Below are 57,138 nucleotides of genomic sequence, written 5' to 3'. Positions count from 1 at the left end.
ACGTCGTCCTGGCCACTGTTCAGGTAGTGGGTGATGCCGACGTAGCGGGTCTTGCCCTGCTGCTTCAGCTCGCGGGCATAGGGCAGCTGGGCCTGCCAGTCGCGCAGGTTGTGGATCTGCAGCAAGTCGACCTTGTCGGTGCGCAGGCTCTGGAGGCTGCCGGCCCATTGCGCTTCGGCGTCGGCGCGGCTGTTGGCGGCGATCTTGGTGGCGATGAAGCACTGCCGGTGCCAGCCACCCTCCTCCAGCAACTGGCCGAGAATGCTGTCGGCCCCCCCGTAGTTGGGCGAGGTGTCGATCACCCGCCCGCCACCGTCGAAAAACGCCTTCAGCACTGTTTTCAGTTGCTGGTACCCGGCCGAGCCAGCCTCTACCTCGAAGCTGCCGGACGTACCGGCGCCGATCACCGGCAAGGCTTCACCGGTCGCGGGTACTTTGCGGGTCAGCAAGCCGGCCGGGGTGGCGGCGTGCAACCAAGGAGTTGCAGCCAATACGCCCAAGGCGGCACCGGCGCGTAGGACATCACGACGTGCGTACATGGAAATGCTCCCGTCATGAATCGGAAACTTTCAAGGCTAGCCGCCCTGTCCCGCGCCGGTGGGTGTTTCTGTATCTGGATGTTTAGTAATCAAGCTTGCAGTAGCTGGCTTAGGTCGACACCCGCCGCGCTCATTGGCGGGCACCAGTAGTAGCCGCCGGTCAGCGGCCGGCTGAAACGGTACAAGGCGTCGATGATGCCGTCCTCCAGGCCGCTCATGCGTCGCAGCTGCACCTCGAACGCATCCAGTGAACGGCCCAAGGCAACAAACGCCAGGCCTGCGCCACGGGTGTCGGCCCAAGACACCGACCGCCGCACCATGAAGGCCTCAGGTTCGAAGCTCTCCTGGGCTGTACGCTTGACGTGCGCAGACGCTGGCGCGTCGTCCAGTTCTTCGTTATCGCTCAAGCGCCGTCCGATGATGTTGTCCTGGGTTTCTTGAGGCAACGACTTGAAATACTGCAAGTCATGCTTCCACAGCTGGAATGCCGCGAAGCTCGAGCCGTTCAGGCCAGGCCCAGCGCCGGCGAGAATGGCCGCATCGACAGCCTCCTCGTCTTGCGGGTTTTCGGTACCGTCTTCGTAGCCAGTCAGGTCCCGGCCCCCCTGGTGCAAAAAGCCGTCGACATGATCGACCAGGCTGAACGCCGGGGCCAGCAGTTGCTCGAGCGCCTGCGCCCGCAGGTACAGGTCACCGCGTTCCTCACCGCGCAGCCACAACCACAACGCGTGCTGGGTGCTGGGGTTTTCCACTGCAGCATCCAGTTGCGGAAACGGCTTCAGGCCCTGCACACAGGTGTTCAGGGCTTTAGCAAGGGGGGCACCGATGCCGAGCGTCAAGCGCAGGCCGTCCACTTCGGCGGCCAGCGCATCCAGGGCTGCCGGCAACGCCTCAGGCGTTTCGATGGCGAAGAACAGGTGACGGGCATGGACCGGCACCGGGGTGGCAAGCAGACCTTGCTGGAACGGCATGACAGGCGAATCCTCGGCAAAAGCCGGAATGCTACTGTGCTTGCACACCCGCTGCAATGCGGCGTGTGGCCTGATGCGCCTGCATTGCCGTAACAAATGGTTACCAACGGCTGGCCCTTTGCGATCAGCTGTCAACCAGCGCCGACCTACACTGCTCGGGATCCTTCGCCCGAGAGAACGCTCATGACCGCCTCGCCCTTGCTTACCGCTGTTCTGCCGCTTGCCTTGGGCATCATCATGCTCGGCCTTGGTTTGTCGCTGACCCTCGCCGACTTCGCCCGGGTTGTGAAGTATCCCAAGCCAGTGGTGATAGGCCTGGCCTGCCAGATTCTGCTGCTGCCGCTGGTGTGCTTCCTGATTGCCAACGGCTTCGGCCTGGAATCGGCGCTGGCGGTGGGGCTGATGCTGCTGGCCGCCTCGCCGGGCGGCACCACCGCCAACCTGTTCAGCCATCTGGCCCACGGCGATGTGGCGTTGAACATCACCCTCACGGCGGTCAACTCGCTGATCGCGATCCTCACCATGCCGTTGCTGGTGAACCTGTCGCTCAGCTGGTTCATGGCCTCGGACCAGGCCATACCGCTGCAGTTTGCCAAGGTCATGCAGGTGTTCGCTATTGTCCTGCTGCCGGTGGCGCTGGGCATGCTGATTCGCCATTTCGCCGCAGCATTTGCCGCGCGGATGGAAAAACCGATGAAGCTGGTGGCGGCGTTGTTCCTGGCGTTTACCATCGTCCTGGCCCTGGCCAAGGATTGGCCGACGGTTGTCGAGTACGCACCGGTGGTAGGCCTGGCGGCGCTGCTGTTCAACCTGCTGAGCCTGGCGGTCGGCTATTGGGTGCCGCGCTTGCTGAACATTCCCAAGCGCCAGGCGATTGCCATCGGCATGGAGATCGGCATTCACAACGGGACATTGGCGATTGCCCTGGCGTTGAGCCCTTCGCTGCTGAACAACCCGACCATGGCGGTGCCGGCGGCGCTGTACAGCCTGATCATGTTCTTTACGGCGGCGGGGTTTGGCTGGTGGGTCAGCCGGGGGCATGTGGCGGCGCAGCCTGAGGGAGAAACAGTGAATTGATGATGTTGCCTCTGGCCCTATCGCCGGCAAGCCAGCTCCCACAGGTAAGGTGTAAAACCGCAAGCCAGTACACATCCTGTGGGAGCTGGCCCAGGTAGGGTGCAAACCTGCAAGCCAGCACACATCCTGTGGGAGCTGGCACAGGTAGGGTGCATACCTGCAGGCTACTTCAGATCCTGTGGGAGCTGGCTTGCCGGCGATAGGGCCAGAACAGGCTGTCACAGCTGGTTGCGCTTGCCCCGAAGCTGCTGCTTCAACACCTTCAACGGCGGCGCATAGAAGAACCCGAACGACACACTCCCCGTACGCCCCTTTACTGCATGATGCAGCTGATGCGCACGGTGCAGGCGCTTGAGGTAGCGGTTGACCGGCTGTGGCTTGCGCGGCCAGTGGCGGTGAAAGAAGCCGTCGTGGGCCAGTACGTACAGTAGGCCGTAGCCCGCCACGCCCCCGCCCACCCATTGCAACGGCGCGTAGCCACTCTTGCCCAGCGCTACCAGTGCCGTGGCAATCAGCCCCAGGGCCACCAGGTACAGGTCGTTGGTTTCAAGCATGCCCAGCTGTGGCTCATGGTGTGAGCGGTGCAGCCACCAGCCCCAGCCATGCATGATGTACTTGTGTGCCAGCGTGCCAACGCCCTCCATGGCCACCAGGGTGCCGAACAGCACGGTGAGATTGAACAACATGGAACGGTCCGGGTGATGGCAAAGGGAGGCGCAAGGGTACCGGCTAGCCGCACTTTTTTCCACGCAGGCGTAACCGGCTGTGTCCTGCTGCCGATGAAGCTATTGTCATGCTATACACATTGCAAAAGGATTGGTTGATGCAGATGTGGGAGCGGGCTGTTAAGCGGTATGGGCTGACAGGTGCATGCCCTGAGATCTTGGGTGCCTGTGAGATCGAGCGCCGCCCGCGCGGCGCTTCGCGGCACAAGGCCGCTTCCACATCTGTTTCGGGCCAGTTTCTTCTGTGAGATCACCTGCGCCCGCCTTGTTTGTCCCTTTCGATATCGGCTGCGCCACTGCTTTTCATCAATCTCAAGCCATGCACTCAATGGGGCGCGCGCCGAAGGCACAGGCATAATTGGCCCGAAACAAATGTGGGAGCGGCCTTGTGCCGCGAAGCGCCGCGCGGGCGGCGCTCGATCGCATAGGCGCTGCTAGAACACCGACGAGCACCTCGCCTATTTCCGTATCACGAATCCACCCCCACCACCACACCTGCCGCCACCGCATAACCATCGCGCCCTTGCCGCTTGGCCTGGTACAACGCCGCGTCCGCCGCCGCGATCAGGCTTAGCGCGGTCACCCCTTCCCGTGCCAAATCACCCACTGCAATCCCGGCACTGAACGACACCCGCCCCAACGGGCTGCCAGCATGCTCCAGCCCCTGCCGCCTCAACAGTTGCTGCAGTTCCTGCACCAGCAATTCTGCGCCGCGGGCGTCAGTGTCAGGTAGCAACAAGGTAAATTCCTCACCGCCGTAACGTACCGCCAGGTCTGCGGGCCGTTTCAATACCTGTTGCAACACCTCGGCAAAGCGCCTCAGGCACTGGTCCCCTGCCGGGTGCCCATAACGGTCGTTGTAGGGCTTGAAGTAATCCAGGTCGAGCATCACCAGCGCCAGCGGGTAACCCTGGCGCCTCGCCCGTCGTAGCTCGGGTTCGATCACCGCATCCAGCCGCCGGCGGTTACCCAGCCCAGTCAGGCTGTCGGTCAAGGCCAGCGCTTTCAGCGTCTGGTGCGCCTGGTGCAGGGCCCGCTCGATGGCAATGCGTTCGCGCAACTGGCGCAGCACCACGCCGCCAAACGCCGCCAGCCCGACCAGCAACAGCAGCAACACCGCCACCGACTTGATCGCATCGTGCCGCCAGGGCGCGACGATTGATTCGCGCGACAGCCCTGCCTCCACCACCAGCGGGTAGCTGGCCAGCGCCCGATAGCCATACAGACGTGGCGTACCATCGATCACGGCGACCGCCTCCGCCACCCCTTCCGGGGCATACGGCAGGTAATTACGGAAGATCTCGCTGCTGGCCAGGCTCCGGCCCACCACCTGCGCCACGAACGGGCGCCGTACCAGAATGGTGCCATCACGCTTGGCCAGCACCAGCGCCCCGCGCTCGTCAATCTTGAAATCGCCGTAATAACGCACGAACCATTCGACTTTGATAGTGCCCAGCAGCACACCGGCGAAGCTGCCATCGGCATGCTCCAGACGCCGGGAGATGGGGATGATCAAGTCGCCGGTCGAGCGGCTGCGCACCACTGAGCCAATGCGTACACCGCGGTCGGCATGGTCGCGGTGGAAGACGAAGTAATCACGGTCAGCGTTGTTGGCATTAGGCGGGATAGCCGCCTGGTCGGTGACGATCCAGCTGCCGTCCGGGCCATATACAAACAACCCGTGCAACTGCGGCATGATGCTTTTCTGCTGTGCCAGCAAGGCATGCAGGCGTGGCCGGTCGATGTGGTCGAAACCGTCGCCTTGTAGGCGCTCGGCCAAGGACGCTGTAATGACGTCAACCTGGCGGATGGCGTCCTCGGCGTGCTGCGCCGTTGCCCGCGCCAGGTTGCTAACCATGTTCTCGGCGTTGTTGTAGGCGTAGCGGTAGTCACGCCAGATACGCCAGCCTTCCACCAGCACGAAGGCCAGCATGACCATCAGCATGAACGCCAGCACCAGGCGGAACAACGCCACGGCGCGGCCCTCGCCGCTGGCTGCGAAAAGCCCGTCTTCTTCCTGTATCCTGGCTGCGCACATTGGGTTCCCTGGCCATACCGCATTCGCCGCCTTTCACTATAGTTCAGCGCTGTTCATGCCGAACCGCTGGCGAAAAAGATTAAACCTTTACCGTGTCCTCACCCTCAACCGTACGCGACACTGACGTCGCGTCAAGTTTAAGGAGTGAAGCATGAGCAATCTCTTCATCAAGCGCGTTGGGCTCAGCATGGTGCTGGGGCTGGCATCTGTGCACGCAATGGCCGCCAGTTCCGATGACTTTGTCGAGGCGGCGACCGAGTCCGGCATCGCTGAAGTGGTCACCGGCAAGCTGGCTCAGGAAAAGAGCCAGAATGGCGAGATCAAGACCTTTGCCCAGCAAATGGTCACTGACCACACTCAGGCCAATCAGAAGCTCGGCGATATCGCGCGCAAACTGGACATTTCCGTGCCTGACGAGGCGGCGATGACTGACAAGGTCAAGAAAATGATCCTGGAATGGCGCGATGAATCGTTCGACAAGTCCTATATCAACAATCAGGTCGATGCCCACGAAAAAGCGGTGGAGCTGTTCAAGAAAGAGGCTGCATCGTCCGACAAGGCCGAGCTGAAGGCCTTTGCCAGCGAAACCCTGCCTAAGCTCGAAGAGCACCTGAAGCATGCCAAGGCACTTCAGGCCAAACACGGCAAGTGAGGCCCCAGATGAGCAACGATGCATTGAAAGCCGAAGTGCTCACCCGCCTGCTGCACGCGCACCCTGAGGGGCTGGGCAAGGAAGTGCTGGACAACTATCGCGGTGAAAAAGCGGTGGCCGGCATGCTCAAGACATTGCAGGAGGCGGGCTTGATCCAGGATGGTAGTGTGGCAGTAAGCAGTGATCACCAGATTACTGTGAGCTACCCGATCAAGCTGTCGGCAGCGGGTGTTGAGGCAGCCAGGCAAGCTGAAAGCTGATGGCTGCATGACCTTGCACTATCGCCGGCAAGCCAGCCCCCACACTGGCAGCACTAACCTTACGGCATGTGCTGACCCTGTGGGCGCCGGCTTGCCGGTGATGGGCTGCAGGGCAGCCCTCCCCCGATTTACCCTTTTTTCTCGACGTCTCTGGGCGGTGTGGCCGGCCCTTGCGGGTCGACCTGCGGGTCATCGACATCCGGCGAATCCGGGTCGAAACCCAAGTCATCCGGCTTATCGGCCTGCTCGGATGAATGAGGCCCTTGGTCATGCGGTGGTCGTGATTCAGACATGGCGCTATCTCCGGTGGGTGTCTACGGAAGAAAACCCAGATCTGGAAAAGTTTGATTAATCTGCAGCTTCAGCCACCTGGGCCCGGTACTGCGCCAACGCCTCGTCACGCTCCTTAAGCTGTTCCTCGAAGCGCTGCAACTGTCGCGCCTGCGCGGCACACAGCTCGCGGCGGTCCTCCAGGCTTTGCGCTTGTGCATCCAGCTGGCGGCGCATTTCCTCACTGGCGCCCTGGGCCTGGGCCAGGATCGTGCGCAGGCCCTGGATCTGCGCATCGCGCTGCTCCAGCAACTCGTCCTGCGCCCGGCATTCGCTGGCGGCCTGGCGGTGCTCACCGAGCAAGCGTTCGTTGTCGCGGTGCAGCCGGGTCAGCTCGTCCTGCTTGACGATCATGCCCTGCTGCAACTGGCGCAACTCCACCTGCATCTGCTGCAACTGCGCTTCGTGGCGGCGCTGTTCCTGCTCGCGCTGTTCGCGGCTGGCGTTGCGGTAGTGCTCCAGCGCATCGCGGGCGTGACGGTGCTTGTCTTCAAGCGACTTGACCTGCTCGTCCTTGTCGTCAAGGCGTACCTGCAGCTCACCTAACGACTGGTTGAGACTGGCATTGCGCAGCTGCTCGGCCTGCAACGTGCTTTGCGTAGACAGCAATTTTTCAGTCTCTGCGGCCAATGCACCTGCATCGATCTCGTGCTGCTGGTGCGCTGCAGCCAACGCCTGCCGCGCGATTTCCAGCTGCGCCTCCAGCTGTTCGCGTTGTTTGGTGAAGGTACTTTCGGCCTGCTCGATCGTAAGGTCCGCCTCGTCCTGCAGTTGGGTTGCCAGTTGCCCGACCAGGCGGCTCAGTACATCGCTCAGGGCGGCGCCACCTTCGGAGGCCAATGGCTGCTGGCCGTTCAGCTCCTTCAGGTAGCGGTGAATCGTGGTCTTCGAGCCGGTATTGCCCAGCTCGATACGTATGGCATCGATGCTGGGGTTCTCGCCCCGGGCAATCAGCGCCTGACGCGCCTGTTGCACTACCACCTTGTTGATACCGCCCCGGGCCATGCTTGCTCCTACGATTTTGTACTGTGTTATGTAACATGTAATTACGTACTAATTATGGCGATATCGCAGCACACCTGCAAACATTTCCTCAGGTGGAATAATCACGGCTTATCGCATGTGACAGACCCATTGCAGCCGTTTTCGCGCCTGGCGCCCGTACTGGCGCCTCGGGTGCGCCGGCTTGTGTCAGGTTGGCGCAGAGCTGGAGGCCGCCAGGCGAGTCAAGGCATAAGGCGTACCGTTCGTCGCTGTAGGCAGGAGAAATCATCGAGGTGGATGCCCGTGAAACACTTTCGGACGGCACTGCGGCGGGTGTCGAGCCAGGTTCTATCAGCTTCCCGCGATGCCAGGCGCTGGTGACCAATACCGTATTGGTCAGCGAAGACGAAATACGCGCCGCCATGCGCGATATCGCCAACAGCGAGCGCTGGATCATCCAAGGCCCGGCAGCGGTTGCGGTCGCCGGTATGCAGAAGCTGGCTGCCCGTTACCAGGGTAAACGCGTGGCGGTTATCCTGTGTGGCCGCCCTGGGCTTCGACGTTCACAGCACCCAGGTGGCTGTACAGGATGTGCAAATCGCACGCTGCGCCTTGGCGGCAGTGAACGCCTGAGACTGAAGCCGCGTTAACGCATACGCCGCACCTGCGCTGGCGTGCGCTGCATCAGCACCCTGCCATTACGTACCGACACCCGTGCATGCCCCTGGCTGCGTACCATCTCGTAATCGTCCGGCGCCGACAGCAGCAACAGGTTCGCCGGCCGCCCCACCTCGATGCCATAGCGCTCGCCCAGGTTCAGGGTGCGGGCGCTGTTGTCGGTGATCAGGTCCAGGCAGCGCTGCAGGTCTTCGTAGCCAAGCATGTGGCAAATGTGCAGGCCTGCTTCGAGAATGCGCAGGATGTTGCCGTTGCCCAAGGGGTACCAAGGGTCGACGATGGAGTCCTGGCCAAAGCACACGTTCATCCCGGCGCGGTCGATCTCGGCCACGCGGGTAACGCCGCGGCGTTTCGGGTAGTTGTCGAAGCGCCCCTGCAGGTGAATGCTCTCGGTCGGGCACGACACGAAGTTGATCCCCGACAGCTTCAACAGGCGAAACAGCTTGTAGCAGTAGGCGTTGTCGTATGAGCCCATGGCCACGGTATGGCTGGCCGTGACCCGCGCGCCCATGCCGCGAACCCGGGCCTCCTCGGCCAGCACTTCGAGGAAGCGCGATTGTGGGTCGTCGGTTTCGTCGCAGTGCACGTCCACCAGGCAGCCGGTGCGTTCGGCCAGGTCCATCAGGAACTTTACCGATGACACGCCCTGCTCACGGGTGTTCTCGAAATGCGGGATGCCGCCAACCACATCGGCGCCGATGGCCACCGCTTCGGTCATCAGTGCCCGGCCGTTGGCATACGATTCGATACCCTCTTGGGGGAAGGCGACGATCTGCAGGTCGACCAGCTCGCGCACTTCTTCGCGTACTTCGACCATGGCCTTGAGCGCAGTGAGTGTCGGGTCGGTGACATCGACATGGGTACGGACATGCTGGATCCCGTGGTCCACCAGCATGTCGATGGTCTTCTTCGCACGGGTCTTGATGTCGTCGTGGGTGGTTATTTCCTTGCGCTCGGCCCAGCATTCGATGCCTTCGAACAGGGTGCCGCTCATGTTCCATCTTGGCTCGCCAGCGGTCAGGGTGGCGTCGAGGTGGATGTGCGGCTCGACGAAAGGCGCCACTACCAGGTTCTGCGCGGCGTCCAGATCATCGCCAGCAACAGTCGCCAGCTCGGCCTGAGGCACGATGGCGGCAATGCGTTCGCCGTTCAGTTCGATGCGGAACAGCCCGGGTTTGCCGCGCAGGCGTGCGTTGATGATGTGCATAGTGTCGCTCCTTGCCATGGACTTCGCTCATACGCAATTGTAGGAGTGAGCTTGTCGGTTAAACAGTAAGGGCTGACAGGTGCTTGTCTTGAGATGCTGGGTGCCTGTGAGGTCTAGCGCCGCCCGCACGGCGCTTCGCGGCACAAGGCCGCTCCCACATCTGTTTCGGGCCAATTATGCCTGTGCCTTTGGCGCGCGCACCCTGGGTGCATGGCTGAAGATTGATGAAAAGCCGCGGCGCCCCCCCCCCTTCAATATCGAAGGGAACAAACAAGGGGGACAGAGGTGACCTCACAGGAATAATTGGCCCGAAAAAAGACTGTGAGAGCGGGCTTGCCCCGCGAAGCGCCGCGCGGGCGGCGCTCGATCTCACAGGCGCCGCTAAACGCACGGCGAACACCTCGCCTTTTTCAGGCAACCCCATCCAACCCCATCTGCCAAAAGTCAGCCTCCAGGCTGGAGGCCTGGCCAAAAACCCCCACCAGCTCAATGAAGCGCTGCTCGGTCATGCTGCGCGCCGCCAGTTCATCCAGGTGTTTGCGCGCCGCTGCCGCCATGCCTTGATAACCTTCGCTGGCATACTCACCAATCCACTCGCGGTACGGGTGGCTACTCAAGTCGCCAATCTGCTCGGCCAGGGCCCGGCCTATCTCTGCATAGCCAATCACGCAGGGTGCCAACGCCACCTGCAACTCCAGCAGGTCACCGGCGGCGCCGCAGTCCAGTACGTAGCGGGTATAGGCCACGGTCGCCTGGTGCTCCGGTGCCGCCTCGATATCGGCCTGGCTCAGCCCCCAGCGCGCGCACAGGCGCAAGTGCAGCTCGGTTTCATCGAGAATCGCCGACAGCGTGGCCTGCGCGGCGCGGATGTCGGCTGGGCGGCGGCTCTTGTAGGCGGCTAGCGCCCAGGCCCGTGCGAACTGGATAAGGAACAGGTAGTCCTGCACCAGGTAGGTCCGGAACGCTTCCTGGCTCAGCGTGCCCTCGCCCATCTGCCGTACAAAGTCATGGTCTACATAGCGGTTCCACTGCGGTGAGGCCGCAGCTTTGAGGCGCGCGAAGATGTCCATGCTCATTGCCCCTCCGGGTAGACAGCATCGAAGAAGGCCAGCTCCAGCGCCACGGTACGCTGGTAGAAGTCAGCCGCCATTGCGGCCTCCTGCGGCCCGACGCGGTCCAGTTCGGCCTGCAGGAAGGCGACGAAGTCCTGGAAGGCCGGGTTGTCGTGCAGGGTGATCCACTCGGCGTGGACGAAGTGCTCTGGCATCGGCTTTGGCGCCTTCAGCGCCCAGTCCAGGTACAGCCCTTCGGCAACATTGAGTACCGCCAGCGCTGCTGCGTATGAACGGGTCGCGGCCGCTTCACGCATGATTGCCTTGAAGCCTGCAGTGGGTGCGGTATCGGCGGGCTCAGTGCGTTGCGCCGGGCTTACATCCAGGGCCTCGAAGGCACGCAGGAAATAGGTGTTTTCGTCGCTGGAAATCATCCCGGCAAAGCGGCCAAAGCGCAGGCGCGCCTCGAAGGTGTCGGCCGTGGCGATGGCCGCGCCAAGCAAGGTCAGGAAGCTGTCGAGAAAGCGGTGGTCCTGCACCAGGTAGTCGACCATGATCGGGGCCGGCAGGCTGCCGTCGCACAATTGGGTCACGAAACGGTGGCCAACGGCCGCCGACCAGGTCGGCTCGCTCTGCTGGCGCAGGGACTGGCTGAAACGTTCGGTCATGTTGCTGTCCTTGGTGAAGGTGACAGCGAGACCTTGGCAAATGGCATGAACGGGCCTCGCAGTGAGGCCGGCAAAAAGGCAGGTAACCAATCCCATCCCTTCGCCGGCATGATCCGGATCAGGTTCGAAGGGTCACCGCGCTGTTGCATCCAGCGGTTTCTCAGCCCGTTGCCAGGCTCCCCTTGGTGGCGTCACATATACCCCAGCGCGGTCCGGCTGTCACTACATAACCCAAATGGTGGGCCATAGGGTGCCCCGCTACTGGGGACTTATCCCCACATTTGCGGCGCGATTATTGAGTGCGGCTCAGGTATTGCGCAGTTTTGTATGACAAGGCATTGCAGAAATAACGGTTGGCACAGCCATTGCTCGGGGCCATTTATCAGGCAAAACGCCATTGATGGCTTAAAGCTATTCAGCCGCGAGCGAGGCATAAAGCAATGAAAACACCTGCCGTGATCGACCCTGCCAGGCACGCATTCCAGCTGTCCTGCCTCACCGCGCTGATGGTCAGCCTTGGGCTGATCTCGGCGATGGCATCTCCGCTTGACGACAACAGCATGCCACCGCCGACCGACCCGTCGGCCTACACTGACCAACCCGCCGACCCTGACCCCGCCCTGCTTAACCTGTACACCCTGCCCGAGGCTAATGAAGGCGCTCTGGAACTGACGGATGGCATGTACGGCGACCGTAACACGGTGCGCATCGACAATGTATTGCCACCGTTGCTGCAAACCTCGGATAAATACCCTACCAACGGCAAGCCGAGCCCGTTATTCGGTGCGCAACCGTTCACGCAGCAACTGCTGCTGTTCGAGGAATTCGGCCCTGAGAAACTCGACCCGAATTTGCCAGCACCCGACCTGACCTTCCCGGTCCCTACGCTGGGCGCTGCGCCTGCACAAGACCCTAACGTGGTTGCCCGCAGCGGCCCCAGCGGCACGGCCCTGGAGGCGTTTCTCAAGCAACCGGGCCTGTACCCGTTCCCGACCCAATACGCCAATGTGCTCGACCGTAACCCATGGAAAGCGCAGATCGAGATGTTCCTCAACCGGAAACCCGTGGGTTCGCCGGCAGAAGGCCGGCCACCAGGAAAAGGCTGGTCGCACCAACGCTGGAACGAGTTCTACCCGCAGGCAGCGTTCAAGACAGCCCAGGCCGGCGCGCGCATCAACCTTGGCCTGCGTGACCGCAAGCAGCTGCACAACTATGCAGTCGGCGAGTTTGCCCCGGGCGGCCTGTATTACCAGACCTCGGATATCCCGACCACGCTGGGGACCACCAAGGGCATCGACACCCGCTTCCACCCGAACATGCCGCTACAGAACCACAAGTCGTTGTGGACCTTCGACGGCACCTTCCCGGTCAAGCTGCTGATGGTGCGCTATGGCCAGCCGATCCTCATGCGCCATTACAACGCCTTGCCGATCGACCCGTCGGCCAACGGCGGTTTTGGCCTCCACACCATCTCGACTCACGAACACAACGGCCACTCGCCGGCCGAGAGCGACGGCTTTGCCAACGCCTACTTCTTCCCCGGCCAGTACTACGACTACCGCTGGCCAGTACAACTGGCCGGCTACGACACCATCAACACCCGCGCCCAGGACGCGCGTGCGGCCTTCCCTTGCTCACCGGGCGAAACCCTGTTCGTCAACGATGGCACGCCGGGCTTGAAAACCTGCCAGAACGGCAGCATCAAGATTCGCGGCGACTGGCGCGAAACCATGAGTACCCACTGGTTCCACGACCACATGATGGATTTCACGGCGCAGAACGTCTACAAAGGCAACGCTGTGATGATGAACTATTACAGCGCCCTGGACCGCGGTAACGAGGCCCTGCAGGACGGCGTCAACCTGCGTTTCCCCAGCGGCACCGCCATGCCATGGGGCAACCGTGACTATGACGTCAACCTGGTGATCGCCGACAAGGCCTGGGACGCCAGCGGCCAACTGTGGTTCAACCCCTTCAATACCGACGGTTTCCTCGGTGACCAGATGCTGGTCAACTGGCAGTACCAGCCCAAGCTTAAAGTGCGCGCACGCAGCTACCGGTTCCGCATTCTCAACGGCTCGGTATCACGGTACTTCAAGTTTGCCGTGGTGCGCGAAATCGCCGGCAACGGCGGCGAGTTCAAAGGCCCCTCCGGCTCCAACGTGTCGTATGCACGGGTGCCGTTCCACATGATCGCCAACGACGGCAACATCATGGAACACGCCGTTCCGTTCGACGGTACCCTGGACCTCAACGGCGACGGCAACCTGCAGGACAACAACGCAATTCTGCCGCTGCAAGGCATCGCCGAGCGTTACGACATCATCATCAACTTCGCCAAGAACGGCATCAAGGTTGGCGACAAGCTGTATTTCGTCAACCTTGAGGAGCACCAGAGCGGCAAAGGCCCGGAAGGCACCATTGCGCTGGCCGATGTACTGTCGGAAACCTACAAGGCAGTGATCAAGCAGACCAGCAAGGGGCCGCAATGGGATAAAGGCGACCCAATAGTCGGCAAGTTCCTGCAGTTGATCGTGCAGCCCTACACCGGCCAAGACGTGAGCATGGACCCCGCCGCCTATGAACCGGCCAAACCAGGCAAGCCCCAAGGCCTGAAGATGATTCCGCTGCCGATCGACCGCAATTCGGCGTCCGACCTGGCCAAGATCAAGGATGCCCGCCACCGCGAGTTCATCTTTGGCCGCTCGGACGGTACCGACACAACCCCGTGGACCATCAAGACCGACGGTGGTTTTGGCTACAGCATGGACCCTCGGCGCATCAGCGCGGCGCCGCAACTGGCCAATCAGTCCACCGACGGCGGCTTCAGTGGCGACGGCACCCTGGAAGTATGGAAGATCAAGAACGGCGGCAACGGCTGGAGCCACCCGGTACATGTGCACTTCGAGGAAGGCGTGATCCTCAGCCGCGACGGCAAGGCACCGCCAGAATGGGAAAAGTGGGCACGCAAGGACGTGTATCGCATCGGGCCAGACGCCGACTCGTCGGAAGAAGTGGAAATGGCCATCCGCTTCCGTGAATTTGCCGGTACCTACATGGAACACTGCCACAACACCCAGCACGAGGACTCGTCGATGCTGCTGCGCTGGGACCTTGAACACCCGGGCCAGTTCCAGGTGATGCCAACCCCGCTGCCGGGTTGGGATGGCGTGGAGTACATGGCGTCGGTGGGCTTGCCAACCTTCCGCACCAAAGGCCACAACGATGACGACGACCCGGCCAACAAGCCACCGGTCGCGGCCAATGACAGCGCGGCAACCACCGCCGGCAAGGCAATCACCCTGAACGTGCTGGCCAACGACAGCGACCCGGATGGCAACGTACCGCTGACCGTCACTGGCCTGAACCAGCCGGACTCCGGCAAGGGCGTGGTCAGTACCGATGGCACCACGGTGACTTACACCCCGCCGGCCACGGTCGATACGCCGTTCACCGCCAGCTTCACCTACACAGCGCGTGATGCCAAGGGCGCCGAGTCGGTGAACCCTGCCACGGTCAGCATCGTGGTGAACCCGGCGGCACCGGTCGACCAGATCCAGGTCACCAGTGCCGTGGTGCAGGTGCGCAGTGGCAACCGTTACACCTGGGACCTGTCCGGAACGACCTCGGTGGCCACTGGCAACAGCATCAGCGCGACTGCGGCAACCACTAGCGGCCCGCTGAGCCTGGGCAATGCCACGCTGACCGCCGCCACCAGCGGTGCCCGCTGGCGGGTGTCGGTGACCACCACCGGCAGCGGCCCGGCCACACCGGCGACGGTGACGGTCAAATCGACACTGGGGCAGAGCGTGACCGTGCCGATCAGCATCAAGTAACTGGAAAGCAGGGGCCGCTCTGCGGCCCTTCGCGGGTGAACCCGCTCCTACGGGGTTTTGTGTGGGAGCGGGTTCACCCGCGAACACCGGCCAGGCCGGTGCCATCCACCGCGTCGCAACCATTGACGAGGTCCCCATCATGCCTGGCTCATGGCGTTTCCTGCTGGTACTCGCACTGTTCGCCGCCAGCGTCCCGTTCTGGCCGTTACAACCGCAACCACAACCGATAGCCGCAGAAGCCGCCACCCCCTGGGGTGCCAACTACTTCCCGAACATCCCCCTGCTCACCCAGGACGGCGAAAAAGTGCACTTCTATGACGACCTGATCAAGGACAAGGTGGTCGCCATCAACTTCATCTTCACCGGCTGCTCCGACTCCTGCCCGGTGGAGACCGCGCGCCTGCGCCAGGTACAGAAGATCCTCGGCGACCGGGTCGGCAAGGACATCTTCCTCTATTCCATCAGCATCGACCCCTACAACGACACGCCCGCCACCCTCAAGCGCTACGCCGAAAAGTTCTCCATCGGCCCCGGCTGGACGCTGCTGACCGGCGAGCCCAACGACATCGAGCAACTGCGCCGTAGCCTGGGGCTGTGGATTGATGGCCTGGAAAACGGCCGCTCCAAGGACCACAACTTGAGCCTGATCATCGGCAACCAGGCCACCGGCCGCTGGATGAAGGCCTCGCCTTTTGAAAGCCCTTACATTCTCGCCGACCGCCTGGGCAACAGCCTGCACAACTGGAAGCAGGCCAGCGCCATGAACAATGACTATGCCCAGGCCCCCGAAGTGCGCCCGCCCGGCAGTGGCGAGCAGATCTTCCGTACCCGCTGCTCGTCCTGCCACACCTTGGGCAACACCGAGCCGGGCCAGCCAGGCATCGGCCCGGACTTGCTGGGGGTCACTCGCCAGCGTGACGCCAACTGGCTGACCCGCTGGCTGAAGGAGCCCGACCAGATGCTGGCCGAGAAAGACCCTTTGGCCCTGCTGCTGTATGAGCAGTACAACCGCCTGGCCATGCCCAACATGCGCCTGGGCGAAGCTGAAGTCAGCGCGTTGATGAGCTATATCGAAGAAGAAACCACGCGTTTGCAAACGCCGGTGGCAGATAGGGGGAAACCTTAAAGGCACAACGCCACCAGTCATCAGCCTGTCATCTGACTGTCGTATTTTTTCAGCACCACCCAGGGTCGGGAACTATCAGCAGTGATTCGCCGTTCGCTTTCCTCCGCCAGCCTTCTGCGGCTGCTGAACCTGATGCTTTGTGCGGCCACCCTGGCCTTTCTCTGGGGGCTGCACGTCACCCAGAAAGCCGCCGCCCGCCAGGATGCACTGTCGGCGAAGGCCGCCGAGCACCTGAACCTGGCCAGCATTGTCGGCGAAAGCCTGCGCCAACTGGTCGACCGCGCCCAGGCGGTCGGCCGGGTGACTCAGGACGACATGAAAGTGCTGCGCCAGCGTAACTTCAGCCTGGCGCGCATCCTCGCCGAAGACCCGGTGTTCAAGCGCATGAGCCTGTATGACCGGCAAGGCCGGCTGCTGTCGGCCAGCCATGCCGACGAGGCCCCGGCGTTGCCTGACGACTGGCTGCACCAGCTGCGGCAGCACGTTGGCCACTACGGGTTCAAAGCCTTCCTGCCCAGCATCCAGCCCCCCGACCAACCCGCGGCCCTGCCCACCTGGCGCCTGCCGTTCCTGCTGCCGCTGACCGACCCGACCGGCCGGAAGATCGAGAACATTCTGGTGGTACAGCTGGACATCGGTTACCTGGCGGTATTGTTCCAGCACATCGACCTGGGCAGCAGCGGCCTGGTACGCCTGCTGCAGGATGATGGCCTGGAGCGGTTGCGCATCGACACCAGCGGCGTGGTGGTGGCCGGCGATACGTTGCAACCAGAGCTGCCAAGGCGCGGCAACGAAGCCGGCCTGCTCACCCAGTATGCCGCTGGCGAGGCCTTTCAGAGCCTGTACCGGCGGGTGCCCGAGCGCGGTTTCAGCGTGGTGGTCAGCCAGCGTCAGGACGAGATCCTCGCCCCCTCGACACTGGCCTATTCCCGGCAGTTCTGGCTGAACCTGAGCATGACCCTGATGATCCTTGCCAGCCTGATGTGGACCCTGCGCCTGTTGCGCAAGCGCCAAGAGGCCTTCAACGCCCTGGAGCACGCCCAGCAGGTCAACCAGCAACTGATCGGCCGCCTCGAGGACGAACACCGGCGCAGCAGCCACGCCGCCGCCACCGACCACCTCAGCGGCCTGCACAACCGCCGCCAGTTCGTCGAAGTCGCCGAACAGGCACTGACCCGGCAACGGGGCAAGCGCCGGTTGATGGCGATCCTGTTCATCGACATGGACCGTTTCAAGTCGATCAACGACTCGCTCGGGCACAAGATCGGCGACCTGCTTCTGCAAGCCGTGGCGGGTCGCATACAACGCTTGCTGGAGCCCGGCGACGAAGCTTCACGCTTTGGCGGCGACGAGTTCGTGGTGCTGCTAGCCGGCGAGCGCAGTGAAGACCAGATCAATGCCTGGGTTCGCGTACTGGTACAAAAGCTGTCGGCCACCTATGCCCTCGGCGGCCAGGAGGTCAACACCAGCCCCAGCGTTGGTGTGAGCATCTGCCCGCGCGACGGCCAGGATATCGACAGCCTGATCCGCACTGCCGACGCCGCGATGTATTCGGCCAAGCAGGCCGGGCGTGCACAGTATCGCTTCTTCGACCCCTCGCTGAACCTGGCCGACATCCAGGCCTTTACCCTGGAGCAGGCGTTTGGCAGTGCCTTGGCCGAGCGCCAGTTCCTGCTGCACTTTCAGCCGCAGATTCGCCTGGATACCCAGCAGGTGCTGGGCTACGAAGCGCTGGTGCGCTGGGACCACCCCGAGTTCGGCCTGCTCTACCCGGACCGTTTCATCGACCTTGCCGAGCGCAGCGGCTTTATTGTCGACCTGGGCTGGGAGGTGCTGCGCCTGGCCTGTGAGGCCTTGTCCAGTTGGGATGCCCAAGGCCGGGAAACGCGGCTGGCGGTGAATGTATCGGCCTTGCAGTTGCGTCAGACCGGCTTTGCTACGCGGTTGCTGGGCAAATTGCAGCACCATGGCATTGCACCCTCGCGGCTGGAGCTGGAAATTACCGAGACCACAATCCTCGACCCCGAAAGCACAGCCGTGACCCACCTGCATACCTTGCGTGGCGCTGGCCTGGGCATCAGCCTGGACGACTTCGGCCGCGGCTACGCCGGCTTCGCCCATTTGCATTCGTTGCCATTGAGCAAGCTGAAGATCGACCGCTCGCTGATTGCGCCGCTGTCCAACAGCCCTGACGACAGCCCGATCGTGACTTCTACCATCATCTTGGCCAAGCGCCTGGGGCTGGAAGTGGTTGCCGAAGGCGTGGAAACCCGTGAACAGGTGGTGTGCCTGAAGCTGGCTGGTTGCGATATCGCCCAGGGCTACCACTTCAGCCGGCCGCTGTCGCCGGCGCAACTGCTCGACTACCCGCCTTTCAACGGCATCGAGGAAAAGGCATGCGTGTACTGAGCGCACTGGCGTGGCTGCTGGCGGCCAGTTTGTCGGCCAAGGTCGCTGCTGCCGATTGCAGGCCCCACAGCCTGCGCCTGGCGGTGATACCGATCAAAAGCGCCGAGGCCATGGCCCGTGAGCACCAGCCGCTGCTGCAGCGTTTGAGCACGGCGGCCGGGGTGCCGGTGGAGCTGGTGATCGCGGCCTCCTACGAAAGCGTGGTCGATGCCATTGTATCGGGCGGTGCGGACATTGCCCGGCTTGGCCCGGCGTCATATGTATTGGCCCATCGTCGCGACCCGCAGATCGAACCGTTTGCCACCTTTACCTTGAGCGCCGGCCCCTACACGCCAGCGGGCAACCACTATCAGGCGCTGCTGCTGACCCGTGGCGACGCGGTGAACAGCATCGAGGCCCTGCGCGGCAAGCGCGTGGGCCTGACCGACCCGGCAAGCACCTCGGGCAGCCTGGTGCCCAGCGTCGAATTTGCCGCCCACGTGGGCATGCCGCTGACGCAGTTTTTTGGCACACTGGTGTATGCCGGTAACCACGACAAGGCCCTGGAAGCCTTGCTGGAGGGCCGGGTCGATGCGGCATTTGTCGCCAGCGAGCGCACCGATGCCTACCTGGCCCAGCATGCCATCGCCGCCACACGGCTGAAGGCGCAGTGGCGCTCACAACCGATCTACTATGACCCGTATGTGTTCAGTGCCAGCCTGTGCCCGGCGCTGAAAGCGCGTATCCGCAAGGCCATGCTCGAAGACCCGCAGGCGCTGGCGGCGTTCGTTGCCTCACAGGATGCCAGCGGGCTGGTGCCGGTCAGCCAGGCCGAGTACGCGCCGCTGCAGCAGATGATGGATGCAGCAGTACCGCGTTGGCATGCATTGCCTGCTGATACACGCTATCGTGTACCCATTCCCCACCAACACCACCCGTACCATGACCGACATCGAGCGCTACCTGCGCGCCGCCACTCGAGACAACACCCGGCGCAGCTATCAGGCCGCCATCGAACACTTCGAAAGCCACTGGGGCGGTTTCCTGCCGGCCACTGCCGAGAGCATCGCCCGCTACCTGGCCGACCACGCCAGCCAGCACGCGGTCAGCACCCTGCGCCAACGCCTGGCCGCGCTCAGCCAATGGCACGTGGCACAGGGTTTCCCCGACCCGACCAAGGCGCCCTTGGTGCGCCAGGTGCTACGCGGCATCCGCACCCTGCACCCGACGCCGCCGAAACAGGCCGCGCCACTGTTGCTGCAACACCTGCAAACCGCCGTGGCCTGTTTTGAAGAAGAGGCACGCGTAGCCTGCGAACAGCATGATTTGGCTGCCCTGCGCCGGGCCCGGCGCGATAGCGCGCTGCTGCTACTGGGTTTCTGGCGTGGTTTTCGCGGTGATGAGCTGGCGCGCCTGCGCGTCGAGCACATCCAGGCCGAGGCCGGTGTTGGCATTACCCTGTTCCTGCCGCGCAGCAAGGGTGACCGCGAAGCACTGGGTGTGCAGCACCGCACCCCTGCCCTCAAGGCCTTGTGCCCGGTCACGGCCTACCTGCAATGGCTGGAGGTTGCCGGCATTGCCCATGGGCCGGTGTTCCGCAAGCTCGACCGCTGGGGCAACCTTGGCGACAGCGCGCTCAACAGCAACAGCCTGGTCGGCCTGCTGCGGCGCATGCTGGAACGTGCCGGGGTACCGGCGGCGCTGTATACCGGCCACTCGTTACGGCGCGGTTTTGCCACCTGGGCCACCGCCAACGGTTGGGAATTGAAATCGCTGATGAGCTACGTGGGCTGGAAAGACGCCAAATCGGCGCTGCGTTACATCGACGCGGCGCAGCGCTTTGGCGAGCTGGCTGTATTACCGGCCAACCAGGCGCAAGCGCTTATTCCCTGAAACTGTGCCGGGCGACACCACCGGTTTCCGGGCGAATGCCGTACAGGTCGCCCGCATCGGAGTGCAGGAGGCGGCGGCGGGGCTTGGGCTGTACATGAAATGGAGCGCCCAGCATACCTCGCCGGCGCTGGCCAACTTCGTTGCCATGTTCGATTCAGCCCAACACAGTCCTTTGTAGGAGCGGGCTTGTCCCGCGAACACCGGCGTAGCCGGTGCCATTCACCGCGTCGCTTTCTTCGCGGGTGAGCCCGCTCCTACCGCGCAGCGCCACAGGCGGCCAATGTCGCAGGCCCGTGCCTGCAGCAGTTCAGCGGCATTGACACACGCCTGCTCCAGGCTCATCGGGCCACTGGCCAGGGCAAAGGCGGCATCGACGCCATGTGCATACAACTGCTGGTAACCCTCGCCCAAGGTCCCGGCCAGCACCACCACCGGCACGCCATGGCGCTTGGCAACCCGGGCCACGCCCATCGGCGTCTTGCCGCGCAGTGTCTGCGCATCGAAGCGGCCCTCACCCGTCACCACCAGGTCCGCGTCCTGCACCAGGGCGTCGAGCCCGGCCAGTTCGGCCACCACCTCTACCCCCGGGCGGAACTGCGCGCCCATGAACGCCCGGGCGGCGAAGCCCATGCCACCGGCGGCACCACAACCGGGGTAGTCACGTACATCCTCACCCAGCAGTTGCGCGCAGTGGTCGGCGAAATGCCCCAACGCCTGGTCCAGTGCCTGCACCTGCTGCGGGTTGGCGCCTTTCTGCGGGCCGAAGATCGCTGAAGCACCGTTGACCCCGCACAGCGGGTTATCGACGTCTGCAGCCACTTCGAATTGCACCTCGGCCAGGCGTGGGTCGAGGTCGCTGGCGTCGATGCGGGCCAGCCTGGCCAAGGCCAGGCCACCCTCTTCCAGCGCCTCCCCTTCGGCATCCAGCAGGCGCAGGCCCAGGGCGCGCAACATGCCGCTTCCGGCGTCGTTGGTGGCGCTGCCGCCAATGGCCAGCACCACGCGCTGCGCACCGGCCGCCAAGGCGGCGGCAACCAGCTCACCGGTACCCCAGGTGCTGCTGCGGCAGGCATCACGCTGGCCGGTTGGCACCAGTTGCAGGCCACTGGCCTGGGCCATCTCGATGATTGCCGTGCGGCTTTGCGGCAGCCAGCCCCAGCCAGCCTCGACGCTTTGCCCCAGCGGGCCACGCACGGTCTGGCGACGCAGCTCGCCATGGCTTGCTGCCAGGATCGCGTCCATGGTGCCTTCGCCGCCGTCGGCCATCGGGCACTCGACCAACTGCGCGTCCGGCCACGCCTCGGCCAGGCCCGCAGCGATGGCGCGGGCAACACCGGCAGCGTCGAGGCTGTCCTTGAACGAGTCGGGGGCAATGACGATCTTCATGGCGATTCTCCTGTCCTGATGGCCGCATGCTGACAGGTGGCTGCCAAGGTGGCCTCGGTCAAATGCACAAAACGCCGGGCGGGTTGTTTGGGCAGATGCCTTTCGCCTGTAGCGGCCCCATCGCCGGCAAGCCAGCTCCCACAGGAAGGATGCTGCCACGGGCCTGTAGCAGAACCTGTGGGAGCTGGCTTGCCGGCGATAGGGCCAGTACAGGTGAGGGCTTCAGTCTGCGGGCAACAGCTGCAACCCCAGATACAAGCTCAGCATCCCTTCCATCCGCAGCGGGTCCACCTCGCCCAGCTCGGCAACCCGCTCCAGGCGATAGCGCAGGCTGTTGCGGTGGATGCCCAAGGCATCGGCACAGGCCTGGCTCTGGCCGTCATGCGCGCACCAGGCACGCAGCGTCGCCAGCAACTGGCCGCTGCTGTCCCTGGCACGTATGCGCTGCAATGGCTCCAGCAGCTCATCCAGCGCGTCATCGTTGCGGTGGCGCCACAGTAATGCCGGCAGCCGGTAGCGTTGCAGGCTGAGCAGGCGTTCACCTGGCAATACTTCGCGACCATAGGCCAGCAAGTCACGTACCCGCCGGTAACCCCGGCGCAACTGCTCCAGGCTCTGCGCCGTGCTGCCCAAGGCCAGCCGCTCCACCTCCCAGCCGTGCCGTTGCAAGCGCTCCAGCAGGCGCGCTTCATCCAGCGCGGCCCCTGCCGGGCGACACCACAGCAACGACTGGCGCGCCGGGCTGACGCACCAGCTGTCCGGGTAACGGCTGATCAGCCATGCTGCAAGCGCCTCGGCGGCTGGCCCAGAGGCCAGTTCGAACAGGCACGGCACCCGCGCTAGCTGGGGTTTCAGGCCCAGTTGCCGGGCTTCATCGAGCAAGCGCGGAGAATCACCGCTGCCGCCCAGCAACAGGGCCAGCAAGTCGTCACAGCGCTGCCGCCGCCATTGCTGGTCAGCCTGCAAATGGCGCTGGGCCAGCAACATTTCGGCAGTCATTCGCACCAGTTCGCCGTAAGTGCGCACCTGCTGCGGGTCGCCGGTCAGGCCGAGCACGCCCATCAGCCGGCCATCGAGCATCAACGGCAGGTTCACCCCCGGCTGCACGCCCTTCAGGCATTTGGCTGCATCCACGTCCAGTTCGACAATGCGGCCGTTGGCCAATACCAGCTGCGCGCCCTCGTGGCGGGTGTTGATGCGTTCCGGCTCGCCACTGCCCAGGATCAGGCCCTGGCTGTCCATGACGTTGACGTTGCACGGCAAAATGGCCATTGCCCGGTCAACGATATCCTGTGCCAGGTCATGGTCGAGTTCGAACATTGCGTGTTCCTTTGGGTGTTAGGCTTTTGGGCCCGGGCACAGGAGCCTGGGGCAAGCACTGTGCAAAAGCACAAAGACAGGCACGCCGCAGTCCCCGAGACTCGTCAGGGCGAGCGCCGGAACAGGCGACGCGGCGACAACCATAACAACAGAGAACCCGATCATGGCACACAGCCCCGCCCCTGACCAAGGCACGGACACCACCCGCAACGCGCTGTACCGGCGCATCACCCTGCGGTTGATTCCGTTCATTTTCATCTGCTACCTGTTTAACTACCTGGACCGCGTCAACGTCGGCTTTGCCAAGCTGCAGATGCTCGACGCCCTGAAATTCAGCGAAACGGTGTATGGCCTTGGCGCCGGCATCTTCTTCATCGGCTACGTATTGTGCGGCCTGCCAAGCAACCTGGCGCTGAACCGCTTCGGCCCGCGGCGCTGGATTGCGCTGATGATGATTGCCTGGGGCAGTTTGTCCACCTGCCTGCTGTTCGTCACCACCCCCACCGAGTTCTACACCCTGCGCCTGCTCACCGGCGCCGCCGAAGCGGGCTTCTTCCCGGGTGTGGTGCTGTACCTCTCGCGCTGGTTCCCGGCGGCCCGCCGCGGGCGCATCATGGCACTGTTCATGTCGGCCATCCCGGTGTCCGGCCTGCTGGGTGGGCCATTCTCCGGCTGGATCCTCGAACACTTCGCCACCGGCCAGCATGGCCTGGCCGGCTGGCAGTGGATGTTCCTGATCCAGGGCCTGCCGACCGTGGCGTTGGGTATCCTGGCGGTGTTCCTGCTCAGTGACGGCTACCAGAAAGCCGCCTGGCTGAGCCCGGCCGAGCGCCAGCTGATCGCAGCCGACCTGGAGGCCGACGCCGCCAGCAAGCCGAACACCACCGGCGACAGTGTATTGGCCGTGTTGACCAACCCGCTGATCTGGACCTTCGGCTTCGTCTACTTCTGCATCCAGAGCGGCGTGTACGCAATCAACTTCTGGCTGCCATCGATCATCAAGGGCATGGGCTTCGACAACCCACTGCTGATTGGCTGGCTCAGCGCCATTCCGTACCTGCTGGCTGGCGTCTTCATGATCCTTTGCGGGCGTTCCGCCGACCTGCGCAACGAGCGCCGCTGGCACCTTGTAGTGCCGATGCTGATGGGCGCTATCGGCCTGCTGATCGCCGTGAACTTCTCGGGCAACCCGGCCATCGCCATCCTCGGCCTGTCAATCGCTACCATGGGCGCCCTCACCGGCTTGCCGATGTTCTGGCCGATGCCGACGGCGTTGCTCAGTGCCAGTGCCGCCGTGGCGGGCCTGGCGATCATCAACTCGGTGGGGCAGATGGCAGGCTTCCTCAGCCCGTACCTGGTGGGTTTCATCAAGGACCAGACCGGCTCCACCGATGCCGCGCTGTACTCGCTGGCGGCGCTGATCGTGGTGGGTAGCCTGGTGGCCTTGCGCGTTACCCGTGCGGGTGCGCTGAGTTCTGCCCGGGCCAATTAAGACCCTTCGCGGGTAAACCCGCTCCCACAGGGGACACCACGATGCTCTGGCATGTGGCGATCCTGTGGGAGCGGGTTTACCCGCGAAGAGGCCCGCCCAGACCACACAAAAACTACCCATCCCCGCCGCTCTTCAGGCAGACAATTGTCGTTAGACGGTAGTGACTATGACCTCTAACCGTTCTCTAGTGGCCGGCATGTTCCGGATGTTGCGCATTTCTTCAGGCAATTCCACATGAACAATGCCTGACTCCCTTCCCTGTAGCAGGTTCCACCCGAACATCTCTTTCCCCACCTCAGCTGCGAGCTGAGCGCGACTGATTTTGTACTGCTTGATATCCGCAAGCGTCCGGGCGCTGGAACTCCCAGCCTGCATTCCCCGCCCTACCATGCCCGTTCCTCCGGTCCCCAGCCGCACGCTCGATGAAAATATCGAAGAGAGTGACGATTGCGCCTGCCATGCCGCTACAACGCCGGGTGGCGTGCCGAGGATCAAGCCCGCGACCCCCGAGATCGTTGCAATTGAATTGCCTGCGCGAGCCAACTTAGGGTAATCGGGAATACGATTGGGAGAAGCAAGGTACTGCTCAGCTGTCATATTAAGGTGCGCGGCATGAACAGACCTTTTGATAATGGGCGTAGCAACCTTGAGCGCCGACATGCCAGTATTTATCGACCCTGTGACCCCACTGAAGAACTGCTGCAGCGTGCGCACAAAATCATGACCGCTTCTGTCAACATGGTTTACGGGGTCGCCCTTGCAATACGCATAGCTGTTCAGTCCGCCTTTGCCAAACGGGCAAAGTGAGTCGGCGCTGCAGAATCTCATCAAGTCCGGTCGATACAAACGCTGGCCATTTCCAAGTAAATAGCCCTCTGTTGCGATGTCCCACCACTCGCCGACAAAGCCCAAGGCAAAGTCGCTCCGCGGGCTGACCCCGTATGCAGTGTATGCCGTGGCGCCCATCACTGACTGTTGTATATCCACTGCGAGCAGCATGGCCGGCTCCTTGTAGCAACGCAAAATGAAAGCATGGCTAGACGTGAGGCAAACTGAAACTGGCAGAAGTGCCAGTAGTGCAAACGCGACTCCGATCGTCAGATCGGCGCACCTACTTCCCACCACGGGCGTCAAATGGTTCCAAAGGCCCCCTTTGGAGAAGCCCCATGACCCAGCACGCCGTAGCCCGCCTGGCGCAACTCGACGAACACCGCCCCTTGCGCGTCCAGGCCGGCAACGAAGAACTCATCGTCGTCCGCCAGGGCGACCAGGTGCGTGCCTACCAAGGCAACTGCCCCCATGCCGGCGCGCCGCTCGACGAAGGCGTGGTCTGCGCTGGCCAGCTGGTTTGCCCTTGGCACAAAGCCGCGTTCGCGGTTGATGACGGCATGGTTTGCGAACCTCCGGCACTGGCTGACCTGCGCCGTTACAAGGCCTGGGTCAAGGGTGATGAAGTGTGGGTCGACGACCAACCGTTGCCGGCAATCGAGCCGCCCAGGCACAGCGATGCCCGCTGTTTTGTAGTCGTTGGTGCCGGCGCTGCGGGCAGCGCTGCAGTCGCCACCCTGCTCAACCACGGCTTCTCCGGCCGACTGGTGTGGGTCGACCAGGAGCGCCAGCCAGCCTACGACCGTACCTCGCTGAGCAAATTCGTGATCGCCGGGCAGATGGCGCCCGATGAAGTCCCCGCGCTGCTCGAAGCCTACGCCCTGCGCAAAGGCCAACTGGAACGTAAACACGGCAAGGTCCGCAACTTGAACAGCCAGAAGCGCCAACTCACCCTCGCCGACGGCGAGCAAATCGAGTACGACGCCTGCCTGCTGGCCACCGGCGGCAAAGCGCTGCGCCCGGAACTGCCCGGCGTCGACCTGCCTGGGGTGTTTACCCTGCGTTCGCGCGAGGATGCCGCCCAGGTGCTGGATGCCGCCGAACCTGGCCAACCGGTGGTGATCGTCGGTGATGGTTTCATCGGCCTGGAAGCCGCCTCGGCCCTGCGTAAGTACGGCGCACCGGTCCATCTTGTCACTCGCCACGAAGTCCCGCTGGCCCGGCAGCTGGGTGAGCGCATCGGCCGCAGCATTCGAGAGCTGCATGAACGCAAAGGGGTCACCTTCCATGGCCCCACCGGGGTTGAGCGGATCGAAGGCCAGGACAAGGTCGAAGCCGTGCTGCTGGCCAACGGCGAGCGCCTGCAAACGCCGTTGGTCTTGCTAGGCACGGGGGTTAAACCGGCCACTGCCTTCCTGCAGGGCGTGCCGCTGGGCGAGGACAAGTCGGTGCGGGTCGACGCAGAAATGCGTGCTGCCGATGGCCTGTGGGCCGCGGGCGATATCGCCACCTTCCCGCTCACGGGGCGCCCGGTGCGCATCGAACATTGGCGCCTGGCCCAGCAGCACGGGGTGATCGCCGCCGCCAACATGCTGGGCGAACAGCGCCGCTATGCGGATGTGCCGTTCTTCTGGACCTACCAGCATGGCCGTACCTACGAGGTGTTGGGACACACGCAGGACTGGAACCGGATCGAGTTCGTTGGCGAGCCAGAGAAAGGTGATTTTATTGCCCTGCAGTGTGTAGATGAACGGGTCGAGGCGGTGATTGCCAAGGGCTATTCCGATGCCATGGCGACGCTGTCGCAGCGCATGAAGCGGCCATTGACCCTGCAGGAGGCGATGGCGCTGATCGGCTGACTGGGTAATATCGGTCAGTTGAGTGTAGGCTAGGTGCTTGCCTTGAGACGTTGGGTACCTGTGAGATCGAGCGCCGCCCGCGCGGCGCTTCGCGGCACAAGGCCGCTCCCACATCTGTTTCGGGCCAATTATGCCTGTGCCTTTGAGGCGCGCCCCTGGGTGCATGGCTTGAGATTGATGAAGAGCAGCGGCTCCGCCAATGCGAGTGGAACAAACAAGGCGGGCGGAGGTGATCTCACAGAAGTAACTGGCCCAAGACAGATGTGGGAGCGGCCTTGTGCCGCGAAGCGCCGCGCGGGCGGCGCTCGATCTCACAGGCACCCAAGATTTCAGGGCCAACACTTGTCCGCCCTTACCATTTAACTGACCGACGTTAGGTTGAGAGACGCCTTTCAATGCGTGCCAGAACAGCCCATTGGGGAGCCCAATGCCGGGCTCCCGGTCCCCCCTTTCCCCAATCATCCCGGTATCGTGCGCCCCATTGGTTTTCCACCTCTGGAGCTGCAATGAAACTCTTGCAACCGCTGCAAATCGGCCCTCTCACCCTACGCAACCGTGTATTCATGGCCCCGCTCACCCGCCTGCGCAGCCTGGAGCCAGGTGACGTGCCCACCCCGCTGATGGGCGAATACTACCGCCAACGCGCCAGCGCCGGGCTGATCATCACCGAAGCCACGCAGATCTCCTTCCAGGCCAAGGGCTACTCCGGCTCGCCGGGCATTCACAGCGCCGAACAGATCGCAGCCTGGAAGCACATCAACGCGGGCATCCACGCCGACGGCGGCCACAGTGCCGTGCAGGTCTGGCACACCGGGCGGGTGTCGCATACCTCGCTGCAGCCTGGTGGCGAAGCACCGGTGGCCCCTTCGGCGCTGCCAGCCGGCGCGCGCACTACCCTGCGTGACGAGCAAGGCAACCTGATGCGGGTCGAAACCTCGGTACCGCGTGCATTGAGCGAAGCGGAGATTGCCGACATCGTCGCCGACTTCGGCCAGGCGGCAGTCAACGCCCGTGAAGCCGGGTTTGACTTTATCGAGCTGCACGCCGCCCACGGTTACCTGCTGCACCAGTTCCTTACCCCCAGCGCCAACCAGCGCGACGACCGCTACGGCGGCAGCGTTGAAAACCGTGCGCGCATCGTACTGGAAGCGGTCGATGCGGCGATTGCCAGCTGGAGTGCCGAACGCGTGGGCATCCGCGTGTTCCCGCTGGGTGGTTTCAATGGGGTGGACAACGGCGAAGATCAGGAGGCCGCAGGCCTGTACCTGATCCGCGAACTGGCCAAGCGCAACCTGGCCTACCTGCACCTGTCCGAGCCGGACTGGGCGGGCGGCAAACCCCTGCGCGACGAGTTCCGTGAAGCGATCCGTGCGGCCTACCCGGGGGTGATCATTGCCGCCGGTGCCTATACGGCCGAGAAAGGCGAAGACCTGATCGGGCGCGGCTTGATCGATGCCGTAGCATTCGGGCGCAGCTACATTGCCAACCCGGACCTGGTCGAGCGGCTGCGGCTGCAGGCGCCGCTGAACGAGCACCGGGCGCAGTTCGACTATGCCAACGGGCCTGAGGGATATACGGATTATCCGTTCCTCAAGCAGGCTTGATTGAAACGGGGCCGTTTTTAGCTGGCGTGTGCAACCAACCAAAAGTTCGGCTGCACACGCGTAGCGCTGTTACTCGGCACGCACCTGTGCAGCCTGCATGCCCTTTTGCCCTTTTTCAGCAACGAAAGAGACCTTCTGGCCCTCTTTCAGCGACTTGAAACCGTCCGACTCAATGGCTTTGAAGTGAACGAAAAGGTCGTCACCACCGCCATCCGGGGTGATGAAGCCGAACCCCTTCTCGTCGTTGAACCATTTGACCGTACCGGATTGTCTGTTCGACATGCTCTGAATCCTCGAATGCTGTTAGGTGCGTTGTAGTGGCCATGTCAACCGACATGGCCTCTGCACGTTATAGAGTGGGCGATAAGAGGCAATCTGGCCACTGGCATTTCTACCAGTAGGCCTGCACACCGCCCGCACCGTGCGCACTACAGCAAATCAGCCAAGGCCTGCGCCGCATAGGCATGCGACCGCTGCCGTGCCAGCGGGTCATGCATACGGCAGTCGATCATCAACTCATCTGCCGCGGTCTGCTCGATTAGCAAGCGCAGCCCTTCCCTTACCCGCTCAGGGCCACCGGCCACGGTGCAGGCCATTACCTGTTCCAGCACCGCGCGCTCATGCTCCGGCAAGCGTTCGACATAGCCTTCCTGCGGCTTGGGCAACAAGCCAAAGCGCCCGACATGCAGGTCGAGCATCCACTTGCGGTGGGAGCTGGCCAGGTAATCCGCTTCGGCATCGCTGGCCGCAGCGAAAAGGTTCATGCCAACCATCACATACGGCTTGGCCAGTTGTGCCGAGGGCTGGAAGTTGGCGCGGTAATGGGCAATTGCCTGCAGCAGGTAACGCGGGGCAAAGTGCGAGGCGAACGCATACGGCAGGCCAAGCTTTGCTGCCAGGTCGGCGCCGAACAGGCTGGAGCCGAGGATCCACACCGGTACCTCGTGCTTGCCCGGCACACCCCGCACCCGGCGCTTCCCATTGTCGGCCAGGTAATCACGCAGTTCGGCGATGTCCTGGCTGAAGTCGCGCTCCGGCGCGGCGCCGCGCAGGGCGCGCACGGTGGGCCCGGAGGTACCTGGTGCGCGCCCAAGGCCAAGGTCGATACGGCCCGGGTGCAAAGTGTCGAGGGTGCCAAACTGCTCGGCAACCACCAGCGGTGCGTGGTTGGGCAGCATGATCCCGCCAGCACCAACGCGAATGTGCCGGGTGGCGTTGGCCACTTCGTTGATGACCAGCGACGTGGCCGCCGAGCCAATGCCCGGCATGTCGTGGTGTTCGGCGATCCAGTAACGGCTGTAGTGCTGTTGCTCGACATGCCACGCCAGTTGGCGGGATTCTTCGATCGCGTCGGCAAAGGTCTTGCCTTCGCCGATCATGACCAGATCCAGTACGGACAGTGCAGTCATGGGGTCTCCAGAGGGATTATCAGTGGCTGCCAGTTTCCCTGCTGCGCCGCCAGTGATAAACCCGGTTTCAGGCCCGGCTAAGGGGCCTGACAGTCCCCAATCAGGACTCCCAGGGCACGCCCGCCTCCCAACTGGCCACCAGCAGGTCGATGAAGCCGCGTACCCGCGGGGACAGGTGGCGCTTGCTCGGGTACACGATGCGGATCGGGTCTGCCGGTGGCCGGTAAGCTTGCAACACCTCCACCAGGGTGCCGGCGCGCAGGTCGTCGCCGGTGATGTAGGTGGGCAGGTGGATCAGCCCGAAACCGGCCCGGGCACCGTCAAGCATGGCCTCGGAACTGTCGATATTCAGCCGCCCGGGGTCTTCGCACAGGTGCAGGCCGGCTTCGGTGTGAAAGCGCCAGGGCATGGCCTTCTCACCGGCGAGGAAGGCGATTTTGTCGTGGCCGTAGAGGTCACCGGGCACTTGCGGCACGCCACGCGCCTCGAAGTACGCGGGTGAAGCACAGGTGACAAACTGCTGCCAGGCCACGGTGCGGGTCAGCAGCTGCGAATCCTCTTTGGGCGCACCGATGCGCACAGCAACGTCGACGCCCTCCTCGACCAAGTCGACGAAGCGGTCGGTAAAACGGATGTCTGCGCGCAATTCTGGCCATTGCTTGAGGTACTGGTCCAGGATGGGCAACACATGGCGCTGGCCCAGTGACAGCGGCGCAGTCAGGCGCAGGGTGCCGGTGGGTTTGCCCCGACGCTGGGCCATGGTGCTTTCCACCTCGTCGAGGTCGTCCAGAATCTGCCGCCAGCGCTCGAACGCCACCAGGCCTTCGTCGGTCAGGCTCAGCTTGCGCGTGGTGCGGTTGAGCAGGCGCACGGCCATGCGCGCTTCCAGGCGGGCAATGCTTTTGCCAACCGCCGAACGGGTCAGGCCCAGGCTGGCGGCGGCCGCAGTGAAGCTACCGGCCTTCGCGGCGCTGACAAAGGCGGCGATGTCGCCGAAGCGGTTGGGTTCCATGGGTAGGTCCTGAAGCGGGTAGACCGCTGTAAATGGGTATGGACTCATCAAATTCAAGCTGGGGCTGCTGCGCAGCCCATCGCCGGCAAGCCAGCTCCCACACCGACCGCATTGAATTCAAGCCATGCGCCATATCTGTGGGAGCCTGGCTTGTCGTGGCGACGAACCGCGTCGATGGGCCGCAACGCGGCCCCAATTACTGCATCACGACAGGACCTTGATCACCAGCAAATGCACCGGATAGAACAGGTAACCCCAGCGCCCCACCGCAGGCACCCGCCAATCATCGTGCCGCAACAGCAGCATGCCAACCGGAATCGCCAAGGCTGCAGCCATCAGGGTCAGTAGGGTAACCGGTGCCAGCAGATGCCCAAGCAACCAGCTGTTGGTCAAATTCCCGCCCATGGCCAACAGGCAAGGCAGCAACCATGCAACCCCGCGCAGCCGGCGCGCCATCAACCACGCTGCCGGCAGCAATACGCCTGGCAAGCCGTACATCAACTGCTCGCTGACACCCCACCCGACCAGCAGGCCTGCGAAGCCCAGCACACGCGCCGATAGCAAAGGATGATGCACCGCCCAGGCAATAACCAACCCCAGCACCAGTGTCGGCATCACATTGAAGGTTTGCGCGCCACTGTCCAGCCAACGGTAGGCAGGCTCCGACAGCAGCGTGAACAGCAACATCAGCCCCAGGTAGCGCACGTTGCCCCGGGTATACAGTGCCCCGGCCCTGGCGCGCCCCACGTTCACTGCAATCGCCAGACAGAACAGCGGAAACGCCAGTCGGCCAAGCACGAACAGGCCATTAGCTTCAGGCCACAGGAAGCGCAAGTGGTCGGCGACCATGGTCAACATCGCCATCCACTTGACCAGGTCCAGTCCGGCCGAGCGCATGCCTTAGCGCCCGCGCTCGATGGGGCTCACGCCCAGGTAGCGTTCGGTCCACACGGCCAGCGGCAAAGGCGGTTGCTGTTCGGTGATGCGCCGCCAGATCAACACAAGGTCTGCGCCACTGAACATCGAGCCGGGCCCTGCGCCTTTGAACATGGAAGGCACATCGACAATCCAGTGCCCCTGGCCGTCACGGTGGGCCATGTTGAAACGAAAGGTGTAGTTGCCCGGGATGCCCATGCGCAGGTCGGTGACCACCAGCGCATCGCCGATCTGGTCGTAGCGCAACCAGTCATCGGTGAACCAGCGCAAACGCTGATGCAGGGGATCATTGGCCAGCGCTTGCGCCAGCTGCAGGTTACGCGGCAAGCGCTGCATCTCTGGCGCTTGCCGGTCGAACCCGCTGCTGATGCCTTCGTAATAATCGCCTTCGGGTGTCTTGGCCAACACCCGCCAGACCAGGCTGTTGAACGCAATCGGCACGGCGCGCACCTCGCTGGCCGCGATACCTTGCTGGTCCAGCGCCGCCTGAAAGCGCTGCTCGGCCGCCATGCGCCCGGCGAGGCCGAAGCCGAGGTAGGCCGTGCTGAACACCAGCGCCAGGGCCAACAGGCGTGTGGCACTGGCGGTCACACCCTTGCTGATGGCGTAAATGACCGCCGCCAGCAGTGGCACGGTGTAGATCGGGTCGATGATGAACACCGCCGCCCAGCTTTGCGGGGTGCCTTGCAGCGGCCAGAACAGCTGCGTGCCGTAGACCGTGAAAGCGTCGAGCAACGGATGGGTAATGAGTACCAGCCAGAACGCAAGAAACAGCCTGGCCAAGGTATAGCCCTTGTCAGGCCAGCATTTGTTCACCAGCCAGGCCAGCAACAAGGCTAGCCCGGTGAGCACGAACAGCGAATGGGAAAAGCCGCGGTGGTAGGTCATCTGCGACACCGGGTCGGCATAACGGATGATGACGTCGAGGTCGGGCAGCGTGCCTAGCGCCGCGCCATACAGCAGCGCGCGACGGCCCTGGATGCGGCCCAGTACAGCGCCTTGCAGGGCGGCGCCGAGAACGGCTTGGGTGATGGAGTCCAAGGGAGGCGTTCCTGAAAAGGTGGTTGCTGGAAACTACCCTCAACCAAGCCTGATACGCAATTCCCTGTGGTAGTGGCCTTGTGTCGCGACTGAGCTAACCAGCAGCCCCGGCTATCTCCGTTACCCTTAAGATCGCCGGGGCTGCTACGCTGCCCTTCGCCGGCAAGCCAGCTCCCACAGGATGGCGCATGGCCTAAGCTGGATGCAGTCGGTGTGGGAGCTGGCTTGCCGGCGATGTAGCCCAGGTTGGTACTGAGCACCCAGTCGCCCACTGGCTTGCTGTGCTTGACGCCGACAAAACCCTGCTCGTAGATGTCCTCCAGTTGCCCATACCACAGGCTGAAACTGCTCTGGTTGGCATTGAACGCATAATCGCCACCCACGTAGTTGAAGGCATCGCTCTCGGCCTGGCGCATTGGCACATGGCCAAGCATGGCGTTCATCTTGCCGTCGCCGCCTTTGTTGCGCAGGTGGGTGCTTTTCAGGTGCCCGGCCTGCACCGTCAGGCCGTCGATTTCTGCCGAACTGATACTGGCACCCTGGTATGTCGGCGGCAGCAGGCGGATATCGCTGAAGGTCAGCACTGGCAGGTTCGGTTGCAATTCGCCAATGCGCAGTTCGGTTTTCTACAAGCGCACTTTGAGGGTGGGTGCCAGGCGGCTGTATTCGTCGGCGGCGCGACCATCGCCATGCACCGGAAGCAGGCCGGTGTTGGCCCGGTCGGGGCTGCTGTCGAGCTTGATACCCAGCAGGCCCAGCGCATCTACGCCAAAGCCGACCGTACCGGGGGTGTAGCCGCTCTTGAAGTCGAGGATGAAGCCCTGGGCCCACTCCTCGGCCTTGGACTGCCTGTTGGCCCCGACAATGTCGGAAAAATCGCGGCTGAAATAGTAGTTACGGGCGCTCAGGGTAGCCTTCGAGTCCTCGAAGAAGCCGCCTTCGGCAGCCAGCAACGGTTGGCTGAGCAAAGTCAGGCCCAGGGCGACGCAAGGGGTATGATTCATTTCGAAGCTCTCTTGATCTTGTTTTTATGGGTAAAGCGTTGGGAACACGGCGGTTCAGGGTGTACGGCGCAGCACCTCCCGGGCAGGTGGCTGGCGCAACCTGAGCAACGCGTGGGTGAGCAGGCCGAACAGCAGCCCCCAGAACGCCGCCGACAGGCCAAGGAAGGCCACGCCCGAAGCGGTGACCAGGAAGGTGAACAGCCCGGCATCACGCTCGGCCGGTTCCGCCAGGCTGCGGGCCAGGGTCTCGCTGATGGCGCCATACAGGGCCAGGCCAGCCAGGGCGGCGATCAGCGCAGCAGGAAAGGCCGCGAACAACGACATCAAGGTGGCCCCGGCAATGCCCAGCAGCAGGTACAGCGCACTGCCGGCCACGGCTGCCACATAGCGCCGGCGGGGGTTTTCATGGGCTTCATGGCCGGTGCACAGGCTGGCGGTCACCGCCGCCAGGTTCAGCCCGTGGCAGCCGAACAGCGCCAGTGCTGCACCGGCCAGGGCACTGGCGCTGATCAGCGGGCTGGCCGGGTTGCGCAACACCGCCATGCCGGGCATGAACTGCCCGGTCAACGCCACCAGCACCATCGGCAGCGCCAGGCTGAACACCGCAGGCAGGCTGAACTGCGGGGTGACCCACTGTGGTGGCGCCAGCTCCAGTACCAGCGCCTCGCTGCGCAACGCCCCACTGGCCACCGTCACCAGCATGCCGACGCACAGCACAGCGGCCACCGCATATCGGGGTTGCACCCGGCGCATCAGCACGTAAGTGACGAACATTCCCAGCACCAGCACAGGCTGCACCGGCAAGGCGCGAAACACCTCGATGCCGAAGCTGAACAGGATGCCGGCCTGCATACCGGCGGCAATGGACCCTGGCAGGCGCGCGATGATGCGGTCGAAGGCGCCGCTGATGCCGATCAGCAGCAGGACCAGGTTGGCCACCAGGTAAGCGCCTACGGCCTGCTCCAGGCCCAGTTGCGGCAAGGCGGTGACCAGCAGTGCGGAGCCTGGGATGGACCAGGCGATCACCACCGGGACGCGGTAGCGCAGGCTGAGCAGCGCACCGAGTACTGCACTGCCCATGGACACTGCCCACACCCAGGACGACAGTTGCTGGTGCGACAGGCCGGCGGCTTCGGCGGCGTGGAAGATGATCACCAGCGGGCGGGCGTAGGAAATCATCGTGGCGATGCAGCCGGCGACGATGGCGGACAGTGAACTGTCCGTGATCAGGATTTTCATGGCACCTCTGGCATCAGTGATGGATGGCAAGGGCTACGCCCTTGATCGCCGGCAAGCCAGCTCCCACAGGGGGGCGCAGGATCTGGAATCAGTGGAGATGCTGTGGGAGCTGGCTTGCCGGCGATTGGGCCTCAGGCTTCCTGCAACGCCCGCGGCCGCGCACTGCGCTGTTCATCCGCCCTGCCCTGGGCCAACTGCAACTGGAAGTCGAACGTCAGCTCGGCATGCCGCCCCGCCGCACCCTCGACAAACACCACCTCGCCCACCAACCCATCCCGCGTGGCGTAGGCAAAGTCGTCCCACAGGTACTTGTCCCCCGACAGGTTGATCTGCGTGGTCAGGTGCCGATGCCCCGGCGCCGAAATGAAGAAGTGCACATGCGCCGGGCGCTGGCCATGGCGACCCAGCAGGTCGAGGCATTCCTGGGTTGGCCCCTGCGGGTCGCAGCCGTAACCGGATGGCACGATGGAGCGCACCCGGTAGCGCCCTTGTGCATCGGTGACGATGCGCCGGCGCAAGTTGTACTCGGACTGGCCCTGGTCGAAGAACGAGTAAGTGCCGCGGGTGTTGGCATGCCACAGGTCGACCGTGGCACCCGCCAGCGGCTGGCCGTGTGGGTCAAGCACCCGCCCCTCCAGGTACATGACCGTGGCCACGCCCTCCTCACTGCCGTCATCCATGCGCACTTCTCCTTCAGCCATGGGCGCACCCGCCACGTACAACGGGCCTTCGATGGTACGCGGGGTACCACCGGCCAGCCCGGCCTGCGCGTCCTTGGCATCCTGCAGCAGGTCGAGGAAGTGCTCGATGCCCAGCCCCGCGACCAGCAGCCCGGCTTCGCCGCGCCCGCCCAGGCGGTTGAGGTAGTCGACGGCGTGCCAGAACTCGTCCTCGCTGATTTCCAGGTCTTCGATCAGCCGGGCGGTGTCCTGCAGCACGCGCTGCACAATGCGCTTGAGGCGCGGGTTGCCGGCATCGTTGCCAAAGCCTGCGGCCTCCTCGAAGCACCGCTGTACCTCGGCAGTGTGGGAAATATTCACGGTCATGTGGGCATACCTCATGTTGTTTTTCTCGATTACGCCTGCGCCGCAACCGCCTGGGCGTGGCGCCGGCCACTGGCCAGGTGCACGGCCATGGCCAGCGCGGCGATGGCGCCAGGGATGGCGAATGCGATGAAGTTGAGTTGCAGCGGCAGATTGATACCCATCAGGGCGCCGCCCAGCAGCGGGCCGACAATGGCGCCATTGCGGCCAATGCCCGACGCCCAGCCCAGGCCGGTGGAGCGCACCGACAGGCCGTACATTTGCGCAGCGCCGGCATACAGCAGGATTTGAGTGCCAATGGTGGTGGCGCCGGCAATGAAGATCAGCAGGTACAGCACCAGCATCGGGCTGTTTACCCCCAGCAGGCTGATCGACAGCGCGGCCGCAATGAAGAACGCTACCTTGACCTTGACCAGGTTGTAGCGGTCCCCCAGCCAGCCGCCGAGAATTGCACCGGCCATGCCACCAAAGTTCAGTGCCAGCAGGAACGACAGGCTTGAACCCAGGCTGTAGCCGGCGTTGGCCATCAGTTTCGGCAGCCACGAGCTAAGCGCATAGACCATCAGCAGGCAGCAGAAGAACGCCAGCCACAGCGCAAGGGTGCGAATGGCTAGGCCGTTGCGGAACAGTTCGAGGACGGCGGTGAACTTGCCGGCCCTTTCGCGGGACAAGCCCGCTCCCACAGACAAGCCCGCTCCCACAGGGGCGACCAGCACATCATCAGGTTGTACATCGCAGCCTGGGTCCAAGCGCTTGAGCAGCTTGCGTGCCTCGTCGCCACGGCCCTGGCGCACCAAAAAACCGATCGATTCCGGCAGGTAGTAGAGGATCACGGGCAACAGCAACAGCGGCACAGCGGCAGCGAAGAACATCGACTCCCAGCCGAAACGCGGCAGCATGAAGATGCCGACGCCTGCCGACAGCATGCCGCCCAGCGAATAGCCACTGAACATGATCGCCACCAGCGTACTGCGCAGGCGCTTGGGCGCGTATTCATTCATCAGCGCGACAGCATTGGGCATCAGGCCCCCGCAGCCCAAACCGGCGATAAAGCGGTAAATGCCGAACTCACTGGGGCTGCTGGCAAAGCCATTGAGGATGGTCGCCCCCGAGAACAAGGCGAAACAGATGGCAATACCCTTCTTGCGCCCGATGCGGTCGGCCAGGCTGCCGAATGCCAGGGCGCCGAACATCATGCCGAATAGCGCATAGCTGCCCAGTGCACCGGCCTGCAACGGGGTCAGGCCCCACTCTTTCATGATCACCGGCAGTACCACGCCGTAGATGAACAGGTCATAGCCGTCGAAAATCAGCAGCAGGCCGCACCAGGCCATGACCATCCAGTGGAACAGGGTAAAGCGCGCGTTATCGATGATCGGGTGTACGTCAAGGGTTCGCATGGCATCTGTCGCTCTTGTTTTTGTTGTGATGGAAAGCTGTTGCCTTGGGGGGCTGCTCAGCCGAGGTCGCCGCCCCCTACCGGCAGGGTCACGCCGGTGATGTACGAAGCTTCGTCGGACGCCAGGAACAGGATGGCCCCGACCTGCTCGTCGATGCTGCCGTAGCGGTGCATCAGGCTGCTGTCGAGGGTCTGGTCGACGATCTGCTGGTACCAGTGTTTTTCCTGTTCGGTTTGCTCGGCGCTGTTGCGTGGTACGCGCCGCGGTGGGGCTTCGGTGCCGCCGGGGGCCGTGGCGTTGACGCGGATGCCACGCCCGGCGGTTTCAAAGGCAAGGCACGCGGTCAGCGCGTTGACCCCGCCCTTGGCCGCACCGTACGGCACGCGGTTGACACCCCGGGTGGCGATCGACGAGACGTTGACGATGGCGCCACTGCCGCGTTCGAGCATGTACGGCAGTGCCGCGTGGCAGCACCACAGGGTGGGGAACAGCGAACGGCGTACTTCGGCCTCGATCTGTTCGACCTCGTAGTGTTCGAAGGGCTTGGCCCAGATGGTCCCGCCGACGTTGTTGACGAGGATGTCGAGGCGACCGAAGTTTTCTACGGCGCTGGCCATGACCCGAGCGCAGCCGGCGTGTTGTTCGAGGTCGGCGGTGAGGGTCAGCATGCCTTCGCCGGCCAGTTCGTGGACCAGTTCGGAACGGTCTACTGCAACCACTTGCGCGCCTTCGGCCTTGAGCCGCCAGCACACGCCGCGGCCGATGCCCTGGGCAGCACCGGTGACCAGGGCGACCTTGCCTTGGAATCTGTTGTTCATCTGCATCTCCTGCTTGATCCGCGTCAGGGCAATCGGGAGGGCTGCACCCTCCATCGCGACGCAAGGCCGCTCCTACATGGATCGCATCTCCCTGTAGGAGCGGCCTTGTGTCGCGAAAGGGCCGCAAAGCGGCACCGGCAATCTGTCAGGCCGCCGCCGCAAATTTTTCGTAATAGAAGTTGGCCGGGGTAATGCCCTGCTCACGCACGTACTGGCTCACCGCCTCGACCATCGGCGGTGGTCCGCACAGGTACACGTCCACATCGCCGTCGTTCAGGTGGCATGGCGCGATGTGCTGGGTCACGTAGCCCTTTTGCGGGTACTGGCTGTCCGGGTTGGCCACGCAGGCGCTGTAGGTGAAGTTGGGGATGCGTGCCGCCAGCGCTTGCAAGCGGTCGAGCTCGACCAGGTCGAAGTCGTTGGTCACGCCATAGATCAGGTGCAGCGGGTGCTCGCTGCCCTGCTCCGCGATGTTCTCCAGCATCGCCGTGAACGGCGCCAGCCCGGTACCGCCGGCCAGCAGTAACAGCGGGCGCTGGATAGGCCGCAGGTAAAAGCTGCCCAGCGGCCCGGCCAGGCTCATGCTGTCGCCGGCCTTGGCCAGGTTGGTCAGGAAACTACTCATCAGCCCGCCCGGCACGTTGCGGATCAGGAAGCTGACTTCGCCGTCCTTCTGCAGCGAGCTGAACGAGTAGGCGCGGCTCTGTTCGCTGCCCGGCACCTTGAGGTTGACGTACTGCCCCGGCAGGAAGGCCAGGCGGCTGAGGGCGTCGCCCTTGATCGACAAGGCAATGGTGCTGGCAGACAGCTGGCGTACATCGCTGATAGCCGCCTCGAAGCTGGCCTGTTCGGTCTTGCACAGCTGCGACGAGGCCGGGATGCGGATGACGCAGTCGCTTTCGGCGCGCATCTGGCAGGTCAGCACGTAGCCTTCGCCGATTTCGTCTTCGCTCAGGGCGTCTTCGATGAAGTTGTCGCCCAGGTCATAGCGCCCGGACTCGGCCTTGCACTTGCAGGTGCCGCAAGCGCCGTCGCGGCAGTCCAGGGGGATGTTGATGCCCTGGCGGTATGCCGCATCGGCGACGGTTTCGTGGCCTGTGGCTTCAATGAAACGGGTGACCCCGTCCTCGAAATTCAGTGCGATCTGATAGCTCATGTTGCACCTCGCGGGCGAGCCTGGCCACGGCGCGTCGCAGGACGCCCCGGGCATTGCTCGCAAAAACCCTGGTTCAGATGTGGTAGATGTCGATGACCTGGCGCACGTAGTCGTTCTTCAGCACCACCTTCTTGGCCTTGATCAGCGGCTGCTCGCCGCGCAGGTCAAGGGTGTAGAAGCTGCTGCCGAAGTAACTGTCGGTGGTCTTGTAGCGGAAGCTCAGGGTGTGCCAGTTGAAGCGCACCAGGCAGCTGCCCTCGCCCTGTTCGACGATCTCGATGTTGCTGATGTTGTGCGAGGTGCGGGTGTCGGGCACGGTCGCACTGGAGCGCTCGGTCTTGATGCGGAACACACGGTCTTCCAGGCCGCCGCGGTTGCCGTACCAGATCAGCGAGATTTCGCTTTGCGGGTCTTCTGTGAGGGTGTCGTCATCGTCCCAGCTGGGCATCCAGAAGGTGGCATCGCTGGCGTACAGCTCCAGCCACTGGTCCCACTGGGCGTCGTCCAGGTAGCGCGCCTCACGGTAGAGGAAGTCGCGCACGGTTTCATACAGGCTCATTGCACGGCCTCCACGGGGACCAGTTGCTGCTCGTCCTTGAGGGCCTGGACCATGGTGTCCTGCCAGTACTTGTGCTGCAGCACGAACAGGCCTTCGTCCTCGGTGCGTACGCCGGACAGCAGCGGCTTCAACTCGATCTCCCGGGCCGCCTCGTCAGCCCCTTCCACCCAGTGCGCCGCACCGCGGGACATGTCGTTCCAGCCGGTACCGCCGCCATAGCCGGTTTGGCACGAGCGGAACTCTTCCAGGTCGTCCGGGGTGGCCATGCCACTGACGTTGAAAAAGTCTTCGTACTGCCGGATGCGTTTGGCGCGGGCGTCGGCGCTCTCGCCTTTTGGCGCGATGCAGTAGATGGTGATTTCGGTCTTGTTCACCGAAATCGGCCGGGCGATGCGGATCTGCGAGCTGAACTGGTCCATCAGGTACACGTTCGGGTACAGGCACAGGTTGCGCGAGTTCTCGATCATCCAGTCAGCGCGGGCCTGGCCGTAATCGGCGGCCAGTTGGTCGCGACGCTCGTAGGCCGGGCGGTCTTCCGGGTTGGCCCAGCGGGTCCACAGCAGCAGGTGGCCGTGGTCGAAGGAATAGAAGCCACCGCCCTGCTTGGCCCAGGCGCCGGCGCTCATGGTCTTGATCTCGTCACCCGCTTCGCGCTGCTTGCGCTGGTTCTGGGTGGCGGCGTAGTTCCAGTGTACGGAGCTGACGTGGTAGCCATCGGCGCCGTTTTCGGCGGTGAGCTTCCAGTTGCCTTCGTAGATGTACGAGCTGGCACCGCGCAGCACTTCCAGGCCTTCTGGCGACTGGTCGACAATCATGTCGATGATCTTGGCCGATTCGCCCAGGTGCTCGACCAGCGGTTTCACGTCGGCATTCAGGCTGCCGAACAGGAAGCCCCGGTACGACTCGAAGCGCGCCACCTTGGTCAGGTCGTGCGAGCCGTCGCAGTTGAAACTGTCGGGGTAGCCGGCGTTGCTCGGGTCCTTGACCTTGAGCAGCTTGCCGCTGTTGTTGAAGGTCCAGCCGTGGAACGGGCAGGTGTAGCTGGAGCGGTTGCCGCGCTTGTGTCGGCACAGCATGGCGCCGCGGTGGCTGCAGGCGTTGAGGAAGGCATTGAGCTCACCGTCCTTGTTGCGCGCGATGAAAATCGGCTGGCGCCCCATGGTCAGGGTGAGGAAGTCGTTCTTCTCGGGGATCTGGCTTTCGTGCGCCAGGTAGATCCAGTTGCCCTCGAAGATGTGTTTCATTTCCAGGTCGAACAGGCGTGGGTCAGTGAACATCTCGCGCTTGCAGCGGTAGATGCCCTTTTCACGGTCATCCTCGAGCATGGCATTGAGGTAGTCGAATCCCAGGGGCATGGCCAGGGTCTCCCTTGTTATTGTTTAGACCTGGTCAGGTTAGGGAGACCGCTGGCGGGGGACTATCCGGATTGTGCAGAGTGTTATCCAGCTTTGCCAGGATCTCGCACTTCTGTCAAAAGCCGTCTAGGGTCATGGAGCCAGCTGTTTTGAGGGATGTCCACTGCTTCTGTCATTCTTTGATGAAGCGCATCAAGAACCCTGAGTGCTTCAAGCCTCTGGTCCTGCTCCGCTACAAGCCAACTGCCTACAAAACTCCCAAAATGTGAATTTTTTTCAATAGACACCGCGTTTTTCGCCATACGATCTGCCAACGTGATAACGCTGCCCTCTACCAGCAACTTCTGCCCATCAGACCACATCGGCGCGTTCATGATGGGTTCTATCTGACGTCCATAACCGCGGCCTAGTGCGTCAACCGCGTCAACTACGCGCTGGCTTACTACACGGGGGACAGGCTTGCCTCCCTTTAAGTCTGGATTGACGGTATACCCGCTTTTGCTTCCCGCCTTGGTCCGGATGCTTGAGAGTTTTGCTTTAGGTAACTTCATATGACCGCTCGGGTCAGTATTGTTAACGGGGTCTCCAGCGCAATAGGCGTAACAGTTCATGCCTCCATCCCCCATCGGGCTCAAACTGTCAGGGCTATGGAACCTCATCAAGACCGGATTGAATGCGCGGTACCCATTCCCCAGCAGGTAGTGCCCTGTGGCAGGCTCCTTTCTCTGCCCGCTGAAGCGCAGCACGGATGCGCGTGGCTTGCGCCCGTCATACCCATAAACTGTGTATTGAAGCGAACAAGAGAAATGTTGTGACGTCGACATGGCTTCCACCTTTTATCCGCAATGGAGTAAAGGGTGGGTTGTGCAAGAAAAGCAGGCAACTGGCAGAATTATCAGGTGACAACGCTAACGCGCCTCACCTGTGGCGCTTGAACGTCTGCGAAGGCAGCTCTCCAAACTGCTGCCGATAGACTTCAGAGAACCGCCCAAGATGCAGGAAACCGTAATCCAGGGCCAGCTCCGTCACACTGCGCACGCCACAGGTGGGGTCGTTCAGGCACGCATACACCCGCGCCAGCTTGCGCTGGCGCACGTAATGCTTGGGCGTAGTCCCCAGGTGCTGGTCAAATAACGCATACAACGAACGCAAGCTCAAGCACGCCTGCTCTGCCAGCACTTCAGCCGGTAGCTCCAGTTTCAGGTTGCGTTCGATGTAGTCGAGTATGCGCTCCAGGCCCGCTTGCGGAGCGCTCAGGCTTTCGCGGCGGATATTGGTGCTCATCAGGGTCAGCAGCTTGCTGGCGACGATCTGGCTGTAATGGCCCTGCACCCTCGGCAACGAATCGCTGACCTCCGCCTCATGACAAACCATGGCCAACAGATTGACGAAGCCGTCCAGTTCGTCCAGCCGATAATGGTTGCGCAGGAAGCGCACACCGCCATCGGGCCGGTGCCAGCGCTGTTCATCGCAGATCGAATCCAGCAACCGGGTCGGTACCTTGAGGATGAACTTCTCGCAGTCTTCCGAATAGGTCAGGTCAACCGGGTCGTCGGGGTTGATCAGCAGCAGCTCGCCCGGCACCAGGTGTTGCTCGCGCTTGTGCCCGCGCCACAGGCAGTTGCCATTGAGCAGCACTTGCAGGTGGTAGATGGTTTCCAGCGCTGGCGAAGTCACCCGCACGCTGCCGCCGTAGCTGATGCGGCACAGGTCCAGTTCGGCGAACTTGCGGTGGCTGAGGCTGGCCTGGGGGTGGGTGGTGCGCGACAGGCCGATGCAATGCTGGCCGACATGCTGGTTGACATAATCGGACACAGCATAGGGGTCGGCGTGGTGAAACACGCTACTGCGTTCGCTCAGCAGGCGGCTTTCCATAGGCAAGGCACTCGGTATCGTTATTGTTCTGGTCGCCGATTCCTACAGCCTTGTGGGCGGTGGTTGCGGTCGTCACGGTCATTCTAACGGGCCGGTTGCGGGGCATGGGGACAGGCGACAACCGGTGGATGGGCACACTACAGCAAAAAGGCGGGGGTTGGGCAATGCGGCGATGGGATTGGTTGGGCGGATAGCGGACAGTCGGGGGGTGATTGCTGTTCGGTTATCGAACACTTTTGCAGGTCTGGCCCTATCGCCGGCAAGCCAGCTCCCACAGGGATACCTCCAGCTTTGAGGGCTGCACGGACCTGTGGGAGCTGGCTTGCCGGCGATAGGGCCGGAAAAGCCTCACACAACTCTGGCTCAATACACTGCCACATCCTGCCGCCCTGCCCACCCCTGGCTACGCGCCCGGTACTGCCGAGGGGCAATGGCAAACAACTCACGAAAGCGCCGGTAGAAATGCGGAAAGCTGACAAACCCGCTGGCCACCGCCACTTCGGTCAATGACTTGCTGGTGTGCTGCAGCAGTTGCCGGGCATGGGTCAGGCGCAGTTCCAGGTAATAACGCGGTGGCGTAGCCTGCACATGGCGGCGGAACAGGCGTTCCAGGTGGCGACGGGACAAGCCGGCGTGTTCGGCGATCTCGTCGATGCCGATCGGGTCTTCGATGTTGGCGTGCATCAGCTCCAGCGCCAGGCGTACGCCCTTGGGCAAGCTGGGGTCGATTTCCGCGGCGCTGGCGGGGGCATCGCTCATCACCCGCGCACGGTCACAGGCCAGCATCTGCTCCACGGCCCGGCGCAAGGGTGCGCCACCGCACTGCTCCAGCATCGCCAGCATCATGTCCAGGGCACTGCTGGCACCCGCGCAGCTCATGCGCCGACGGTCCAGTACATGGGCCTGGCGGCTGATGCGCACTTTGGGGAACAGCTCGCTCATCATCGCCCGGCCATCGGGGTGAAAGGCGCAGTCGTGCTCGTTGAGCAAACCGGCTTCGGCGAGGAAGTACGCGCCATTCCACAAACCGCCCAACTGGCAACCGTGCTGGTCGGCCTGGCGCAGTTTGGTGCGCAGTTGCGGCGCGGTTTCCAGGCGTACGCGAAAGCCCCCGCATACCAGCAGGCAGTCCAGGCCTTGCAGGTCGAGGTCGGCGAGTTGGGTGTTGACCGGCAAGGCGATGCCCAGGTCGCTCATCACCTGCTCGCCCTCGCCGACCACGTGAACCTGAAACAACGGCGTGGCGCTCATGAGGTTGGCGGTGACCAGGCTGTCCATGGCCGCGGTGAAGGCCATCATCGAGAAGTGCTCGCGCAGGACGAAGGCCACGCGCTGGCAGGGCATTGACAGTGTGGTGCGGATGGCGGGGTCCAGATGGGCCAGGTTGGTATTCTTGAGGATGCTTTCGAAGTGGCTCATGGCGTTAACTCAACAGCGGGAAATCGCGTTGGCTTCTTCGCGGGCAAGCCCGCGAAGAAGCCAACACTGATGAAACAGGTTACTTGCCGGCCTGGGCCGCCGCGTCACGTGAAGCCTGCAGCCACTGGTCAAACTGCTGGCGGTGCGCTGCAACCCATTCCTTGGCGTGGCGGGTGATGTCGGCGGGCTTCTTTTCACCCTGCTGCATCTTCAGGTTCTGGTTGCTCTCGTCATCGGTGCTGATCTGCACCAGCGACAGGAACTTCAGCGCTGCCGGGTTCTTTTCGGCGAATTCCTTGTTCAGCACAGCCACCACCTTGTCGACGGCAAAGCCCAGGTTCTTGCCGTGGTACATGGTATCGACGCTATTGTCGCCGCCCGGCAGGTCGGTTTTCGGCACTTCCAGCCAGACCACGTCCTTGCCTTCGACGAGTACGCTGGCGATCCACTGCGGCACCCAGGTGAAGTACAGGATCGGCTTGCCTTCCTTGAAGCGGGTAATGGTGTCGGCCATCAGCGCGAAGTACGACCCCTGGTTGACGGTGATGCTCTTGTCCAGGTCGTAGGCCTTCATGTGGTGGGCAATCACCAGCTCGCAACCCCAGCCCGGGTTGCAGCCGGTCATGTCGGCCTTGCCGTCACCGTCGGTGTCGAACAGCTTGGCAATTTCGGGCTTTTTCAGGTCGGTGATGTACTTGATGTTGTATTGGTCGGCAGTCTTCTTGTCGATCAGGTAACCCTGGGCCACGCCCGGCAGGATGTTGCCGGTTTTGACCATCACATCGTCACCGCCGGCCTGCTGATAGAACTTGTCGTGCAGCTTTTCCCACAGGTGCACGGTGAAGTCGGCATCGCCGCTGGCCAAGGCCACCATCATCACGCCGTATTCGGTCTCCTTCGGTTCCTGCACCTTGTAGCCCAGCTCGCGCAGGCCTTCCATGGCCACTTCGCCGCGGAAGCGCTCTTCGGCGATGGAGGGGAAGATCGGGGTGACCTTAACGCCATCGCCGGGCTTTTCCGCCGAAGCTTGTGCGCCGAGCGCAGCGGCTACCAGGGTCAGCGCGGTGGCGCATTTGAGGATGCTGCGGGTGAACGTGGATTGGTGCATCGTCGCTTACCTTTTTCTGATTTTTATCTTCAAGTGCGGCAGATCGAACGTCTCAAAAGTCTTGCTGTGCTCAGGCGGTCTTGCGCCGCTCTTGCGCCTGGCCTGCGCCACACAGGCGCAGCACCACCCCTACCGGGCCAGTGTGGTACCAGCGCAGGCTCGGGTCGGCGCTGGTGCGGGCGCCCATGGCCTGGGTCAGGCGGTCGAGGAAAATCGCCAGCAGTACCAGCCCTACGCCGCCGACCGTGGCCAGGCCCATGTCCAGCCGGCCGATGCCGCGCAGCACCATCTGGCCCAGGCCACCGACCGAAATCATCGAGGCGATCACCACCATCGACAGCGACAGCATCAGGGTCTGGTTCAGGCCGGCCATGATGGTCGAAGTGGCCAGCGGCAGTTGCACGCGGGTCAGCATTTGCCGTGGGGTACAGCCAAAGGCGCGGGCGGCTTCGATCTTGTCTTCCGGCACCTGGCGGATGCCCAGGTTGGTCAGGCGCACCAGCGGCGGCAGGGCGAAGACGATGGTCACCAGCACCCCGGGCACGTTACCGATGCCGAACAGCATCACCACCGGTACCAGGTAAACGAACGCCGGCAAGGTCTGCATGGCGTCGAGCAGTGGCCGGATGATGCTTTCCAGGCGGTTGCTGCGGGCGCAGACGATGCCCAGCGGAATGCCGATCACCGCGCAGAAGAACACCGAGGTCAGTACCAGCGCCAGGGTGGTCATCGACTCCGACCACACACCGATCAGGCCGAGCAAGGTCAAGGTGATGAAGCACAACAGCGCCATGCGCTTGCCGGCCAGCTGCCAGCCCAGCAACGATGAGAGGATGATGCCGATGGTGGGCGGGATGCTCTGCAGGGTGAACTCGATGCCATTGAGCACCTGGTCGATCGGCCAGCGAATGGCGCGAAACACCTCACGGAAGTTGTGCACCAGGAAGTTGAGCGTCGCGGTGACCCAGTCGCCCAACGGGATGGTGGCCGCCTGGAACGGGTCGAGAAGGCTGAATTCGGACATGAGGGCATACCTCTTTGTTGTTTTAGTTGCGGCTCAGGGTCTGCAGCAGCGCGTTCTTCGACAGCGTGCCCTTGAAGGCGCCCTGGCGGTCGAGTACCGGCACCGGGTACGGCAAGTCGGCGGCAATGCCCAGCACCTCGTGCAGCGGCGTGTCGGTGTACACCGGGCGCTGCTCGTGCAGGCTGTAGCGGTCACTGGCGGTAGCGCCGTGGGCGTCGGTGTCGACTACACCCAGCAGCTGCCCGCGGTCGTCGATCAGGTAGCCGAATGGCACACCGGCCTGGAAGCTCGGTGCCTTGCCGTTGACCTTGCACACCACGGCTGGGTCGAACCTGGCCACATCGCCGGCCTTGAGCACCCGCGAGCTGTCGAAACTCTTGAAGAAGGTGCGCACGTAGTCGTTGGCCGGCTGGTTGATCAGCTCCTGCGGGGTGCCGATCTGCACCACGCGGCCACCTTCCATGATCGCGATGCGGTGGCCGATGCGGATGGCTTCTTCGATGTCGTGGGAAATGAAGATGATGGTGCGTTGCTGTTCGGCCTGCAGGCGGATCAGCTCGCCCTGCATTTCACTGCGGATCAGCGGGTCGAGGGCAGAAAACGCCTCGTCCATCAGCAGGATCGCCGGGTCGTTGGCCAATGCCCGGGCCAGCCCTACGCGTTGCTGCATGCCGCCGGACAGCTGGTGCGGGTAGCTGTGCTCGTGGCCGGCCAGGCCAACCTGGCTCAAGGCTTCACGGGCACGGCTGTGGCGTTCGCCTTCCGGCACGCCGGCAATCTCCAGGCCGAAGGCGGTGTTTTCCAGCACGCTCATGTGCGGCATCAGCGCGAAGGACTGGAACACCATGCCCATTTCCTTACGGCGCACGTCGAGCAGGGCTTTGTCGGAGAGCCCGGTAATTTCCTTGCCGTTGAGGTGGATGCTGCCGGAGGTGGGTTCGATCAGGCGGTTGAACAGCCGCACCATGGTCGACTTGCCCGACCCGGAAAGGCCCATGATGACGAAGATCTCGCCACGCTTGACGGAAAAGCTGGCATCGAACACGCCGACGACGTGACCGGTCTTGCTGAAAATTTCGTTCTTGTCGGCCCCCTTGCGGAGCATCTCCATGGCCAGGTTCGGGTTGGGACCGAACACCTTGAAGATGTTTTTCACCGAAAGAATCTCATCGGCATGGCTCATACGACCCTCTTTATTATGCTTATTAACCAATCTTTCAACATCGCACTTTCATCAAGGCGGGTAGCGATCAGTGCGAGTACGCTTGGCAGTCCGTTCAAATTCGAACGTGAGTCAAAACCGGCACGCAGAATGTCCTGCTTCAAAAAATTATCGACATCGATGTCTCGAATGTCGCGCCGTGGTTTTAACGTTAGGCCCTGCACCAGAGCGGGTCCAACGACATTTGTTTCACGCTAACCATTACCTGAAGTTATCAATCAGGGCCAAAGCCTGGCCCCAGAGCCCCTGCGCACTTACCAGTGGGCGTGGAACAGGCTAGAGTGGACCGATTGGCTAGACGAAGGACCCCGCCCCGCCTTATGGTCAGACATTCCGAACCCGATCAGACGCTGATCAAAATGCCCTCGCTGCGCGCGGTCAAAGTCTTCGTCGCTGCCGCCAAGTACCAGAACTTCACCCGTGCCGCCGAGGCGCTATGCGTGACCCAGGCCGCCGTCAGCCGGCAGATCCGTGAGCTCGAGACCTACCTGGGCGCCGAGTTGTTCACCCGTGTCGGGCGTGCGGTGGAGCTGACCGTGGCCGGCTCGATCTTCTTCGATGCGGTGCAGTTGTCGTTCGTCAACATTTCCCAGGCGGCCGAGCGCATCCGCAGCAACACTAATACCAAGCACGTGGTCACCCTGTGCTGTTCACCGGCGTTCGCGGCCTTGTGGATGGGCCCGCGCATGCCCAGGTTCTTCGACGAGAACCCGGACATCGATATCAACCTGGTCACCACGCAGAACTTTCTGTCGATGGAGCCAGGGGTACGCCCGGACATCTACATCACCAAACTGGGCAAGGTGCAGGCAGGCTACAGCTCGCACCCGCTCAACCATGACGTGATCTACCCGGTGTGCACCCCGCAGTACCTGGCGCAGCACCCGGAGGTGCGCACCCTGCAGGGCTTGCGCGACGGCACCCTGCTTAACCTCAGCCCCTATGGCCGTTCACAGGTGGCCGAGCATGTGGACTGGAATGTGTGGCTGGCCTTCCATGACGTCGACCTGAAAAGCCGCGCCAACACCGCGCCGCATTTTTTCAATGCCAACGACTACAACCTGCTGGTGCAGCTGGCCCTGGGCAACCAGGGCGTGGCGCTGGGCTGGCACCACCTGGTTGCGCCACTGGTTGCGCAGGGGTTGCTGGTCAGGCCGGTGCAAGAAGAACTGGTGCTCAAGGACACCTTCCACTTCCTGGCCTTCAATGAAGACAAGGAGCATGAGTCCAGTTGCCGGCGGTTGCGGGACTGGTTGCTGGATGAGTTTCGGCCGTTGCTGGAATCGTTGCGCAGCCGGTGATCTATTGACTTAGCAGGACCTGTGGGAGCGGGCTTGTCCCGCGAACACCGGCAACGCCGGTGCCATACACCGCGTCGCCTGCTTCGCGGGGCAAGCCCGCTCCCACAACGACCACTGCTTCCTTCGCGACAGCGCAGCCCGCACAGGCAACCCACCCCCCAGAAACAACTTGTTATCAAACCACCCCCGCCATTCGGCCACTTTCCCACATCAACCCGCACGCATCTGCTAAAAAAGCCCCCATGCCCACCCTCTTCCTCACCCACCTGCGCCGCCGCTGGCTCGCCTGGCTGTGCGCCACCTTGCTGGTCATCGGCCTGCCCACCAGCTGCGCCGTCCTGCAGCACAAGGAGCGCGAGCTGGTGTTCCGCGTCGAGCCCGGGCAAGCCAGCTGGTTCCGTGGCCTGCCCGGCGATGTGCAGGAGCTCGACCTGCGCCCGCGCAGCTTCAGCGCCAACCAGAGCCTGCACGCCTGGTGGTGGCCGGCCCAGCGCGCCAATGCCCCGGCCATCCTCTACCTGCATGGCGTGCGCTGGAACCTGACCGGCCAGCTGTTCCGCATCGAGCAACTGCATGCCATGGGCTATTCGGTGCTGGCCGTGGATTACCGCGGCTTCGGCCAAAGCCGTGGCGATCTGCCCTCAGAGGCCACGGTGTATGAAGATGCACGCATCGCCTGGGAGCGTTTTGCCCAATTGCAGCCGGATGCCGGCAAGCGCCTGATCTTCGGCCACTCGCTGGGTGGTGCCGTGGCGGTGGAACTGGCGAGTGAGTTGGCGGCTGAAGCACAGAAGAGCGGCGCCGCGGCACCGGCACAAGGTTTGATACTGGAGTCGACCTTCACTTCACTGGGCGATGTCGCTGCAGCAGTGGCCAACACGTCCCTGCCGGTGCGCTGGTTGATGTCTCAGAAGTTCGACTCGCTGGACAAGATCAAGGATGTCGGCTTGCCCGTGTTGCTGGTGCACGGGCTGGATGACCGCTTCGTACCGCCGCGCTTCAGCCAGCAGCTGTACGACGCCGCCCAACAGCCCAAGACATTGCTGCTGGTGCCGGGGGCGAGCCACAACAACAGCATGAGCCTGGCCGGGCAGCGTTACCGAAAAGCGATCCAGGCGCTGCTCTAAAGCAATCACTGGCCCTGTGTGTAGGAGCGGCCTTGTGTCGCGAAAGGGCTGCAAAGCAGCCCCTCCAATGTGTCAGTGTGGCTGAGATCTTGGGGCCGCTGCGCGACCCTTTCGCGACACAAGGCCGCTCCTACAAGAGGCCGGCGTAACAGCTGAGGTCACTGCACAGGCAGGAAATTCATCAGCAGCAGACTCTGGGCATAGTTGAGCCCGATACGCCGATACCGCTCATCCAGCAACTCGGCCAGCAAATCCAACCGCGCCACGATCTTGCCGAACTCCACGGCAAAGCTCAGGTTGCTGCCCTCCTCCGAAATCTCGTTGGAGAACAGCAGCAGCACCCCATTGGCGTCCTGCCGCTGGCTCAACATCCAGGTGGCTTTCTCGATATTGCGCGCGGCGTTGTTGATGAACAGCGGGTCAAGGGTGTCGGTCATGTAGAACTCGGTACGCCCGCCATGGGCGGTGATCAGCATGCTGCCGATGGCGTAGATGAACGCGCCCACGCGGTCACCGCGAAACTCCGGGCTCAAGGCGTAGCTCAACGCCGCCAGGTCGCGGCGGTTGCCCAGTTGCGGCAGCGGTTGACGCTGTTCGATGGCGATACGGATCTGCCGCTCGGCGGTGGCGGCGTCGACGTAGCCGGACATCTTCCACTGGTTGGGGTTGCGCAGGTAGAGCTTGTTCATCAGCAGGTACAGGCTTTGCAGGTTGTCACGCATCGACAGCGTGGCCAGGCGGTCGACGCTGGTCTGGAACAGTTCGCTGGGCTTACCGTTGCCGAACTGGTCGAGCATGTCGCGGCCCTGCTGCTGGGTGCAGGCGCACAGGCATGTGAGGGCACCTGTCAGCAGCAGGCGGGAGAGGAAATGGGGGTAGCTTGCAACCATCGGCACCGGGTCGATATTCGGCGGCTGTACTGGGGATCAGAGCAGCCTGGCCAAGCATAGAGCCCGGAAATCGGAAAAAGTGCGGTGCCTGGGGGAAATGGAGGCCAGCACAGACCACACAAGATCACATCGCGCTACGCAACATCTCCACCACCTGCGCATGCAGCGCCGGGTCACCACAGGCCACCACACACCCGCCATCCTGGGCACTGCTGCCATCCCAGGCGGTGATTACCCCCCCCGCCCCTTCGATGATCGGCATCAGCGCCTGCACGTCATACGGCTGCAAGCTTGCCTCGATGATCACGTCGACAAAGCCCGAAGCCAGCATGCAGTACGCGTAGCAATCGCCACCGTAACGCATCAAGCGCGCCTTGCCGGCCACTGCCTCGAACGCCGCCTTGCGCTCGGCCGTATCGAACATGTCCGGGGTGGTGCACATGAGTGTGGCCGAGGCCAGGTCGGCGCAGGCACGGGTCTGCAGCGGCGTACCGCTGCGCCAGGCGCCCTCCGGGGTGCCGACAAAACGCTCGCCGGTGAACGGCTGGTTCATCACCCCCACCACCGGGCGCGTGCCATCGTTCAGGGCAATCAATGTGCCCCACAGTGGCAGGCCGGTGATGAAGGCGCGGGTGCCGTCGATCGGGTCGAGTACCCAGGTCAGCGGGCTGCTGCCCACTGCAACGCCGGCTTCTTCGCCAAGAATGCCGTGCGCGGGGTAACGCGCCTGGATCAGCTCACGCATGGCATCTTCGGCGGCCTTGTCGGCCACGGTCACCGGGTCGTACAGGCGCCCGCCCTTGTCCTCGACATCCAGGCTGGCGCGGAAATACGGCTTGATCGCCACGGCGGCAGCATCGGCCAATTGCTCGGCGAAGGCGCGAAACTCGCCAATCTGTTCAGCACTCAGGGACATTGCGGCAAGCCTCGTGACAAAGATGGGGTCGGCATCATACCCCACAACCTGCACTGCGCCAGCCGCCTGCGCAAAGTGCCACTATCATGGCATTACTGCCCCTTCATTTAACCGTCACTCATTCGTTGTACTAGGATACCAAGCACTTCCCGTCGCACGCTCAGGATGCGGCCGCGCAACACGCGGCGGGATAACCATTATTGGCACTCATGGACGATACGATGAATTCGAACCAGCTATACCCGCAGATTGGCAAGGTGATTGCCAGCACCGGCAGCCGTCAGTTCCCCCGCATGCTGCACGACCTGATCAAGGCCCACCTGTCCATCGACGCCACACAAATCCGCCAGTTGCCTGCCAAGCCATGCGAATCGTTGCTGCTCGACGAAACGGTGTTTACTTCGGATGAGCAGCCGGAAGGCGATTTCAACGACCCTTCGCGCCTGCACCGTATCTGCCGTAAAGGCGATGCACGCATGGAAATCCAGGTGATACGGGCCGACTCCACCTATGGTTTTTCAGCCTTCGAGCGTAACCACCTGGATACGATTTCACCGTTGTTGCTGCCGATGCTGGAGAAACACATCGATGCGCTGCAACCTGGCCCAGAACGGCATACCCGTGAAAACCTTGCGCAGCGCTTTGTCGAGCGGTTGGCGCAGTCGGAGCTGAAGCTTTCCGAACGCGAGCGCCAGGTGTGCCTGGGGTTGCTGGCCGGGCATACGGCGCCGGAGCAGGCCGAGCGCTTGGCGCTGAAGGTGAACACTGTGGAAAGCTATTTGCGCCGGGCGGCGATCAAGCTGGGGATCAGTGGGCGGCATTCGTTGATGCGCTGGATGTATGCCGAGGGTTGATTAGCATTTTCTGTACTGGCCTCTTCGCGGGTAAACCCGCTCCCACAGGTACATCACAGCTTTCAGAACCTGTGATGTACCTGTGGGAGCCGCGCTTGCCGGCGATGGGCTGCGCAGCGGCCCCAAAGTCTCAAGTGCTTACAATCTGTCAAAAGGGTATCGCCTGCATTGGGGCTGCTTTGCAGCCCATCGCCGGCAAGCGCGGCTCCCACAGAAACCGCGTCAACGCAATGATTTATGTGTTGGTTCATCGAGGCGTCGAACCGCCGCGAAGAGGCCAGCACAGGCGTACTTCAATCCCTGGCCAACGCCTCAATCGGGTCCAGCCGCGCCGCATTCCTCGCCGGCACAAACCCGAACACCACGCCAATCAACGTCGAGCAGGCAAACGCCATCACGATCGAGGCCGGTGAGAACACCATCTCCCACTGCTTGACGAACAATTCGAACAAATACCCTACCCCATACGACAAGCCGATCCCCACCAGCCCGCCAAACAGGCAGACCATCACCGCCTCCACCAGAAACTGTTGGCGAATGTCCGATTGCCGCGCCCCCACCGCCATGCGAATGCCGATTTCGCGTGTACGCTCGGTCACCGACACCAGCATGATGTTCATCACCCCGATGCCCCCGACCACCAGCGAAATCACCGCAATCAGCGACAACAGCAGAGTCAGCGAGCGGCTGGTCTTCTGCACGGTCTGCATGATGCTGTCCAGGTTATTGGTGAAGAAATCCTTGGTGCCGTGCCGTTGCAACATCACCCGGGTTACCTCTTCTTCTACCCGCTTGCTGGGTACGCCGTCCTTGATGCGCACGCTGATGCTGTCCAGGTGACGCTGCCCCAGCACCCGTCCGGCAGCGGTTTCGTAGGGCACCCAGATGTTCAGCTGGTTGCTGGCGACGAACAGGTTCTTGTTTTCGGCGGTCACGCCAATCACCGTGCACGGCAGGTTGCCGACCAGGATCACCTGCCCCAGCGGGTCGATGCTCGGGCCGAACAGGCGCTTGCGCGTATTGTGGTCGATCACCACCACCTGGGCCTGGCGCCGGGCATCATCGCCGCTGAACACGATGCCGGCTGCCAACGGGATGTTGCGGACCTGAAAGTAATGCTCGCTAACGCCGTTCAGCTGCACGTCCACGTCCAGGTTGCGGTAACGCACCAGCGTGCTCTGGCCAATTACCGGGGTGGCGCTGTCGACGTAGTACAGCTCGTTCAGCGCGGCGACATCGGCCGGCACCAGGGTTTCGATGGTCTTGGCCCGGCTGTCACCGAAATTGCTGCCCGAGTAGATGTCGATGGTGTTGCTGCCAATCGCCTGGATGTCCTTCAGCACGTAGCCCTTGGCGCCTTCGCCAATTGCCGAGATGGACACCACCGAGGTAATGCCGATGACAATCCCGAGCATCGTCAGCAAGGTCCGCATGCGGTGCGAAATCAGCGCGATCCAGGCCATCTTGAACGCTTCGCGGAACATGCCCAGGCTCACCAGCAGGCGCCGCGTAGCCACTGCCGGGGGCGTAGCTTGCGGCTCGGCTGCGGCAATGCCCGGTGGCGCGTTGCGCTGATCGCTGATGATCTGCCCGTCGCTGACCTCGATGATGCGCTCGGCATGGGCCGCTACCTTGGGGTCGTGGGTCACCAGGATGACCGTGTGCCCGGCGCCATGCAGCTCCAGCAGGATGTTCATCACCTCCTTGCCACTGGCGGTATCGAGTGCGCCGGTCGGTTCATCGGCAAGAATCACCTGGCCGCCGTTCATCAATGCCCGGCAGATACTCACCCGCTGCTGCTGGCCACCGGATAACTGGCTGGGGCGGTGCTCCAGGTGGCTGTGCAGGCCCAGGCGCGTCAGCAGTTCGCGCGCCCGGGCGTGGCGCTGGCCCTGCGGTGTGCCGGCATACACCGCCGGGATCTCGACGTTGTGCAGCGCATCCAGGTGCGGCAGCAAGTGGTAGCGCTGGAAGATGAAACCGAAGTGGTCGCGGCGCAGCGCCGCCAGGGCATCGTCGTCCAGTTCGCGGGTTTCCTGCCCGGCCACTTGGTAGCTGCCGCTGCTGGCATTGTCCAGGCAGCCCAGGATGTTCATCAGGGTCGACTTGCCCGAACCGGAGGCGCCGATAATCGCCACCAGTTCGCCGCTGTGGATCTGCAGGTCGATGCCTTTCAATGCCAGGAACTCGCGGTCGCCCGCCTGGAAGCTGCGCGTTACCCCCTGCAAGCGCAACAAGGGCTCGGCACTGCCGCTGGCCACCGCCATGTCGGCGGTTGGCTGCACATTCATATTCATGCTCACGCCCCTGTTTCGCCAGACACCGGCTCACCAATCACCACCCGGTCACCTTCGGCCAGGCCGTCCTTGATCTGCACCTTGACGTTATTGTTGATGCCCGCCTGCACGTTGCGCACCTGGGCAAAGCCCTTGGCGTCCAGCACCCGCACCGGGAAGCTGCCATCGTTGTTGCGTGCCCCCAGCGCCGCCACCGGCACAGTGAGCACGGCCTGGGCGGTGTCGAGCACGATATGCACCTGCGCGGTCATCGAAATGCGCAGGCGATGGTCGGGGTTCGGCACTTCGAACAAGGCGTTGTAGAACACCGCGCCGCTCGGCTTGCTGCTGCCACCTTCATTCTTGTCGCTGCTTTGCGCGTAGTTCTGTGGCGCAGGTTCGGTGCCGCGCAGCCTGGCGTAGTAGCGTTTGTCCTCGCCAAGGATGGTGAAGTACACCTCCTGGCCGGGGCTGATGTGAATCACATCGGCTTCCGACACTTGCGCCTTGACCGTCATGGTGTCGAGGTCGGCCAGTTTCAGCAGCACCGGGGCCAGCTGGTTGGCGATCACGGTCTGCCCTTCCTGGGTGACGATGCCGACCACATGGCCGGTGATCGGTGCATTGATGCGGGTGTAACCGAGGTTGACCTTGGCGGTGTCGATTTCCACCCGGGCGCTCTGGATCTGCGCATCGAGCGAACGCACGGCGGCCTGCTGCACCTCGTACTCGGACTCGGCGTTTTCGAAGTCCTGGCGCGATACCGATTCGTCGGCCTGCAACTCGCGGTAGCGCTCGTACACGCGCCGGGCTTGCTTGAGCTGGGCCAGAGTCGAGCGCCGCTCGGCCTGCAGTTTATCTTCGTCGACCTCTGCCTGGCGCAAGGTATTGCGCAGCACCAGCGGGTCGATCTCGGCCAGCCACTGGCCCTCGCTGACCTTGTCGCCCAGCTTGACCTTGAGCGACTTCAACTGGCCGGACACCTGGGCGCCGACATCCACCTGCTTGATGCCTTCGAGCATGCCGCTGGCCAGCACGGCGTTCTCGATGTCGCCACGTTCGACCGTGGCGATGATGTATTGCGGTGGCTTGGCCGGTGCCTGGATGGCGTAGAGGCTGATGCCGGCGACCAGGGCCACGGCGAGGCCGAGGCTGTACTTGCGGAATCTGGACTTGTCCATGAACACTCACTTTCCTAAGGATTTCGCTCAACCCAGGCAGCGCACACCCTCCCCTGTGGG

48 protein-coding genes, 2 pseudogenes and 1 riboswitch (1 of these 51 cut by a window edge) are annotated in these 57,138 nt (G+C 63.1%); of the genes and pseudogenes, 15 read left to right on the top strand and 35 right to left on the bottom strand.

Annotated elements, in window-relative coordinates:
- A protein-coding gene (locus tag ACI2KG_RS04845; RefSeq protein WP_404661017.1) for an aldo/keto reductase crosses the window boundary here: on the bottom strand, positions 1-539 show its 5' portion. 370 nt of this gene lie to the left of the window's left edge; only the first 539 of its 909 coding nucleotides appear in the window; it begins with the start codon at positions 537-539; the stop codon falls past the left edge of the window.
- 89 nt (positions 540-628) lie between these two features.
- Positions 629-1,510, bottom strand: coding sequence for a Dyp-type peroxidase (locus ACI2KG_RS04840; RefSeq protein ID WP_404661016.1), 882 nt, complete (start codon positions 1,508-1,510; stop codon positions 629-631).
- Between the two features lie 183 nt (positions 1,511-1,693).
- Between ACI2KG_RS04840 and ACI2KG_RS04835 the strand changes: the two genes are divergently transcribed.
- The gene (locus ACI2KG_RS04835; RefSeq protein ID WP_404661015.1) at positions 1,694-2,587 is read left to right on the top strand and encodes a bile acid:sodium symporter family protein; all 894 of its coding nucleotides are present in this window, start codon (positions 1,694-1,696) and stop codon (positions 2,585-2,587) included.
- 218 nt (positions 2,588-2,805) lie between these two features.
- Here ACI2KG_RS04835 and ACI2KG_RS04830 read toward each other — a convergent pair whose 3' ends face one another.
- Together ACI2KG_RS04830 and ACI2KG_RS04825 are read right to left on the bottom strand one after the other, a co-directional pair.
- The gene (locus ACI2KG_RS04830; RefSeq protein WP_404661014.1) at positions 2,806-3,273 is read right to left on the bottom strand and encodes a sterol desaturase family protein; all 468 of its coding nucleotides are present in this window, start codon (positions 3,271-3,273) and stop codon (positions 2,806-2,808) included.
- A 508-nt stretch (positions 3,274-3,781) separates the two neighbouring features.
- Positions 3,782-5,350, bottom strand: coding sequence for a diguanylate cyclase (locus ACI2KG_RS04825; protein WP_404661013.1), 1,569 nt, complete (start codon positions 5,348-5,350; stop codon positions 3,782-3,784).
- Positions 5,351-5,501: 151 nt separating this feature from the next.
- Here ACI2KG_RS04825 and ACI2KG_RS04820 point away from each other — a divergent pair, with 151 nt between their 5' ends.
- On the top strand, positions 5,502-6,002 hold the full coding sequence (locus ACI2KG_RS04820; protein WP_404661012.1) for a DUF4142 domain-containing protein: 501 nt from the start codon (positions 5,502-5,504) through the stop codon (positions 6,000-6,002).
- Positions 6,003-6,010: 8 nt separating this feature from the next.
- Entirely contained in the window at positions 6,011-6,262 is a 252-nt protein-coding gene (locus tag ACI2KG_RS04815) for a hypothetical protein (protein WP_404661011.1), read from the top strand.
- Positions 6,263-6,390: 128 nt separating this feature from the next.
- Here the strand turns inward: ACI2KG_RS04815 and ACI2KG_RS04810 are convergent, their stop codons facing one another.
- Complete coding sequence (locus tag ACI2KG_RS04810; protein WP_400618751.1) at positions 6,391-6,555, bottom strand: DUF6021 family protein; 165 nt, start codon at positions 6,553-6,555, stop codon at positions 6,391-6,393.
- A 55-nt stretch (positions 6,556-6,610) separates the two neighbouring features.
- Complete coding sequence (locus ACI2KG_RS04805) at positions 6,611-7,597, bottom strand: DNA-binding protein (protein ID WP_404661010.1); 987 nt, start codon at positions 7,595-7,597, stop codon at positions 6,611-6,613.
- 254 nt (positions 7,598-7,851) lie between these two features.
- Between ACI2KG_RS04805 and ACI2KG_RS04800 the strand changes: the two are divergent.
- Positions 7,852-8,124, top strand: a pseudogene (locus ACI2KG_RS04800) (pyridoxal-phosphate dependent enzyme); the annotation flags it as partial.
- A 98-nt stretch (positions 8,125-8,222) separates the two neighbouring features.
- On the opposite strand, the gene codA reads toward ACI2KG_RS04800, so the two are convergent.
- From codA to ACI2KG_RS04785, 3 genes are all read right to left on the bottom strand, one after another.
- A complete protein-coding gene (gene codA, locus ACI2KG_RS04795; RefSeq protein WP_404661009.1) occupies positions 8,223-9,461 on the bottom strand; it encodes a cytosine deaminase in 1,239 nt (412 codons plus the stop codon).
- Positions 9,462-9,871: 410 nt separating this feature from the next.
- Positions 9,872-10,537 carry a thiaminase II gene (gene tenA / locus ACI2KG_RS04790; RefSeq protein ID WP_404661008.1) on the bottom strand — a complete coding sequence of 222 codons (666 nt, stop codon included), beginning with the start codon at positions 10,535-10,537 and terminating at the stop codon, positions 9,872-9,874.
- Positions 10,534-11,181 (bottom strand): TenA family protein, encoded by a 648-nt coding sequence (locus ACI2KG_RS04785; protein WP_404661007.1) that lies wholly within the window; start codon positions 11,179-11,181, stop codon positions 10,534-10,536. Before ACI2KG_RS04785 ends, tenA begins: the two co-directional genes overlap by 4 nt.
- Before the next feature lie 78 nt (positions 11,182-11,259).
- Positions 11,260-11,374: riboswitch (TPP riboswitch) on the bottom strand.
- Positions 11,375-11,621: 247 nt separating this feature from the next.
- Between ACI2KG_RS04785 and ACI2KG_RS04780 the strand changes: the two genes are divergently transcribed.
- The 5 genes from ACI2KG_RS04780 to ACI2KG_RS04760 all read left to right on the top strand — a co-directional run bounded on the left by ACI2KG_RS04780 (position 11,622) and on the right by ACI2KG_RS04760 (position 20,424).
- On the top strand, positions 11,622-15,017 hold the full coding sequence (locus tag ACI2KG_RS04780) for an Ig-like domain-containing protein (RefSeq protein ID WP_404661006.1): 3,396 nt from the start codon (positions 11,622-11,624) through the stop codon (positions 15,015-15,017).
- Between the two features lie 139 nt (positions 15,018-15,156).
- A complete protein-coding gene (locus ACI2KG_RS04775; protein ID WP_404661005.1) occupies positions 15,157-16,143 on the top strand; it encodes an SCO family protein in 987 nt (328 codons plus the stop codon).
- Positions 16,144-16,224: 81 nt separating this feature from the next.
- Entirely contained in the window at positions 16,225-18,552 is a 2,328-nt protein-coding gene (locus tag ACI2KG_RS04770) for a putative bifunctional diguanylate cyclase/phosphodiesterase (protein WP_404661004.1), read from the top strand.
- The gene (phnD, locus tag ACI2KG_RS04765) at positions 18,540-19,823 is read left to right on the top strand and encodes a phosphate/phosphite/phosphonate ABC transporter substrate-binding protein (RefSeq protein ID WP_404661003.1); all 1,284 of its coding nucleotides are present in this window, start codon (positions 18,540-18,542) and stop codon (positions 19,821-19,823) included. The genes ACI2KG_RS04770 and phnD overlap by 13 nt, the downstream gene beginning before the upstream one ends.
- Entirely contained in the window at positions 19,720-20,424 is a 705-nt protein-coding gene (locus tag ACI2KG_RS04760) for a site-specific integrase (protein ID WP_404661002.1), read from the top strand. The genes phnD and ACI2KG_RS04760 overlap by 104 nt, the downstream gene beginning before the upstream one ends.
- Positions 20,425-20,643: 219 nt before the next feature.
- Here the strand turns inward: ACI2KG_RS04760 and ACI2KG_RS04755 are convergent, their stop codons facing one another.
- Positions 20,644-21,810 carry a glycerate kinase gene (locus ACI2KG_RS04755; protein WP_404661001.1) on the bottom strand — a complete coding sequence of 389 codons (1,167 nt, stop codon included), beginning with the start codon at positions 21,808-21,810 and terminating at the stop codon, positions 20,644-20,646.
- A gap of 222 nt (positions 21,811-22,032) precedes the next feature.
- On the bottom strand, positions 22,033-23,130 hold the full coding sequence (locus tag ACI2KG_RS04750; RefSeq protein ID WP_404661000.1) for a sugar diacid recognition domain-containing protein: 1,098 nt from the start codon (positions 23,128-23,130) through the stop codon (positions 22,033-22,035).
- A gap of 163 nt (positions 23,131-23,293) precedes the next feature.
- On the opposite strand from ACI2KG_RS04750, the gene ACI2KG_RS04745 reads away from it, so the two are divergent.
- On the top strand, positions 23,294-24,622 hold the full coding sequence (locus ACI2KG_RS04745; RefSeq protein ID WP_201201790.1) for an MFS transporter: 1,329 nt from the start codon (positions 23,294-23,296) through the stop codon (positions 24,620-24,622).
- Between the two features lie 150 nt (positions 24,623-24,772).
- On the opposite strand, the gene ACI2KG_RS04740 is transcribed toward ACI2KG_RS04745, so the two are convergent.
- Positions 24,773-25,621: an RHS repeat-associated core domain-containing protein gene (locus ACI2KG_RS04740; protein WP_404660999.1), complete on the bottom strand. Its 849-nt coding sequence runs from the start codon at positions 25,619-25,621 to the stop codon at positions 24,773-24,775.
- A gap of 167 nt (positions 25,622-25,788) precedes the next feature.
- Here ACI2KG_RS04740 and ACI2KG_RS04735 point away from each other — a divergent pair, with 167 nt between their 5' ends.
- Both ACI2KG_RS04735 and ACI2KG_RS04730 read left to right on the top strand, forming a co-directional pair.
- The gene (locus ACI2KG_RS04735) at positions 25,789-27,309 is read left to right on the top strand and encodes an FAD-dependent oxidoreductase (protein ID WP_404660998.1); all 1,521 of its coding nucleotides are present in this window, start codon (positions 25,789-25,791) and stop codon (positions 27,307-27,309) included.
- Positions 27,310-27,815: 506 nt separating this feature from the next.
- Entirely contained in the window at positions 27,816-28,913 is a 1,098-nt protein-coding gene (locus ACI2KG_RS04730) for an alkene reductase (RefSeq protein WP_404660997.1), read from the top strand.
- A 69-nt stretch (positions 28,914-28,982) separates the two neighbouring features.
- Here ACI2KG_RS04730 and ACI2KG_RS04725 read toward each other — a convergent pair whose 3' ends face one another.
- The 19 genes and pseudogenes from ACI2KG_RS04725 to ACI2KG_RS04635 all read right to left on the bottom strand — a co-directional run bounded on the left by ACI2KG_RS04725 (position 28,983) and on the right by ACI2KG_RS04635 (position 48,494).
- Positions 28,983-29,195 (bottom strand): cold-shock protein, encoded by a 213-nt coding sequence (locus tag ACI2KG_RS04725; protein ID WP_016499620.1) that lies wholly within the window; start codon positions 29,193-29,195, stop codon positions 28,983-28,985.
- 146 nt (positions 29,196-29,341) lie between these two features.
- On the bottom strand, positions 29,342-30,322 hold the full coding sequence (locus tag ACI2KG_RS04720) for an LLM class flavin-dependent oxidoreductase (protein ID WP_404660996.1): 981 nt from the start codon (positions 30,320-30,322) through the stop codon (positions 29,342-29,344).
- Positions 30,323-30,422: 100 nt separating this feature from the next.
- Positions 30,423-31,334, bottom strand: a complete 912-nt coding sequence (locus ACI2KG_RS04715) for a LysR substrate-binding domain-containing protein (protein ID WP_404660995.1) — start codon at positions 31,332-31,334, stop codon at positions 30,423-30,425.
- Positions 31,335-31,538: 204 nt separating this feature from the next.
- Complete coding sequence (locus ACI2KG_RS04710) at positions 31,539-32,231, bottom strand: TraX family protein (protein WP_404660994.1); 693 nt, start codon at positions 32,229-32,231, stop codon at positions 31,539-31,541.
- 3 nt (positions 32,232-32,234) lie between these two features.
- Positions 32,235-33,311 (bottom strand): metal-dependent hydrolase, encoded by a 1,077-nt coding sequence (locus ACI2KG_RS04705; RefSeq protein ID WP_404660993.1) that lies wholly within the window; start codon positions 33,309-33,311, stop codon positions 32,235-32,237.
- A 224-nt stretch (positions 33,312-33,535) separates the two neighbouring features.
- Positions 33,536-34,315, bottom strand: a pseudogene (locus ACI2KG_RS04700) (OprD family outer membrane porin); the annotation flags it as partial.
- A 54-nt stretch (positions 34,316-34,369) separates the two neighbouring features.
- Positions 34,370-35,554: a benzoate/H(+) symporter BenE family transporter gene (locus ACI2KG_RS04695; RefSeq protein WP_404660992.1), complete on the bottom strand. Its 1,185-nt coding sequence runs from the start codon at positions 35,552-35,554 to the stop codon at positions 34,370-34,372.
- A gap of 131 nt (positions 35,555-35,685) precedes the next feature.
- Positions 35,686-36,600 (bottom strand): catechol 1,2-dioxygenase, encoded by a 915-nt coding sequence (gene catA, locus ACI2KG_RS04690; protein WP_404660991.1) that lies wholly within the window; start codon positions 36,598-36,600, stop codon positions 35,686-35,688.
- A gap of 29 nt (positions 36,601-36,629) precedes the next feature.
- Positions 36,630-37,997: an MFS transporter gene (locus tag ACI2KG_RS04685; protein ID WP_404660990.1), complete on the bottom strand. Its 1,368-nt coding sequence runs from the start codon at positions 37,995-37,997 to the stop codon at positions 36,630-36,632.
- A 56-nt stretch (positions 37,998-38,053) separates the two neighbouring features.
- A complete protein-coding gene (locus ACI2KG_RS04680; protein WP_404660989.1) occupies positions 38,054-38,815 on the bottom strand; it encodes a 1,6-dihydroxycyclohexa-2,4-diene-1-carboxylate dehydrogenase in 762 nt (253 codons plus the stop codon).
- Positions 38,816-38,960: 145 nt separating this feature from the next.
- Positions 38,961-39,971, bottom strand: a complete 1,011-nt coding sequence (benC, locus tag ACI2KG_RS04675; protein ID WP_404660988.1) for a benzoate 1,2-dioxygenase electron transfer component BenC — start codon at positions 39,969-39,971, stop codon at positions 38,961-38,963.
- 73 nt (positions 39,972-40,044) lie between these two features.
- On the bottom strand, positions 40,045-40,530 hold the full coding sequence (gene benB / locus ACI2KG_RS04670; RefSeq protein WP_400618837.1) for a benzoate 1,2-dioxygenase small subunit: 486 nt from the start codon (positions 40,528-40,530) through the stop codon (positions 40,045-40,047).
- Positions 40,527-41,885, bottom strand: a complete 1,359-nt coding sequence (gene benA, locus ACI2KG_RS04665) for a benzoate 1,2-dioxygenase large subunit (protein WP_404660987.1) — start codon at positions 41,883-41,885, stop codon at positions 40,527-40,529. Before benA ends, benB begins: the two co-directional genes overlap by 4 nt.
- A gap of 83 nt (positions 41,886-41,968) precedes the next feature.
- On the bottom strand, positions 41,969-42,709 hold the full coding sequence (locus ACI2KG_RS04660) for an RHS repeat-associated core domain-containing protein (protein ID WP_404660986.1): 741 nt from the start codon (positions 42,707-42,709) through the stop codon (positions 41,969-41,971).
- A gap of 94 nt (positions 42,710-42,803) precedes the next feature.
- Positions 42,804-43,760 carry a benABC operon transcriptional activator BenR gene (gene benR, locus ACI2KG_RS04655; protein WP_404660985.1) on the bottom strand — a complete coding sequence of 319 codons (957 nt, stop codon included), beginning with the start codon at positions 43,758-43,760 and terminating at the stop codon, positions 42,804-42,806.
- 363 nt (positions 43,761-44,123) lie between these two features.
- A complete protein-coding gene (locus ACI2KG_RS04650) occupies positions 44,124-45,179 on the bottom strand; it encodes a GlxA family transcriptional regulator (protein WP_404660984.1) in 1,056 nt (351 codons plus the stop codon).
- Positions 45,180-45,258: 79 nt separating this feature from the next.
- Complete coding sequence (gene proX / locus ACI2KG_RS04645; protein WP_404660983.1) at positions 45,259-46,287, bottom strand: glycine betaine/L-proline ABC transporter substrate-binding protein ProX; 1,029 nt, start codon at positions 46,285-46,287, stop codon at positions 45,259-45,261.
- 70 nt (positions 46,288-46,357) lie between these two features.
- The gene (proW, locus tag ACI2KG_RS04640) at positions 46,358-47,311 is read right to left on the bottom strand and encodes a glycine betaine/L-proline ABC transporter permease ProW (protein WP_404660982.1); all 954 of its coding nucleotides are present in this window, start codon (positions 47,309-47,311) and stop codon (positions 46,358-46,360) included.
- Positions 47,312-47,333: 22 nt separating this feature from the next.
- A complete protein-coding gene (locus ACI2KG_RS04635; protein ID WP_404660981.1) occupies positions 47,334-48,494 on the bottom strand; it encodes a glycine betaine/L-proline ABC transporter ATP-binding protein in 1,161 nt (386 codons plus the stop codon).
- A gap of 359 nt (positions 48,495-48,853) precedes the next feature.
- On the opposite strand from ACI2KG_RS04635, the gene ACI2KG_RS04630 reads away from it, so the two are divergent.
- The gene (locus ACI2KG_RS04630) at positions 48,854-49,834 is read left to right on the top strand and encodes a LysR family transcriptional regulator (protein WP_400618857.1); all 981 of its coding nucleotides are present in this window, start codon (positions 48,854-48,856) and stop codon (positions 49,832-49,834) included.
- Positions 49,835-50,076: 242 nt separating this feature from the next.
- Positions 50,077-50,961, top strand: coding sequence for an alpha/beta hydrolase (locus ACI2KG_RS04625; protein WP_404660980.1), 885 nt, complete (start codon positions 50,077-50,079; stop codon positions 50,959-50,961).
- Positions 50,962-51,119: 158 nt separating this feature from the next.
- Here ACI2KG_RS04625 and ACI2KG_RS04620 read toward each other — a convergent pair whose 3' ends face one another.
- Together ACI2KG_RS04620 and hisN are read right to left on the bottom strand one after the other, a co-directional pair.
- On the bottom strand, positions 51,120-51,851 hold the full coding sequence (locus ACI2KG_RS04620; protein WP_404660979.1) for a hypothetical protein: 732 nt from the start codon (positions 51,849-51,851) through the stop codon (positions 51,120-51,122).
- Between the two features lie 124 nt (positions 51,852-51,975).
- Positions 51,976-52,767 (bottom strand): histidinol-phosphatase, encoded by a 792-nt coding sequence (gene hisN, locus ACI2KG_RS04615; RefSeq protein ID WP_404660978.1) that lies wholly within the window; start codon positions 52,765-52,767, stop codon positions 51,976-51,978.
- A gap of 221 nt (positions 52,768-52,988) precedes the next feature.
- On the opposite strand from hisN, the gene ACI2KG_RS04610 reads away from it, so the two are divergent.
- Positions 52,989-53,621 (top strand): helix-turn-helix transcriptional regulator, encoded by a 633-nt coding sequence (locus tag ACI2KG_RS04610; RefSeq protein ID WP_404660977.1) that lies wholly within the window; start codon positions 52,989-52,991, stop codon positions 53,619-53,621.
- A gap of 293 nt (positions 53,622-53,914) precedes the next feature.
- On the opposite strand, the gene ACI2KG_RS04605 is transcribed toward ACI2KG_RS04610, so the two are convergent.
- Positions 53,915-55,912, bottom strand: coding sequence for a MacB family efflux pump subunit (locus ACI2KG_RS04605; protein WP_404661144.1), 1,998 nt, complete (start codon positions 55,910-55,912; stop codon positions 53,915-53,917).
- A gap of 8 nt (positions 55,913-55,920) precedes the next feature.
- Complete coding sequence (gene macA / locus ACI2KG_RS04600; protein ID WP_404660976.1) at positions 55,921-57,078, bottom strand: macrolide transporter subunit MacA; 1,158 nt, start codon at positions 57,076-57,078, stop codon at positions 55,921-55,923.
- Positions 57,079-57,138: the final 60 nt, after the last annotated feature.

The organism is Pseudomonas sp. NPDC089407, assembly GCF_044900445.1.
In the GTDB taxonomy this organism is placed as follows: domain Bacteria; phylum Pseudomonadota; class Gammaproteobacteria; order Pseudomonadales; family Pseudomonadaceae; genus Aquipseudomonas.
Note: the sequence above shows the minus strand (reverse complement) of the source record. Positions and strands in the feature narration are given on the sequence as shown.

Coding starts and splice junctions, on each gene's coding strand:
- ACI2KG_RS04840 (WP_404661016.1), bottom strand. CDS start 1,510: ATGCCGTTCCAGCAAGGTCTGCTTGCCACCCCGGTGCCGGTCCATGCC.
- ACI2KG_RS04835 (WP_404661015.1), top strand. CDS start 1,694: ATGACCGCCTCGCCCTTGCTTACCGCTGTTCTGCCGCTTGCCTTGGGC.
- ACI2KG_RS04830 (WP_404661014.1), bottom strand. CDS start 3,273: ATGTTGTTCAATCTCACCGTGCTGTTCGGCACCCTGGTGGCCATGGAG.
- ACI2KG_RS04825 (WP_404661013.1), bottom strand. CDS start 5,350: ATGTGCGCAGCCAGGATACAGGAAGAAGACGGGCTTTTCGCAGCCAGC.
- ACI2KG_RS04820 (WP_404661012.1), top strand. CDS start 5,502: ATGAGCAATCTCTTCATCAAGCGCGTTGGGCTCAGCATGGTGCTGGGG.
- ACI2KG_RS04815 (WP_404661011.1), top strand. CDS start 6,011: ATGAGCAACGATGCATTGAAAGCCGAAGTGCTCACCCGCCTGCTGCAC.
- ACI2KG_RS04810 (WP_400618751.1), bottom strand. CDS start 6,555: ATGTCTGAATCACGACCACCGCATGACCAAGGGCCTCATTCATCCGAG.
- ACI2KG_RS04805 (WP_404661010.1), bottom strand. CDS start 7,597: ATGGCCCGGGGCGGTATCAACAAGGTGGTAGTGCAACAGGCGCGTCAG.
- codA (WP_404661009.1), bottom strand. CDS start 9,461: ATGCACATCATCAACGCACGCCTGCGCGGCAAACCCGGGCTGTTCCGC.
- tenA (WP_404661008.1), bottom strand. CDS start 10,537: ATGAGCATGGACATCTTCGCGCGCCTCAAAGCTGCGGCCTCACCGCAG.
- ACI2KG_RS04785 (WP_404661007.1), bottom strand. CDS start 11,181: ATGACCGAACGTTTCAGCCAGTCCCTGCGCCAGCAGAGCGAGCCGACC.
- ACI2KG_RS04780 (WP_404661006.1), top strand. CDS start 11,622: ATGAAAACACCTGCCGTGATCGACCCTGCCAGGCACGCATTCCAGCTG.
- ACI2KG_RS04775 (WP_404661005.1), top strand. CDS start 15,157: ATGCCTGGCTCATGGCGTTTCCTGCTGGTACTCGCACTGTTCGCCGCC.
- phnD (WP_404661003.1), top strand. CDS start 18,540: ATGCGTGTACTGAGCGCACTGGCGTGGCTGCTGGCGGCCAGTTTGTCG.
- ACI2KG_RS04755 (WP_404661001.1), bottom strand. CDS start 21,810: ATGAAGATCGTCATTGCCCCCGACTCGTTCAAGGACAGCCTCGACGCT.
- ACI2KG_RS04750 (WP_404661000.1), bottom strand. CDS start 23,130: ATGTTCGAACTCGACCATGACCTGGCACAGGATATCGTTGACCGGGCA.
- ACI2KG_RS04745 (WP_201201790.1), top strand. CDS start 23,294: ATGGCACACAGCCCCGCCCCTGACCAAGGCACGGACACCACCCGCAAC.
- ACI2KG_RS04740 (WP_404660999.1), bottom strand. CDS start 25,621: ATGCTGCTCGCAGTGGATATACAACAGTCAGTGATGGGCGCCACGGCA.
- ACI2KG_RS04735 (WP_404660998.1), top strand. CDS start 25,789: ATGACCCAGCACGCCGTAGCCCGCCTGGCGCAACTCGACGAACACCGC.
- ACI2KG_RS04730 (WP_404660997.1), top strand. CDS start 27,816: ATGAAACTCTTGCAACCGCTGCAAATCGGCCCTCTCACCCTACGCAAC.
- ACI2KG_RS04725 (WP_016499620.1), bottom strand. CDS start 29,195: ATGTCGAACAGACAATCCGGTACGGTCAAATGGTTCAACGACGAGAAG.
- ACI2KG_RS04720 (WP_404660996.1), bottom strand. CDS start 30,322: ATGACTGCACTGTCCGTACTGGATCTGGTCATGATCGGCGAAGGCAAG.
- ACI2KG_RS04715 (WP_404660995.1), bottom strand. CDS start 31,334: ATGGAACCCAACCGCTTCGGCGACATCGCCGCCTTTGTCAGCGCCGCG.
- ACI2KG_RS04710 (WP_404660994.1), bottom strand. CDS start 32,231: ATGCGCTCGGCCGGACTGGACCTGGTCAAGTGGATGGCGATGTTGACC.
- ACI2KG_RS04695 (WP_404660992.1), bottom strand. CDS start 35,554: ATGAAAATCCTGATCACGGACAGTTCACTGTCCGCCATCGTCGCCGGC.
- catA (WP_404660991.1), bottom strand. CDS start 36,600: ATGACCGTGAATATTTCCCACACTGCCGAGGTACAGCGGTGCTTCGAG.
- ACI2KG_RS04685 (WP_404660990.1), bottom strand. CDS start 37,997: ATGCGAACCCTTGACGTACACCCGATCATCGATAACGCGCGCTTTACC.
- ACI2KG_RS04680 (WP_404660989.1), bottom strand. CDS start 38,815: ATGAACAACAGATTCCAAGGCAAGGTCGCCCTGGTCACCGGTGCTGCC.
- benC (WP_404660988.1), bottom strand. CDS start 39,971: ATGAGCTATCAGATCGCACTGAATTTCGAGGACGGGGTCACCCGTTTC.
- benB (WP_400618837.1), bottom strand. CDS start 40,530: ATGAGCCTGTATGAAACCGTGCGCGACTTCCTCTACCGTGAGGCGCGC.
- benA (WP_404660987.1), bottom strand. CDS start 41,885: ATGCCCCTGGGATTCGACTACCTCAATGCCATGCTCGAGGATGACCGT.
- ACI2KG_RS04660 (WP_404660986.1), bottom strand. CDS start 42,709: ATGTCGACGTCACAACATTTCTCTTGTTCGCTTCAATACACAGTTTAT.
- benR (WP_404660985.1), bottom strand. CDS start 43,760: ATGGAAAGCCGCCTGCTGAGCGAACGCAGTAGCGTGTTTCACCACGCC.
- ACI2KG_RS04650 (WP_404660984.1), bottom strand. CDS start 45,179: ATGAGCCACTTCGAAAGCATCCTCAAGAATACCAACCTGGCCCATCTG.
- proX (WP_404660983.1), bottom strand. CDS start 46,287: ATGCACCAATCCACGTTCACCCGCAGCATCCTCAAATGCGCCACCGCG.
- proW (WP_404660982.1), bottom strand. CDS start 47,311: ATGTCCGAATTCAGCCTTCTCGACCCGTTCCAGGCGGCCACCATCCCG.
- ACI2KG_RS04635 (WP_404660981.1), bottom strand. CDS start 48,494: ATGAGCCATGCCGATGAGATTCTTTCGGTGAAAAACATCTTCAAGGTG.
- ACI2KG_RS04630 (WP_400618857.1), top strand. CDS start 48,854: ATGGTCAGACATTCCGAACCCGATCAGACGCTGATCAAAATGCCCTCG.
- ACI2KG_RS04625 (WP_404660980.1), top strand. CDS start 50,077: ATGCCCACCCTCTTCCTCACCCACCTGCGCCGCCGCTGGCTCGCCTGG.
- ACI2KG_RS04620 (WP_404660979.1), bottom strand. CDS start 51,851: ATGGTTGCAAGCTACCCCCATTTCCTCTCCCGCCTGCTGCTGACAGGT.
- hisN (WP_404660978.1), bottom strand. CDS start 52,767: ATGTCCCTGAGTGCTGAACAGATTGGCGAGTTTCGCGCCTTCGCCGAG.
- ACI2KG_RS04610 (WP_404660977.1), top strand. CDS start 52,989: ATGAATTCGAACCAGCTATACCCGCAGATTGGCAAGGTGATTGCCAGC.
- ACI2KG_RS04605 (WP_404661144.1), bottom strand. CDS start 55,912: ATGAATGTGCAGCCAACCGCCGACATGGCGGTGGCCAGCGGCAGTGCC.
- macA (WP_404660976.1), bottom strand. CDS start 57,078: ATGGACAAGTCCAGATTCCGCAAGTACAGCCTCGGCCTCGCCGTGGCC.